Annotated in this window: 44 protein-coding genes, 1 tRNA gene and 1 other RNA gene (2 of these 46 only partly in view); 15 read left to right on the plus strand and 31 right to left on the minus strand. The window is 70.9% G+C overall.

The annotated features are described in order from the left end of the window. Positions 1–558: the 5' portion of a TadA family conjugal transfer-associated ATPase gene (locus AS029_RS10595; protein ID WP_058232568.1), read on the minus strand. Its footprint begins 426 nt before the window's first position; the window shows 558 of its 984 coding nt (coding positions 1–558); it begins with the start codon at positions 556–558; its stop codon lies off the left edge, out of view. 531 nt (positions 559–1,089) lie between these two features. Here AS029_RS10595 and acs point away from each other — a divergent pair. After that, entirely contained in the window at positions 1,090–3,057 is a 1,968-nt protein-coding gene (gene acs, locus AS029_RS10600; RefSeq protein ID WP_058232569.1) for an acetate--CoA ligase, read from the plus strand. A 117-nt stretch (positions 3,058–3,174) separates the two neighbouring features. Here acs and AS029_RS17625 read toward each other — a convergent pair whose 3' ends face one another. The 3 genes from AS029_RS17625 to AS029_RS10615 form a co-directional block, all read right to left on the minus strand. After that, positions 3,175–3,960, minus strand: coding sequence for an LPXTG cell wall anchor domain-containing protein (locus AS029_RS17625; protein WP_058232570.1), 786 nt, complete (start codon positions 3,958–3,960; stop codon positions 3,175–3,177). A 158-nt stretch (positions 3,961–4,118) separates the two neighbouring features. Further along, entirely contained in the window at positions 4,119–4,586 is a 468-nt protein-coding gene (locus AS029_RS10610; RefSeq protein ID WP_058232571.1) for a RidA family protein, read from the minus strand. Beyond that, positions 4,583–4,801, minus strand: coding sequence for a Sp36 family protein (locus tag AS029_RS10615; protein ID WP_058232572.1), 219 nt, complete (start codon positions 4,799–4,801; stop codon positions 4,583–4,585). The genes AS029_RS10610 and AS029_RS10615 overlap by 4 nt, the downstream gene beginning before the upstream one ends. 120 nt (positions 4,802–4,921) lie before the next feature. Between AS029_RS10615 and AS029_RS10620 the strand changes: the two genes are divergently transcribed. From AS029_RS10620 to AS029_RS10640, 5 genes are all read left to right on the plus strand, one after another. After that, positions 4,922–7,615 carry a transglycosylase domain-containing protein gene (locus AS029_RS10620; RefSeq protein WP_058232573.1) on the plus strand — a complete coding sequence of 898 codons (2,694 nt, stop codon included), beginning with the start codon at positions 4,922–4,924 and terminating at the stop codon, positions 7,613–7,615. Then, positions 7,606–8,535: a metallophosphoesterase gene (locus tag AS029_RS10625; RefSeq protein WP_058232574.1), complete on the plus strand. Its 930-nt coding sequence runs from the start codon at positions 7,606–7,608 to the stop codon at positions 8,533–8,535. The genes AS029_RS10620 and AS029_RS10625 overlap by 10 nt, the downstream gene beginning before the upstream one ends. A gap of 115 nt (positions 8,536–8,650) precedes the next feature. Further along, positions 8,651–10,156, plus strand: coding sequence for a hypothetical protein (locus AS029_RS10630; RefSeq protein ID WP_058232575.1), 1,506 nt, complete (start codon positions 8,651–8,653; stop codon positions 10,154–10,156). 220 nt (positions 10,157–10,376) lie between these two features. Next, positions 10,377–10,450, plus strand: a tRNA-Pro gene (locus AS029_RS10635). A 271-nt stretch (positions 10,451–10,721) separates the two neighbouring features. Continuing rightward, complete coding sequence (locus AS029_RS10640) at positions 10,722–11,501, plus strand: HAD-IIB family hydrolase (RefSeq protein WP_058232576.1); 780 nt, start codon at positions 10,722–10,724, stop codon at positions 11,499–11,501. A gap of 73 nt (positions 11,502–11,574) precedes the next feature. Here the strand turns inward: AS029_RS10640 and AS029_RS10645 are convergent, their stop codons facing one another. The 7 genes from AS029_RS10645 to AS029_RS10675 form a co-directional block, all read right to left on the minus strand. Beyond that, a complete protein-coding gene (locus AS029_RS10645) occupies positions 11,575–12,396 on the minus strand; it encodes a siderophore-interacting protein (protein WP_058232577.1) in 822 nt (273 codons plus the stop codon). An 11-nt stretch (positions 12,397–12,407) separates the two neighbouring features. Further along, positions 12,408–13,148 carry a FadR/GntR family transcriptional regulator gene (locus AS029_RS10650; RefSeq protein WP_058232578.1) on the minus strand — a complete coding sequence of 247 codons (741 nt, stop codon included), beginning with the start codon at positions 13,146–13,148 and terminating at the stop codon, positions 12,408–12,410. Positions 13,149–13,213: 65 nt separating this feature from the next. Then, on the minus strand, positions 13,214–14,242 hold the full coding sequence (gene galE, locus AS029_RS10655; RefSeq protein WP_058232579.1) for a UDP-glucose 4-epimerase GalE: 1,029 nt from the start codon (positions 14,240–14,242) through the stop codon (positions 13,214–13,216). 149 nt (positions 14,243–14,391) lie between these two features. Then, on the minus strand, positions 14,392–14,997 hold the full coding sequence (locus AS029_RS10660) for a thymidine kinase (protein WP_058232580.1): 606 nt from the start codon (positions 14,995–14,997) through the stop codon (positions 14,392–14,394). A gap of 7 nt (positions 14,998–15,004) precedes the next feature. Further along, complete coding sequence (locus AS029_RS10665; protein ID WP_058232581.1) at positions 15,005–16,477, minus strand: malate:quinone oxidoreductase; 1,473 nt, start codon at positions 16,475–16,477, stop codon at positions 15,005–15,007. A gap of 101 nt (positions 16,478–16,578) precedes the next feature. Further along, entirely contained in the window at positions 16,579–17,649 is a 1,071-nt protein-coding gene (locus tag AS029_RS10670; protein WP_058232582.1) for an aspartate-semialdehyde dehydrogenase, read from the minus strand. A 227-nt stretch (positions 17,650–17,876) separates the two neighbouring features. Further along, complete coding sequence (locus tag AS029_RS10675) at positions 17,877–19,163, minus strand: aspartate kinase (protein WP_058232583.1); 1,287 nt, start codon at positions 19,161–19,163, stop codon at positions 17,877–17,879. A 185-nt stretch (positions 19,164–19,348) separates the two neighbouring features. On the opposite strand from AS029_RS10675, the gene AS029_RS10680 reads away from it, so the two are divergent. Next, entirely contained in the window at positions 19,349–20,749 is a 1,401-nt protein-coding gene (locus AS029_RS10680; protein WP_058232584.1) for a threonine/serine exporter family protein, read from the plus strand. 138 nt (positions 20,750–20,887) lie between these two features. On the opposite strand, the gene recR is transcribed toward AS029_RS10680, so the two are convergent. The 6 genes from recR to pta form a co-directional block, all read right to left on the minus strand. Beyond that, a complete protein-coding gene (gene recR / locus AS029_RS10685) occupies positions 20,888–21,481 on the minus strand; it encodes a recombination mediator RecR (RefSeq protein WP_058232585.1) in 594 nt (197 codons plus the stop codon). Next, a complete protein-coding gene (locus AS029_RS18085) occupies positions 21,481–24,492 on the minus strand; it encodes a DNA polymerase III subunit gamma and tau (protein WP_058232586.1) in 3,012 nt (1,003 codons plus the stop codon). Before AS029_RS18085 ends, recR begins: the two co-directional genes overlap by 1 nt. 312 nt (positions 24,493–24,804) lie before the next feature. Then, positions 24,805–27,342, minus strand: a complete 2,538-nt coding sequence (locus tag AS029_RS10695; protein WP_058232587.1) for a glycoside hydrolase family 65 protein — start codon at positions 27,340–27,342, stop codon at positions 24,805–24,807. 120 nt (positions 27,343–27,462) lie between these two features. Then, positions 27,463–28,197 carry an HAD family hydrolase gene (locus tag AS029_RS10700; RefSeq protein ID WP_058232588.1) on the minus strand — a complete coding sequence of 245 codons (735 nt, stop codon included), beginning with the start codon at positions 28,195–28,197 and terminating at the stop codon, positions 27,463–27,465. Positions 28,198–28,333: 136 nt separating this feature from the next. After that, positions 28,334–29,584, minus strand: coding sequence for an acetate/propionate family kinase (locus tag AS029_RS10705; protein ID WP_058232589.1), 1,251 nt, complete (start codon positions 29,582–29,584; stop codon positions 28,334–28,336). After that, positions 29,581–31,755 carry a phosphate acetyltransferase gene (gene pta / locus AS029_RS10710; protein ID WP_058232590.1) on the minus strand — a complete coding sequence of 725 codons (2,175 nt, stop codon included), beginning with the start codon at positions 31,753–31,755 and terminating at the stop codon, positions 29,581–29,583. The genes AS029_RS10705 and pta overlap by 4 nt, the downstream gene beginning before the upstream one ends. An 88-nt stretch (positions 31,756–31,843) precedes the next feature. Between pta and AS029_RS10715 the strand changes: the two genes are divergently transcribed. After that, complete coding sequence (locus AS029_RS10715) at positions 31,844–32,512, plus strand: NUDIX domain-containing protein (protein WP_058232591.1); 669 nt, start codon at positions 31,844–31,846, stop codon at positions 32,510–32,512. Positions 32,513–32,568: 56 nt separating this feature from the next. Here the strand turns inward: AS029_RS10715 and AS029_RS10720 are convergent, their stop codons facing one another. The 5 genes from AS029_RS10720 to AS029_RS10740 form a co-directional block, all read right to left on the minus strand. Next, positions 32,569–33,498 carry a carbohydrate kinase family protein gene (locus AS029_RS10720; RefSeq protein ID WP_058232592.1) on the minus strand — a complete coding sequence of 310 codons (930 nt, stop codon included), beginning with the start codon at positions 33,496–33,498 and terminating at the stop codon, positions 32,569–32,571. Then, entirely contained in the window at positions 33,495–33,791 is a 297-nt protein-coding gene (locus AS029_RS10725) for a putative quinol monooxygenase (protein WP_058232593.1), read from the minus strand. Before AS029_RS10725 ends, AS029_RS10720 begins: the two co-directional genes overlap by 4 nt. Further along, positions 33,788–34,567, minus strand: a complete 780-nt coding sequence (locus tag AS029_RS10730; RefSeq protein ID WP_139168091.1) for an ATP-binding cassette domain-containing protein — start codon at positions 34,565–34,567, stop codon at positions 33,788–33,790. The genes AS029_RS10725 and AS029_RS10730 overlap by 4 nt, the downstream gene beginning before the upstream one ends. Continuing rightward, positions 34,564–35,613: an ABC transporter permease gene (locus tag AS029_RS10735; RefSeq protein ID WP_058232595.1), complete on the minus strand. Its 1,050-nt coding sequence runs from the start codon at positions 35,611–35,613 to the stop codon at positions 34,564–34,566. Before AS029_RS10735 ends, AS029_RS10730 begins: the two co-directional genes overlap by 4 nt. A 61-nt stretch (positions 35,614–35,674) precedes the next feature. Further along, the gene (locus AS029_RS10740; protein WP_058232596.1) at positions 35,675–36,784 is read right to left on the minus strand and encodes a substrate-binding domain-containing protein; all 1,110 of its coding nucleotides are present in this window, start codon (positions 36,782–36,784) and stop codon (positions 35,675–35,677) included. A 165-nt stretch (positions 36,785–36,949) separates the two neighbouring features. Between AS029_RS10740 and AS029_RS10745 the strand changes: the two genes are divergently transcribed. Further along, positions 36,950–37,954: a LacI family DNA-binding transcriptional regulator gene (locus AS029_RS10745; RefSeq protein ID WP_308222134.1), complete on the plus strand. Its 1,005-nt coding sequence runs from the start codon at positions 36,950–36,952 to the stop codon at positions 37,952–37,954. 94 nt (positions 37,955–38,048) lie between these two features. On the opposite strand, the gene ffs is transcribed toward AS029_RS10745, so the two are convergent. The 3 genes from ffs to AS029_RS10755 all read right to left on the minus strand — a co-directional run bounded on the left by ffs (position 38,049) and on the right by AS029_RS10755 (position 40,356). Continuing rightward, an RNA gene (gene ffs, locus AS029_RS16955) (signal recognition particle sRNA small type) lies at positions 38,049–38,145 on the minus strand. A gap of 20 nt (positions 38,146–38,165) precedes the next feature. Further along, entirely contained in the window at positions 38,166–38,864 is a 699-nt protein-coding gene (locus AS029_RS10750) for a helix-turn-helix domain-containing protein (protein ID WP_058232598.1), read from the minus strand. After that, the gene (locus AS029_RS10755; protein WP_058232599.1) at positions 38,857–40,356 is read right to left on the minus strand and encodes an APC family permease; all 1,500 of its coding nucleotides are present in this window, start codon (positions 40,354–40,356) and stop codon (positions 38,857–38,859) included. Before AS029_RS10755 ends, AS029_RS10750 begins: the two co-directional genes overlap by 8 nt. Before the next feature lie 232 nt (positions 40,357–40,588). Between AS029_RS10755 and AS029_RS10760 the strand changes: the two genes are divergently transcribed. The 3 genes from AS029_RS10760 (at position 40,589) to AS029_RS10770 (ending at position 44,691) form a co-directional block, all read left to right on the plus strand. Then, a complete protein-coding gene (locus tag AS029_RS10760) occupies positions 40,589–42,064 on the plus strand; it encodes an APC family permease (protein WP_058232600.1) in 1,476 nt (491 codons plus the stop codon). Positions 42,065–42,140: 76 nt separating this feature from the next. After that, the gene (locus AS029_RS10765) at positions 42,141–44,198 is read left to right on the plus strand and encodes a primary-amine oxidase (protein ID WP_058232601.1); all 2,058 of its coding nucleotides are present in this window, start codon (positions 42,141–42,143) and stop codon (positions 44,196–44,198) included. A 4-nt stretch (positions 44,199–44,202) separates the two neighbouring features. Beyond that, positions 44,203–44,691, plus strand: a complete 489-nt coding sequence (locus AS029_RS10770) for a hypothetical protein (protein ID WP_058232602.1) — start codon at positions 44,203–44,205, stop codon at positions 44,689–44,691. A gap of 264 nt (positions 44,692–44,955) precedes the next feature. Here AS029_RS10770 and AS029_RS10775 read toward each other — a convergent pair whose 3' ends face one another. The 6 genes from AS029_RS10775 to AS029_RS10800 form a co-directional block, all read right to left on the minus strand. Beyond that, positions 44,956–47,982, minus strand: a complete 3,027-nt coding sequence (locus tag AS029_RS10775; protein WP_058232603.1) for an alpha-mannosidase — start codon at positions 47,980–47,982, stop codon at positions 44,956–44,958. 37 nt (positions 47,983–48,019) lie between these two features. Further along, positions 48,020–48,934: a carbohydrate ABC transporter permease gene (locus tag AS029_RS10780; RefSeq protein WP_058232604.1), complete on the minus strand. Its 915-nt coding sequence runs from the start codon at positions 48,932–48,934 to the stop codon at positions 48,020–48,022. Between the two features lie 58 nt (positions 48,935–48,992). Next, on the minus strand, positions 48,993–49,925 hold the full coding sequence (locus AS029_RS10785; RefSeq protein ID WP_058232605.1) for a carbohydrate ABC transporter permease: 933 nt from the start codon (positions 49,923–49,925) through the stop codon (positions 48,993–48,995). Between the two features lie 2 nt (positions 49,926–49,927). Further along, complete coding sequence (locus tag AS029_RS10790; RefSeq protein ID WP_058232606.1) at positions 49,928–51,286, minus strand: extracellular solute-binding protein; 1,359 nt, start codon at positions 51,284–51,286, stop codon at positions 49,928–49,930. A 137-nt stretch (positions 51,287–51,423) separates the two neighbouring features. After that, the gene (locus tag AS029_RS10795; protein WP_323339580.1) at positions 51,424–52,881 is read right to left on the minus strand and encodes an ROK family transcriptional regulator; all 1,458 of its coding nucleotides are present in this window, start codon (positions 52,879–52,881) and stop codon (positions 51,424–51,426) included. Beyond that, positions 52,806–53,738 carry an ROK family protein gene (locus tag AS029_RS10800; RefSeq protein WP_058232608.1) on the minus strand — a complete coding sequence of 311 codons (933 nt, stop codon included), beginning with the start codon at positions 53,736–53,738 and terminating at the stop codon, positions 52,806–52,808. The genes AS029_RS10795 and AS029_RS10800 overlap by 76 nt, the downstream gene beginning before the upstream one ends. A gap of 173 nt (positions 53,739–53,911) precedes the next feature. On the opposite strand from AS029_RS10800, the gene AS029_RS10805 reads away from it, so the two are divergent. The 3 genes in view from AS029_RS10805 to AS029_RS10815 are tightly spaced (each overlapping or abutting the next) and all read left to right on the plus strand, a layout consistent with a single transcriptional unit that may run on beyond the window. Next, entirely contained in the window at positions 53,912–54,958 is a 1,047-nt protein-coding gene (locus tag AS029_RS10805; RefSeq protein ID WP_082642270.1) for an AAA family ATPase, read from the plus strand. After that, the gene (locus tag AS029_RS10810) at positions 54,955–56,211 is read left to right on the plus strand and encodes a DUF58 domain-containing protein (RefSeq protein ID WP_228375932.1); all 1,257 of its coding nucleotides are present in this window, start codon (positions 54,955–54,957) and stop codon (positions 56,209–56,211) included. The genes AS029_RS10805 and AS029_RS10810 overlap by 4 nt, the downstream gene beginning before the upstream one ends. After that, positions 56,198–57,671 carry the 5' portion of a transglutaminase TgpA family protein gene (locus AS029_RS10815; RefSeq protein WP_058232609.1) on the plus strand. The gene runs 830 nt beyond the window's last position, so only the first 1,474 of its 2,304 coding nucleotides appear in the window; the start codon lies at positions 56,198–56,200; its stop codon lies off the right edge, out of view. The genes AS029_RS10810 and AS029_RS10815 overlap by 14 nt, the downstream gene beginning before the upstream one ends.

The following is a 57,671-nucleotide window of genomic DNA, read 5'->3' on the forward strand; positions in this document are numbered from 1 at the left end:
CACCTCTTCGACCGTGATGATGCGCTCCATCGACGGCACCCGCGCGAGCAGGGCCGACAACAGTGTCGTCTTACCCGCCCCCGTGGCGCCGGTGATCAGGACGTTCTGACGACGGACCACCAGATTCTCGAGGTGCTCTCGTTGCGACGCGGACAGCATCCCTCCCCGTTCGAGGTCCGCCAGATCCGGTGAATCCCACCGCGGCACACGAACCGACAGCGTCGTTCCGGTCACGGCGACGGGCGCGAGGACGGCGTGGACGCGCACCCCGCGTTCGAGTCGGACGTCGACGCACGGTGCGGCGTCGTCGAGGTGCCGCCCGCCGAGCGCGATCAGCCGAACCGCGATACGACGCACCTCGTTCTCGCCCGCACGCCAGGAGTGCACGCGCTCGGCGCCGTCACCGCGGTCGACGAACAGACCTCTGTCGCCGTTGATGAACAGGTCCGTGACATCGGGGTCGTCGAGGAACGGACGGAGGAAGGCCAGCGCCGGATCCCGCCACGCCGTCGCGGTGGCGGCGGCCGTCGTCTGCAGGGGCGAAGGGGTCGATGACATGCCGACGACCGTACGGACGACGCCCGCACGCGCGGCGTCGTCACGAGGGCACCCGTGGACGACCGACCCGAATGCACAGCTGGGGAGGAGGAGCCCGCGCTCCCCGCTCCGAGGGCCGCCCCGCAACCGGCCGGAGGTCCGCACGACGACACCATGACGTGGGAGGACCGACCACCGATCGCCGCTCGCGGACGGCGAGCGCCGGGGCTCGTCTCGGCGACCGGCGCAGAAAATGAAGGGGGCGGCATCCCGTCAGTGGGGGGCGAGGGATGCCGCCGTGCGCCGGAGGAATATTGGGGGGCTCCCCCCGGACGCAAATGCCGGAAGCGATGTTCGGGCGTGCCTAGATTACGCAAGGAAAATTGATCTAACCAACTCGAAACACCCATCCACGGCGATATATCACCTGTTTCGCGTTATTCGAGATGCCAACTATCGGAGGTGGCCCCCACCGGGGGCGGTCGATAGCGTGACCGGGGTGACGACGCCCCGCGCTGACGCGGGCGTCATGTGATGCGAAGGAGCGCCGCGATGAGCAGCCAGATCGACCACCTCCTCTCCGAATCCCGCCGGTTCCCTCCGCCGGCCGCATTCGCCGACCAGGCCGTCGGAGACCGCACCCTCTACGAGCGCGCCTCCGCCGATCGGGAAGGGTTCTGGGCCGAGCAGGCGCGGGAACTGCACTGGCACACGCCGTTCACCCAGGTTCTCGACTGGTCGAACCCGCCCTTCGCGGAATGGTTCGCCGACGGTGAGCTCAACGTGGCCTACAACTGCCTCGACCGCCACGTCGAGGCGGGCAACGGCGATCGCGTCGCTCTGCGGTGGGAGGGCGAACCCGGCGACACACGCAACGTCACGTACGCCGAGCTCACGGATGAGGTCAAACGGCTCGCCAACGTGCTGACCGGCCTCGGTGTCGAGCAGGGCGACCGCGTCGCGCTGTATCTGCCGATGATCCCCGAGGCGATCGCGTCGATGCTGGCGGTGGCCCGCATCGGCGCGGTGCACTCGGTCGTCTTCGGCGGATTCTCGGCCGACAGCCTGCGGGCGCGCATCGATGATGCCGGGGCGAAGGTCGTCATCACCGCAGACGGCGGCTGGCGGAAGGGCAAAGTGTCGCCCCTCAAGCCCGCGGTCGATCAGGCACTGGCGGATCGCAACGGATCCGGCATCCAGGAGACCGTGGAGCACGTCATCGTCGTCCAGCGCGGGGGCAACGACGTCGAGTGGATCGACGACCGCGATCTGTGGTGGCACGACATCGTGCCGCAGGCGTCAGCCGACCACGAGGCGCGGGCCTTCCCCTCCGAGACGCCGCTGTTCATCCTGTACACCTCCGGCACCACGGGCAAGCCGAAGGGGATCCTCCACACCTCGGGCGGCTACCTGACGCAGGCCGCGTTCACGAACCGCGTCGTCCACGACGTGCACCCTGAGAGCGATGTCTACTGGTGCACCGCCGACATCGGGTGGATCACCGGACACACCTACGTCACCTACGGCCCCCTCGCCAACGGTGCGACACAGCTGCTGTACGAGGGCACGCCCGACACGCCCCACCCCGGCCGGTGGTGGGAGCTGATCGAGAAGCACGGCGTCACGGTCTTCTACACCGCGCCCACCGCGATCCGCTCCTTCATGAAGATCGGTCGCGACGTGCCCCAGAAGTTCGACCTGTCGTCGCTGCGGCTGCTCGGCTCGGTCGGTGAGCCGATCAACCCCGAGGCGTGGGTCTGGTACCGCGAGATCATCGGCGCCGACGAAACGCCCATCGTCGACACGTGGTGGCAGACCGAGACGGGAGCCATCATGATCTCGGCGCTGCCGGGCGTCACCGAGACCAAGCCCGGCTCCGCGCAGGTTCCGATACCCGGCATCTCGATCGCCGTGGTCGACGATGCCGGCGAGCCCGTCGGCAACGGCAGCGGAGGGCTGCTCGTGGTGACCGAGCCGTGGCCGAGCATGCTGCGCGGCATCTGGGGAGACCCCGACCGCTACCGCGAGACGTACTGGGAGAAGTTCGCCGACAAGGGGTACTACTTCGCCGGCGACGGCGCGCGACTCGACGACGACGGCGACGTCTGGCTGCTCGGACGCGTCGACGACGTCATGAACGTCTCGGGCCACCGCCTGTCGACCGCTGAGATCGAATCGGCGCTCGTGGGTCACGAGGGCGTGGCGGAAGCCGCGGTGGTGGGAGCATCCGACGAGACGACCGGCCAGGCCGTGGTCGCGTTCGTCATCATCAAGAGCCGGTACCTCGCGCAGAAGCCCGTCGAGGGACTCGGAGACGAGCTGCGCCGATGGGTGGGCGAGCAGATCGGCCCCATCGCCCGGCCGCGCGACGTCTACATCGTGGGCGAACTGCCCAAGACCCGCTCGGGCAAGATCATGCGCCGCCTGCTGCGGGACGTGGCCGAGGGACGCGAGGTCGGCGACACCACGACGCTGGCCGACACCGCCGTCATGAGCGTCATCAGCGCCCAGGTGAAGTGACGTCGGATCCGTGGATGCCGCACCACTCGGCATCCACGGATACGCGGGGGGACGAAATCGCCGCCCGCGGACACGAAAAACGGGGCCGTTCGTACGAACGGCCCCGTTTCATCGTCGTCAGACGGAGCGGCGGCGGCGGAGCAGCAGGATCACTGCGCCCGCGGCGAGGGCGCCCGCAGCGATGAGCGCGATGGGCAGCAGAGCGGCACCGGACATACCGGTGTTCGCCAGCGAGCCCTTACCGGCCTGACTGTTACCGGCCGGCACGGGAACCGCGGTGGCCGTGGCCGTCGGCGTCGCGGAGGGCGCGACCGTCGGCGTCGAGGTGGCCGTCGGCGTGGCGGTCGGCGTCGGACCACCGGTCGGGGCCGTCGTCGGCGTCGGGGTGATCGTCGGCTGAGCGGTGGGCGTCGCCGTCGGCGCGGCGGTGGGCGTGGCCGTCGGCGCGACGGTGGGCGTCGGAGTGGGCGTCGGCGGAAGGTCGCAACCGATGACGGTGACGCGCGAGTCCCACGCCGTGATGACGCCCGAGGTCCACTCGGGGTCGCCGCCGCGCGACGACGAACCGAATGCGACACCCGCGGTGGTGTCGAGGTCGCTGCAGTCGTACCCGTCGAACGACGCCGACCAGGTCCAGGTCTCACCGGGCGCGAAGCGCTTCTCGCTGAAGGTCTCGACCCACCCGTTGGTCTGAGCGACCGTCGCCGAGCCGTACGCCGTGACGGCCGAGGTGTTCTGCGCCCAGACCGCGACGTCGACCTCGTTGGGCGTAGTGAAGTCCAGCGTGACCCGCACATCGCCCGTGATGTCGGCCGCGTGGGCAGCGGGGACGCTGATCCCGGCGCCGACCGCGAGAGCGAGCGCCGTTGCGCCGGCCGCCCAGAATTTCGTCGTCTTCTTCATATTTCCCCGTTTTCCCCTAAGAAATGTGCCCCCCACAGCACGTGGAAGGCGAGCGCAGATACGCTACCCCGCAAATACCCTAATCATTAGGTGTGCAGATTCTGAAAACGGGGGAAACACGGTAGGTTACGCTCTCATTTCTCGCGCGGCCGCCCATTTCATGCGACAGCGAAAACGACCTCGACCTCGACCGGGCTGTCCAGAGGCAGCACCGGCACACCCACCGCCGAGCGCGCGTGAGCGCCCGCCTCGCCGAACACCTCGCCGAGGAATTCGCTCGCCCCGTTGATGACGCCGGGCTGCCCCGTGAATTCGGGAACGGATGCCACGAAGCCGGTGATCTTGAGCACGCCGGCGAGATTGTCGACACCGCCGACGAGAGCTGCTGCCGCGGCGAGCGCGTTCAGCGCGCACTGACGGGCGAGGGTCTTGGCGTCCGCAGGGTCGACCAGACCCTCCGATTCTCCGACCTTGCCGGTGGCGGGGAGAGTGCCCTGCACCATCGGCAGCTGGCCCGAGGTGTACACGAGGTCGCCGTGACGCTTCGCCGGGATGTAGGCGGCGACGGGCGGGACGACGCCGGGCAGGTCCACCCCCAGCTCTGCCAGGCGGGCCGAGACGCTCACTGCTGACCTTCGAACTGGCGCGCGGCTGCTTCAGCGGCCCCGAGCCCTGCGTTGGCCGTGCCCCCGCCCGTCGGGCGCTTGAAGTAGGCGACGAGCCCACCCTCGGGGCCGGGCACCACCTGCACGAGCTCCCATCCCTGCTTGCCCCAGTTGTTGAGGATGGCGGCCGTGTTGTGGATCAGCAGCGGAGTGGTGAGGTATTCCCACGTGGTCATGTCGGGCTCCCGGCGATGGCTCGGAGCGCGCAGCAGGCGTGCGCGCGCGGTCGAATGGCGTACGCGCGCGGGCGCACGCTTTCAAGGCATCGCCCAGCAACGTCGCTTAGCATCAACCCTATGCCCGAGAACAAACGTACGGCTAGCGGTGCCCTCGGCGGCATCCTGGGCCTCGTCGGACTCAGCGCGGTCGCCGGACTCCTGGTCACCGCCGCCGTCACGCCGGCCATCGCCGTCTCCGGTGCCGCTGCCTCCAGCGCCATCACCATCTTCGACAAGATGCCCAGCTACCTGCAGCCCGACGAGCTCATGCAGCCGACGACGCTCATGGCCGGCGACCGGGTGCTGGCGAAGTTCTACGACCAGAACCGCTCCCCCGTCACGTTCGAGCAGATCGCGCCCGTCATGTACGACGCCGTCCTGTCGTCGGAAGACCCGCGCTATTACCAGCACGGCGGCGTCGACCTGATCGGAACCACGCGCGCGCTGCTCAACAACGCCGCCAGCGGCGAGACGCAGGGTGGATCCTCGATCAGCCAGCAGTACGTGAAGAACGTCCTCGTGCAGCGGTGCGAGCGCGACGCGAAGGCCGTCGAAGCCACCGAGACCACCGTCGGCAAGACGCGTGACGAGGCCCTCCAGGAGTGCGCCAGCGCCGCCGTGCAGGCGGACGGCCCCGAGGGCTACCAGCGCAAGCTGCAGGAGATGCGCTACGCCATCCAGCTCGAGAAGGAGTACTCGAAGGACCAGATCCTTCTCGGCTACCTCAACATCGCCAACTTCGGCGGAGTGACCTACGGCATCGACGCCGCGGCGAAGCGGTACTTCAACGTCTCAGCCTCCGAACTCAACGTCGGTCAGGCGGCGGTGCTCGCCGGCATGGTGCAGAACCCCAATCGCTTCCGGATCGACCGGCCCGACGGCTCCATCTTCGACAGCGACGGAACGGCGTACAACAAGCAGCCCGACGGCTCCATCGACGACGTCGAGCAGAGCACGATCCAGGCCCTCTACACCCTGCGCGACAACGGTGAGATCACGCAGGAGCAGCTCGTGGCGGCCGCCGACGGCTACAGCGAGACGAAGGGTCGTCAGCTCTACGTGCTCAGCCGCATGGAGGTCGACGGCAAGATCACGCACGAGCAGTACGTGCAGTACGCCATCGAGCCCATCACTCCGAACCTGTCGGAGACCGAGCAGGGCTGCGGCTCGTCGGGGGCGGCGTACTTCTGCCAGTACGTGGTGTCGACGATCCTCAACGACCCGGCCTTCGGCGCCGAGACCGACGACCGCGTACGCGCCCTCCGGCAGGACGGCCTGACGATTCAGACCACGCTCGACTGGCGCATGCAGGATGCCGCGCAGAACACGATGAACGAGAACACCCCCGAGAGCATCGAGGGGATGAAGTTCGGCTCGACCGCTGTGAGCCTCGAGGCCAAGACCGGCCGCGTCCTCGCCATCGCGCAGAACACCAAGTTCACGCAGGACCCGGAACAGACGGACCCGTCGTACAACCAGATCGTGTTCGCCGGCGATCGCGACAACGGCGGCTCGATCGGCTTCCCCGTCGGATCGACGTTCAAGCTGTTCACGCTGATCGATTGGCTCGAGAAGGGTCACTCCCTGAACGAGAGCCTGAACGGACGCCTTCGACCCGTCCCGAACATGACGAACTCGTGCTCGGGCAACTGGGTCAACCAGGGCAATTACACCATCAACAACTTCGCGCGGAACCCGGGTTACTTCGGCACGCCGATGATGTTCACGCGCGACTCTCTGAACACCGGATACCTCGCCATGGCGGCGGAGCTCGACCTCTGCGACATCGCCAAGGTCGTGAAGAAGCTCGGCGTGCAGACCGGAACCGGCGACGAGATCAAGATGGAGAACGCCAACGAGGTGATCGGCAGCGACAACGTCTCACCGCTCGCCATGGCCGGCGCGTTTGCCACGGTCGCCAACGGCGGCACCTTCTGCCAGCCGAAGGTCATCGACAAGGTGACGACGGCCGACGGCGAGGAACGGCCCATCCCGGAGCGGACGTGCCAGACGGCACTCACGCCTGAGATCGCCGCGACGACCGCGTACGCCCTTCAGGGCGTCATGCAGGGGCAGGGCACGGGCGTCGACGCCAACCCCTACGACGGCACCCCCGTCATGGGCAAGACCGGTACGCACGAGGGCTTCCAGACATGGATGATCGAGTCGTCCACCAACGCGACGACCGCCGTGTGGGTCGGCAACTGGGACGGCGACAAGGATCTGTTCGGCAAGTACGCCAAAGGCAATCAGCTGAGCAGCATGCGTTACATCCTGGCGAAGGACATCCAGAGCGCCGCCAACGAGTTCTACGGTGGCGACCGATTCCCCGACCCGGTGTCGAACCTGCTGCGCACGCAGCAGCGCGACCTGCCCAACGTCGTGGGTCAGTCCATCGACAGCGCGCGCTCGACGCTGACCGGAGCAGGTTTCCGCGTCTCGGTGGGCGAACCCGTCGACTCCCCGTCCGGCGGCGACACCGTGGCCGCGCAGAGCCCCAACGGCGGCTCCGCCCCGGCCGGTTCGACGATCACGATCAACCCGGGCAACGGTCAGGGTGGAACCGTGCCGAACGTCGACGGCCAGACGGTCAACGCCGCGCGGGCCGCTCTCGCGGCCGCCGGCTACGGCAACATCTCGATCGGCGGCTGTCAGCGCGACGCCAACGCACCCGCCGAGGGCCAGGTGACGAGCACCAACCCGGCGGGCGGCAGCGCGGCGAACAAGAGCGTGACCGTCACCCTGGCGGTCGCCGCGAAGGAATGCCCGTGACGCGCCCCCTCGTGACCGCCGCCCTCGCGCCCCTCGGGGTCGCGGGGGCGGCGGCCGTCGGAGCCGCGGTCTGGGGAGTCGGGGTCGAGCGCTACCTGTTCACGGTGCGCTATCACGCCCTCCGTGTGCTGCCGAAGGGTGCCGAGCCCCTCCGCGTCTTGCACGTGTCCGACGCTCACATGGCGCCGTGGCAGCACCGCAAGCAGGAGTGGATGGCACGCCTGGCGGAGCTGGCTCCCGACCTCGTCGTCAACACCGGCGACAACCTGGGACACCGCGACGGGCTGACCGGTATCCGCACGGCCTTCTCCCCGCTCCGCGACGTGCCCGGGCTCGTCGTCCACGGATCGAACGACTACCAGGAGCCGGCCCCGCGAAATCCGCTGCGCTACTTCCTGGGGCCCTCGGGAAATCTCCCCGCGCACAAGCACCTCGACGTCGGCGCGCTCGACCGGTTCTTCACCGACGACCTCGGGTGGAGCATCCTCGACGACACGGCGGTCTCATTCGAGCTCAAGGGGCTCCGCGTGACCGCGTTCGGCGTCAACGACGGACACCGCAATTGGGACCACCCCGAGCTGATCCCGCCGATCCTCGAGACCCTGGATGCCGCCGATCTCACGCTGGGCGTGATGCACGCGCCCTATCGGCGCACGCTGGACACCTTCATCGACCTCGGCGCCGACGTGCTGTTGGCGGGTCACACGCACGGCGGCCAAGTGCGCATCCCCTTCAGTCGGAAGGCGCTCGTGTCGAACTGCGACATCCCGCTCGATCAGGCCCGGGGCCTGAGCGAGTGGACGTACGACGGTCGGACGGTGCCGCTCAACGTCAGCGCGGGCCTCGGCCACTCGATCTACGCGCCCGTGCGGTTCGGCTGTCGCCCGGAGGCGACGCTGTTGACGCTGCTCCCGCGCTGAGCCTCCTCCCCACCTCGCGAAGGGGTCGGTCCCTCCACGGATCGGCCCCTTTCGCCGTTCCCGCGAGAGCGCGCTGAAGCACGATCGAGTCTCCTCAAATGAAGGGACTCCTCGCATGCATCACTCTCCCCCGTCACGGCGACGCACTCTCGCCGCCCTCGGCGTGATCGCCGCCCTGCTGGGCGGTCTCGGCATCGCTCCGGCCGCTCAGGCGGCCGATCGCGGCACCGGTTTCGGCACCTGGGCGCCGCTGTCTCGCACGGGCTGGCACGGCTCGATGCGGGTGGGCGATGTGCACACCTACTGCATCCACCCCGGGCTGCCCGTCGCCACCGACGCGACGACCGACCGCGGAATCTCGTCGGACGTCAACGGCCTCAGTCCGCAGCAACTGGTGTCGATCAACTACCTGATCTCAACGTACGGTCAGACCGGCGACGCCGTACAGGCCGCGGGCGTCGGATGGGCGGTGAAAGCGATCGTCGACCGCGACACCACGCTCCACTCGTGGGGATACACCGGAGACAGCTTCCCCGAGGCGATCGACCACATCATGAGACGCGCGAGTCCCGAGAACAGCGCAGCGGTCCAAGACCACGCCGTGCGCTACTTGGCAGAGGCTGAGGCGATCGATGTCCCACGGGTCGGTGGCGCCCTGACGCTCACGACCCGCGATGACGACCCCACCCGCGGCACCGTCACCGCCGAGGTGGATGCCACGGCAACGGGCACCCTGCATCTCGACAACGCCGTCTTCGCCGATACGGGCACCACCGACCGCTCCGATGTGCGCGCCGGGCAGGTGTACGACATCGTCGCCCCTGCTTCGTCGTCAGACCAGGGTCGTCCCTACACGGTTCGCGCAACGGGCGCCTTCGCGGTGCGATCGGCAGCCATCCACCACTTCTCCACACCCGGGCAGCAGGAGTCCGCCGGCCCCGCCGGTCCTACGACCTTCACGCTGACCACGCAGGACGCCACTCCCCGTCCCGTGCGCTTCGCCCCGCGCATCGAGACCACCGCGCGCATCGAGGGCGGCCGATTCGTCGACCTCGTGACGGTGGCGGCGACCGACGGCGTCTGGCCCCGCCATGCCGACGGATCCTTCGTCGTCATCGCGGCCACCGCCGACGTCTACCGCACCGGCGCTTACCCCGCCGAGGCGGAGGACGTCCCCTCGAACCTCACCCCCGTCATGCGTCTCGACCTGCGCACCGACCCGCTCGCGGGAGCCGGCACGTACGAGGTCGCGTCGGACACGCTGCCGGGGCCGGGCGTCTACACCGCCGTATGGCGCGTCATGCGTGACGACCAGGATGCCGACGTCGTCGCGCACCTCCCCGCCGGCTACCACTGGCAGGAACGTTTCGCCTCGCCCACCCAGACCGAGCAACTCGCCCCCGAACCGCCACGCGTGGACCCGTCGCCGTCGCCCACACCTTCGTCCACCTCGTCACCCGCGGCTTCCGCTCCCGCGTCGCCCGCGCCGGCCGCCGCCCTGGCGGCGACGGGGATGTCCGCCGCGTCGCTCGGCGGGGCGGGCGGGGCTGCCGCCGCCGCACTCGGTCTCGGTGTCGTGGCGTGGGCCTTCGCACGGCGTCGCTCCACCCCGAAGGTCTGACCGCTCTCGGAAGCAGGCGCCGCATCGTTTCCTCCGGTCGGGTTGCGGCGCCTCCACCGGCGGCCGTCCGATGCCCCGACGGGGTGCGTCGGACGGCCGTGGCGGGCGGCGCAACGGCTCTCGTGCCGAGGTCTGCCGCCCCGATCGCTCTCGCGACGCGCCCGACCCGGACCCCGGTTCGGAACGCAGCCCGGAACAGGGTAGACTTTTCAAGTTGCCACGGGGTGTGGCGCAGCTTGGTAGCGCGCGTCGTTCGGGACGACGAGGCCGCAGGTTCAAATCCTGTCACCCCGACATAACAAGATGGAACCCCGTCCTCGCAGAGGGCGACGATTCCAGAGAGCGAGACCCCGCCTCCGGGTGGGGTCTCGCTCTTCGTTCGGGCGTCAGACGCGCGGTCCATGACGGTCGCTGGCGCCCGCCTCAACCGAGCCGGCGCCGGGGGTTCTCCCGGCGGGTGCGGCCGAACCGCCCCCGTAGAATCGTTCCGGGCCCCCGCGGCCCGCGCCGCGCACGCCCCCAGGGGCACAGATCGCACCACGACCCCGAGACCTCCAGGAGCACCGTGTCCGACGCCTCGCCCCGCCTCGTCGCCTTCGACCTCGACGACACCCTCGCACCGTCGAAGTCGGCCATCGATCCCCGCATCGGTGAACTGCTGCTCGCCCTCGCAGAGCGCGTGGAGGTCGCCATCATCTCGGGCGGCCAGCTGCAGCAGTTCCGTTCACAGGTGGTCGAGCGCCTCCCCGAGGCTGCACCCGAGGCTCTCTCGCGATTCCACCTGATGCCCACGTGCGGCACGCAGTACTACCGTCTCACGCGCGACGGCGTGCAGACCGTCTACGCCCACTCCCTGACCGACGACGAGAAGCAGCGCGCCCTGGCCGCCGTGCGAGAAGAAGCCGAGCGACTGGGCCTGTGGGAAGCCGAACCGTGGGGCGACATCCTCGAGGACCGCGGCTCTCAGATCACCTTCTCCGCCCTCGGCCAGTCCGCTCCCCTCGACGCCAAGATGGCGTGGGACCCGACGGGCGAGAAGAAGAACACCCTCCGCGAGGCCGTCGCAGCGCGCATCCCCGACCTCGAGGTCCGCTCCGGCGGGTCCACGTCGGTCGACATCACGCACCGCGGCATCGACAAGGCCTACGGCATGAACAAGCTCGTCGAGGCCACAGGAATCCCCCTCGACGCCATGCTCTTCGTCGGCGACCGCCTCGACCCCGACGGCAACGACTACCCCGTTCTCGCGATGGGCGTCGCCTGCCAGGCCGTCCACGGCTGGGAAGACACCGCGGCGTTCCTCGAGAAGCTGGTGCCGACGCTGCCCGAGCGCACCGAGGCCTGAGCCCGCCTCGCGCTGCCGCGTGTGGCGGCCACGTCGACACGCTCAGCGACCGCGCCCGCGTCCTGCTGTCGGGTCAGAGGATCTGGCCGATGGGCTCGCGCTTCTCGGCCTGGAAGCGGTCCTCCGTGCGGCCGTACGCCCAGTAGCCCGACAGCGAGACCTGCTCCCGCTGCAGTCCCCATCGCGCGAACACGATGTCGCGCAGCGCTTTCATGCTCTCGCGCTCCCCGTGCGCGAACATCTGGCCTCGTCCGTCGAGTGGATGCCATCCGGTCACGGCGTCGGCCAGCACGGCGGTCGCTCCGGCTGCGGCGGTGCCGCGATGCACCCAGACGATCTCGACTCCGGCCGGAGCGGTGAGCTCGAGCTGCTCGTCGGCGTTCTGCACCTCGAGGAACGCCGCGCCGGTGGCATCCGGCGGCAGAGCCTCCAGTGCCGCCGCGATGGCCGGGATGGCCGACTCGTCGCCGATGAGCAGGTGCCACGCGGCCGACGGGTCGGGGGCGTACGCTCCCCCGGGCGACGAGACGACGAGCCGGTCCCCGACCCGAGCGCGCGCGGCCCACGGCCCGGCGAGACCTTCGTCGCCGTGCACGACGAAGTCGATCGTGAGCACATCGCCGTCGACCGCTCGCACCGTATACGTGCGGGTCACGGGAAGATCGGCGGGGCGGAGCGTCTCGCGCAGCGCCGCGAGGTCGTACGGCGGCTCGAGCCCCAGCTCGGGCTTGGCGAACGTGATCTTCACGTACTTGTCGGTGTGCGGGCTGTCGCGGAAGGCGGAGAGGTCGTCGCCGCGCGCGCGGATGCGCACGAGGTGCGGGCTCAGCTGCTCGGTCGCGACCACGTGCAGCACGTGCTGGGGACGCGGGGGACGCACCGGTCGATCGGCCATGGGGACTCTCCTCAGACGATGGGGGCGGCGCCGGGCGCCGCATCGACCGAACGCAGCGCCTCCGCCACCTCGGTGTAGTAATCGGTGATGTGGGCGCGCACGGTCTCGCGCGCTTCGTCGGCCTCACCGCGCGACACGGCATCGACGATGTGCCGGTGCTCGCGACGCAACCGATCGACGACGCGCGGCCAGGCCTCGAGCCGGGCGGCGCCCGCGCTCGTGTAGCCCTCGATGGAGCTGCGCAGCCCCGCCATCATCGCCGAGATCACGGCGTTGCCCGACGCCTCGGCGAGTGCCTGGTGGAAGCGCGCATCGAGGGCGAGGAACTCCTCGGCGGTGAGGTCGGCGGCATCCATCGCCCCGAGGATGTCGTGGATGCCGGAGAGGTCGGCGTCGGACTGCGCGAGGCGCTCGGCGACGTCGCACTCGAGAACGATGCGGGTACGGACCACATCGAGCAGGGGGAATCCGTTGGCCGCGACCTGCAGGCGCAGGAACGCCGCCAGGCCGCCGCGGGGCGTGGTGACGATCATCGCCCCCGCCGACGGCCCCGAGCCGGTCGCCGTGCGGACGACTCCCAGCACTTCGAGGACGCGGATGGCCTCCCGCACGCTCGACCGACCGACGCCGAGTTGCGCGGCGAGCTCGCGCTCGGGAGTCAGGCGGTCGCCCGGCGTGAGCCGCCCGTCACGCAGGTCGTTCTCGATGCGCTCGAGAACGACCTGCCAGGCCCGTGGCGCGGTGCTGGCCATGGCATCCCCCGTTCGCGACCGGTCGTGGCGGTGCGGCCGAGCCGCACCACCCTCCGCGTCGATGATCAGACGTCGGCGGTCGTCGCGTACCCGGCCGGGTTGGTGGTCTGCCAGTTCCAGTAGTCGCGGCATGCGTCGTCGATGGTGAGCCGCGTGCGCCAGCCCAGCACCTCTCCGGCCTTCGCGGGGTCGCAGTACGTGGCGGCGACGTCGCCCGGACGACGGTCGAGGATCTTCTTCGGCAGCTCGTGGCCGACGGCCTTTTCGAACGACGCCACCAGCTCCAGTACGCTGACCGGGCGCCCCGTGCCGAGGTTGAACACCTGGTGTCCGGGCTGCGCCTGTTCGAGGGCCGCCACGTGCCCTTCGGCGAGGTCGACGACGTGGATGTAGTCACGCAGTCCTGTGCCGTCGGGGGTGTCGTAGTCGGCACCGAAGACGCCGATCTCGTCGAGCGTGCCGATGGCCACGCGCGAGACGTAGGGCATGAGGTTGTTCGGGATGCCGGCGGGGTCTTCGCCGATGAGACCGGAGGGGTGCGCGCCGACCGGGTTGAAGTAGCGCAGCACCGTCACGTTGAGGTCGGGGTTCACGCGGGCGACGTCGGCGAGGACGACCTCGTTCATGCGCTTGGACTTGCTGTAGGCGTTCGAGAGGTCGACGCTCGTGGTCGACTCTTCGGTGAAGGGTAGGTCGGCCGGGTCGGAGTAGACCGTGCCGGTGCTGGAGAACACGAACGAGCGGATGCCGCGCTCGATGCCGACCCGCAGGAGCGCGAACGTGGTGTCGAGGTTGTTGGAGTAGTACGCCAGCGGCTTCTGCGTCGACTCGCCGACGGCCTTGAACGCGGCGAGGTGGATGACGGCGTCGATCGGGCCGTGCTCGTCGAAGACGGCCGCCACCACGGCGTCGTCGGCCGCGTCGCCCACGACGAGCGGTGCGGGCCTTCCGGTGATCTTCTCGACCCGCTCGGCGGCGACGGCGTGCGTGCCCGACAGGTCGTCGAGCAGGACGACGTCGTGACCGGCCTCGAGAAGAGCCACGGCCGTGTGAGTTCCGATGTAACCGGCACCGCCGGCCAGGAGTACGCGCATGATCTCAGGCTATCGGTCGCCGCCGACGTCGCCCGCCGAGGCCGTGGCGCGAACCTCCGGCCGAGCGGCCTCGACGCTGACTTGCGCCGAACGCACGCTGAACCGCACGGGTCTCGGGCATAGGCCGCGAGTCACGGCGGAGAGCGACCTCAGCGGCCGTCGAGCCGCCCGCCGGACTCGCGCAGGTAGCAGACGGCGCACATCGACTCGTAGGTGACCTCGCCCTGGATCTGTCCCTCGTCGATGGCGACCTGGTCGCCGTCGAAGACGAAACGCCCGCCCACCAGCCGCGCGTTGAAGATCGCCTTGCGGCCGCACCGGCAGATGGTCTTGAGCTCCTCCAGGCTGTGCGCGATCTCGAGCAGGCGCGCCGACCCGGGGAAGGCCTCGGTGCGGAAGTCGGTGCGGATGCCGTACGCGAGCACGGGGATGCCGTCGAGCACGGCGATCCGCAACAGGTCGTCGACCTGCGCCGGGGTGAAGAACTGCGCCTCGTCGACCAGCAGGCACGCCACGGGCGCGTGCCCGGCAGCGGCCTGGAAGACGGCGCGGAGATCATCGTCGGGGCCGACGAGGAAGTCGACCGGACGGGCGACGCCGAGGCGGCTCTCGATCTGATCGGCGCCCTTGGTGTCGATCTCGGGCTTCGCGAGCAGCACGCGCTGCCCGCGCTCCTCGTAGTTGTACGCCGCCTGCAGCAGGGCCGTCGACTTGCCCGAGTTCATCGCGCCGTAGCGGAAGTACAGCTTCGCCACGCGGGCCTCAGGGGTTGATGGCGAGCGCGCGTGCCGTGGCATCCAGCTCGCGACGAGCCACCTCGGGCTGCGTGTTGAGCGTCTCGCCGTAGCTGGGGATGAGGTCGCGCAGACGGGGCTCCCACTCCCCCATGCGCTCGGGGAAGCACGTCTTGATCAGGCCCAGCATGATCGACACGGCCGTCGACGCGCCGGGCGAGGCGCCGAGGAGCCCGGCGATCGAGCGGTCGTCGGAGGTGATCACCTCGGTGCCGAACTGCAGCACCCCGCCCTTGGCCTTGTCGCGCTTCATGACCTGGGCGCGCTGACCGGCGTCGAGCAGCTCCCAGTCCTCGTCCTTCGCGGTGGGCATGAAGTCACGCAGGCTGTCGACCTTCTTGGGGTGGGTCTTGAGCAACTCGCTCACGAGGTACTTGATCAGCCCCGGGTTGTCGACGGCGACCTTCAGCATCGGGAAGATGTTGTGCAGACGCACCTGGGTCACGATGTCGAGCATCGAGCCGTTCTTGAGGAACTTCGGGCTGAAGGTCGCGAACGGTCCGAACAGCAGCGAGGACTCGCCGTCGATGACGCGCGTGTCGAGGTGCGGCACCGACATGGGCGGTGCGCCCACCGAGGCCTGCGAGTAGACCTTGGCACGGTGCTGGGCGACGATGTCGGGGTTCGACGTCTTCAGCCACTGACCACCGATCGGGAAGACGCCGTATCCCTTGATCTCGGGGATGCCCGAGCGCTGCAGGAGCTTGAGGGCCCAGCCGCCGGCACCGACGAAGACGAACTTCGCGTTGATGGAGCCGGGCGTGCCGCCGATCACGTGGCGGTACGAGACCTCCCAGGTGCCGTCCTTCTTCTTCTTCAGCTTCTTGACGTCGTGGTTGGTCGCGACGTCGACGCCCTTCTCGCGCAGGTTGGAGAACAGCTGACGGGTCAGAGAGCCGAAGTCCACGTCGGTGCCGGCGGGGACGCGCGTGGCGGCGAAGGGCTCGCCCTTGCGGCGCTTCTGCATGAGCAGCGGCGCCCACTGGTTGATGACGCGGGAGTCCTCGCTGTACTCGATTCCCGCGAACAGCGGCTGCTGCCGGAGGATCTCGTAGCGCTTGCGGAGGAAGGCCACGTCTTTCTCGCCGCGCACGAAGGTCATGTGAGGGGTGGCGTTGATGAACGTCGAGGGCTCGTCGAGCACGCCCTCGGCGACGAGCGAGGCCCACAGCTGCCGGCTCTGCTGGAACTGCTCGTTGATCGCGACGGCCTTGGCGGGGTCGATCGAGCCGTCCTTGGCCTCGGGCGTGTAGTTGAGCTCGCAGAGCGCGGCGTGACCGGTGCCGGCGTTGTTCCAGGCGTTCGAGCTCTCCTGCGCGACGTCGCTCAAACGCTCAAGCACCGCGATCTTCAGATCGGGCTGGAGGTCTTTCAGCAGAGTGCCGAGCGTGGCGGACATGATGCCGCCACCGATGAGGAGAACATCGACGTTTTCAGTCACCCGACGATTCTAGGTGCGGGCCGTGAGGTGTCTCGACATCGAGAGATCGGTCGGTTCGATGTCGAGACAACCCCGGCTCGCGGCATCCGGATGCCGTGTGCTCAGACGCGTGCGGAGAGCTTCTGCGCGACGATCTCGGCGATCTGCACGGCGTTCAGCGCCGCGCCCTTGCGCAGGTTGTCGTTACTGATGAACAGCACGAGACCCTTGCCCTCGGGGGCGGACTGGTCGGCGCGGATGCGACCGACGTAGCTGGGGTCGGTACCGGCGGCCTGCAGCGGCGTCGGAACCTCTTCGAGGCGCACACCGGGGGCGTCGGCGAGCAGCTCTCGGGCGCGCTCGGGCGACAGCTCGCGAGAGAACTCGGCGTTGATGCTGAGCGAGTGGCCGGTGAAGACGGGAACCCGCACGCACGTGCCGGCGACGCGGAGGTCGGGCAGCTCGAGGATCTTGCGGCTCTCGTTGCGGAGCTTCTTCTCTTCGTCGGTCTCGTTCAGGCCGTCGTCGACGAGGTTGCCGGCGAAGGGGATCACGTCGAAGGCGATCGGGGCGACGTACTTCTCGGGCTCGGGGAAGTCGAGCGCGGAGCCGTCGCGGACGAGTCGCTCGACATCGCCCTGCGCGAGCACGCCCTCGACCTGACCGAGGAGCTCCTGCGCCCCCGCGAGACCCGAGCCGGAGACGGCCTGGTAGGTGCTGACGATGAGGCGCTCGAGGCCCGCCTCGGCGTCGAGGACCTTCAGCACCGGCATGGCCGCCATGGTGGTGCAGTTGGGGTTGGCGACGATGCCCTTCACGGCCTGGTCGATCGCGTGCGGGTTGACCTCGCTCACGACGAGGGGCACCTCGGCATCCATGCGCCAGGCGCTGGAGTTGTCGATGACGAGCGCGCCGGCCTCGGCGAAGCGGGGGGCGTGCGCGCGGCTGCCCGTGGCACCGGCCGAGAAGAGAGCGACCTCGACGCCGGCGGGGTCGGCCGTGGCGACGTCTTCGACGACGACGGAGTGCCCGGCGAAGTCGACGGTGCTGCCGGCGGAGCGGGCCGTGGCGAACAGGCGCAGCTCGCGGATCGGGAAGGACCGCTCGGCGAGGATCTCGAGCATGACGGTGCCGACCTGGCCGGTGGCGCCGACGACGGCGAGGGAGATTCCGGAATCGGAGATGCGGGTCATGCGTGGTCCTCGGGTGTTTCGGGTGGTGGATGCCGCGACGCGCGGCTCGGGTCAGGGTAGCGCGCGACGCCGGTCGGCGACGACCGCGGCGTCACGACGCAGGAGAACTGTCGCTCCCCCGCCGCAGATCGGCGGAAATCCGCCGGTGCGGCGAACGGATGGCCCGGGACTCCTGCGTCGTGTCCGCGGAGGCACGGCGCCGATGATCGGTCGAGGGAGCCGGCGGCTCAGCGTCCGGTGCCGGCGTGGACGGTGGCCTCGATGTCGCTGTCGAGACCGTACGCGGTGTGCACCAGGCGAGCGGCCTCGGCGAGGTCGACACCGCGCACGACGACGGAGATGCGGATCTCGGAGGTCGAGATCATCTCGATGTTCACACCGGCCATGCTGAGCGCCTCGAACAGCGTCGCCGAGACGCCCGAGTGCGTGCGCATGCCGGCACCGACGACCGACAGCTTCCCGATCTGGTCGTCGTGGACGAGGCTCTCGAAGCCCACCTCGGACTGCTCTCCGGCCAGCGCTCGCAGCGCCGTCGCCGCATCGGTCTTGGGCAGGGTGAACGAGATGTCGGTGCGGCCGGTGGCGGCGGCGGAGACGTTCTGCACGATCATGTCGACGTTCGCGCCCGACTTGGCGACGATCTTGAAGATGTCGGCGGCCTTGCCGGGGACGTCGGGAACGCCGATGACGGTGATCTTCGCCTGGCTGAGATCGGTGGCGACGCCGGCGACGATGGGCTCTTCCATGGTGTCTCCCTCGGGGACGAGCGGTGAGGACTTCGAGGCGTCGAGCACCCAGGTGCCCTCGCCCGAGCTGAAGGTGGAACGCGCGTGGATGAGCACGCCGTGACGACGGGCGTACTCGACCGCGCGGATGTAGAGCACCTTCGCGCCGTTCGCGGCGAGCTCCAGCATCTCTTCGCTGCCGACGCGGTTGAGCTTGCGGGCGAGGGGGACGACGCGCGGGTCGGCGGTGAAGATGCCGTCGACATCGCTGTAGATCTCGCAGACGTCGGCCTTCAGCGCCGCGGCGAGCGCGACCGCGGTGGTGTCGGAACCACCCCGGCCGAGCGTGGTGATGTCGCGGGTGTCGCGGTTGAAGCCCTGGAAGCCAGCGACGATGACGATCGCTCCCTCGTCGAGGGCCTCGCGCAGACGCACGGGCGTCACATCGACGATGCGGGCAGCGCCGTGCGTGGCATCCGTGATCATGCCCGCCTGGCTGCCGGTGAAGGAGCGCGCCTCGAAGCCCATCGAGTGGATGGCCATGGCCAGCAGCGCCATCGAGATGCGCTCGCCGCTGGAGAGCAGCATGTCGAGTTCGCGCGGCGCGGGGATCGGGGCCACCTGACCCGCGAGGTCGAGCAGCTCGTCGGTCGTGTCGCCCATGGCGCTGACCGCCACGACGACCTCGTGACCGGCGCGGCGCGTGTCGACGATGCGCTTGGCGACGCGCTTGATGCTCTCGGCGTCGGCGACGGACGAGCCGCCGTACTTCTGGACGATCAGAGCCATGAGGAGAACTCCCGGAGGGGGTCGTGCGTCGCCGATGCCACGACGCCGGCGCTGGTGCCGCGCCCAAGGGATCATCTTAGATGCGCGCTCATACCGCATCCGCCATGCGCATCGGCGTCCAGCGGACCCACCGTCCTGCGCAGCTAGTATCGACGGGTTCCACCCCCTCCCCCTGGAGCGATCGCATGCCGCTCACCCCCGGCCACTGGCTCTCTTCGCTACGGCGCCTGACGCATTCCGCCGACGACGCGGCATCCCTCGACACGACCCTGCTGCCGGTCATCGACGAGGCGTTGGCCACGCGGATCCTCGACCTCGCCATCCGCATCGGCGAGACGATGCTGGTCGTCGGCGCCCCGGCCAACGAGGTGACCGTGACGATCGTGCGGGTGTGCGGCGCCTACGGCCTGGACCCCGTGCACGTCGACGTGACGTACAACTCCATCACGATCGCGCACAGCCGCCCCGGGGCGAACCACCCCACGACGCTGCTGCGCGTGGTGCGGGGATCGGTGCCCGACCACGCCAAGCTGCAACGACTGCAGGCGCTCGTGATCGAGATCGCGGGCGGGCTCGCCCTCGACGACGCCATCGCGCGGTGCCGGGCGATCCGCCGCCTGCCGTTCCGTTACCGTCCCGCCATCGTCATCGCCTCGCAGGCCTCGCTGGCGGCGGGCGTGGCGATCATGTTCGGCGTCAACTGGCTGGCCCTGGTGCTGTCGTTCGTCGCGGCGGCGCTCGCGGCCACGACCCAGCATGTGATGGCGCGGGGGCGCGTGCCGTACTTCTTCGCCCAAATCGCGGGTGGGTTCGTGCTGACCGTCGTCGCGGCCCTGTCGCCGCTGCTGCGGTACACCGGTATCGACGCCGCCGCTGATATCCGCCCGTCGGTGATCGTGGCATCCGGGATCGTGCTCATGCTCGCGGGCCTCACCGTGGTGGGCGCCGCGCAGGACGCCATCGACGGGTTCGCGCTGACGGCGACCGGGCGCATCCTCGAGCTCACGACGCAGACCCTCGGTGTCGTGCTCGGGATCCTCGCGGGCCTCGAGACCGTCCGCGTCATCGGGCTCGGCATGTCGCCCCCGTCGAACGCCCTGCCGCTCGGGCCCCTCACCGTGCAGTTCGTCGGAGCCGCGGTGATCGCGGTCGCGGTGGCGGTCTACAACGGCGCCGGCGCGCGCATCGTGCTCGTCAGCGCCGCTCTGAGCCTGGTCGCCTGGGCGGGCTACGTCGGGGCGACGGGCCTCGGGTTCGAGGTGGCCGCCGCGAGCGGCGTGGGCGCGTTCATCGGCAGCTTCGCCGGCATCGTCGTCGCCTACCGCCTGCACGTGCCGTCGGTGGCGATCACGACCGCGGCGATCCTGCCGCTGGTGCCCGGTGCGGCGGTGTTCCGCGGACTCCTGGGCATCGTGGAATCCGGCGACGACGCCGCGGTGCTGATGACCGGCGTGACGACGCTGGCGGGCGCGGCGACGATCGGCATCGCGCTGGCCGTCGGCGCATCGCTGGGCATCTACCTGGGCCAGCCTGTGCGCGCGACCCTGTCGAGCGTGACGCGGGTTCGCGCGCGGGCGCGCGGGTAGCGGGTCCGCGGGCGGGTAGCGGGCGCGGGTATCGGGTCCGGGCGCGGGTAGCGGGTCCGGGCGCGGGTAGCGGGTCCAAGCGCGGGTAGCGAGTCCGGGCCGTGCACGACAAGCCGTGTGCGCGGCTGGCGGCTCGGGTCAGAGCGTGCGACGGCCCTCGAACGCACGGCCGAGGGTGACTTCGTCGGCGTATTCGAGATCGCCGCCGACGGGGAGACCGGATGCCAGGCGGGTCACGCGGATCTCGAGGGTGTGCAGCAGCCGACTGAGGTACGTGGCCGTCGCCTCGCCCTCGAGGTTCGGGTTGGTCGCGAGGATCACCTCTTGCACCGTGCCATCGGCCAGACGCTGCATGAGCTGCGCGACGCGGAGGTCGTCGGGGCCGATTCCGGCGATCGGGCTGATGGCGCCGCCGAGCACGTGGTAGAGCCCACGGAACTCACGCGTGCGCTCGATGGCCGCGACGTCCTTCGCGTCTTCGACCACGCAGATGAGCGCGGGATTGCGTCGCGGGTCGCGGCAGATCGAGCAGCGCTCCTGCTCCGAGACGTTGCCGCAGATCTCGCAGAACTTGACCTTGTCGCGGATCTCGCCGAGCAGCGTCGAGAGGCGCGAGACGTCGAACGAGGGCGATTGCAGGATGTGGAACGCGATGCGCTGGGCGGACTTGGGGCCGATGCCGGGGAGCCGCCCGAACTCGTCGATCAGGTCTTGGACGATGCCGTCGTACATCAGTTGAACCTCGTCGGGGGCTCGTAGGGCTCGTCGCGCACGTAGGTCGCCCCGAGCATCTGGCGCACGACCGCTTCGCCGTAGCGCTGGACACCGCCGCTGAGCGGCGCCATGCGCGGCACGACGACCGGGGGCAGGGGGGCTTCGACGTCGTCTGCGGGCGGGATGACGTCGTCGTCGTCGACCACATCGGGCGCGGCGACCGACGCCGCGACCTCGCGCGGGGGCAGGACCGCACCGGGGTGCACCGCGAACGCCTCGGGGGCGGCGGACGCTTCATCGGGTTCGTCGTCGACGGCGAGCGCCGTGGACGCGACGGGCGCAGCCGGCATCCGATCGTTCGACACGACGGACACGGATGCCGAGACACCGGGGGCGGCCGCGGCTGCGCCGTCAGCGGACGGGATCGGGGCGACCGCCCACTCCGTCACGGACGTCGCGTAGGGCGCCGACGAGCGAGGGCCGGCCGGCGTCCCGGCCGAGCCCGCACCGCGCGGCGCCGAGCCGGACCCGGCGGCGGGTGCCGAGGGTCCACGCGGGGGCGCACCGGGACCGGCACCGCCCGGCCCGTCGCCCTCGAGGCGGGCGAGGTACTTCACGCGCACGCCCAGCACGGTCTGAATGGCCTGACGAAGGTCTTCGCTCGGGCCCCCGTCGGCGGTCCGCGTCTTGAAGGCGGTCAGATCGCCCGTGGTGCGGAACGACAGGGTCAGCACCTCGTCGTCGAACGCCCGCACGGTGGCGGTCGACACGACGAGCCACGACGGGCGGCTGGCGACCTCGACCTGGGCGAGCACCTCGGGCCAGGCGTCGCGCACGTGACCGAGCTCGATCGGACCGACCGGCGTCACGGGCGGGGTCGGCGTGGGGGCGTCGAGCGGCGAGGCGTCGTCGGAGGCGGTCGGAGCGGAGGGTTCGGCTGAGCGCGCGGCGGCGCCGGAGGAGGGGGACGCGGCGGCGGCGGCGGTCGCGCGCGAGGCGTCGTCGGAGGCGGTGGGCGCGGAGGCGTCGGCCGCGCGCGCGACGTCGGCGGCACCGTCGGAGGCCGAGGGACGCATGCCATCGCCCGGCGTCGGAGCCGACGCGATCGTCGGCGTCGCGGTGTCAGGGGTCGGTGCGGTGTCGAACGGGTGCGCGTCAGGATCGGGCGCGGCGGTCGCCGTGGGAGCAGCGGGCTGAGCGCCGGTGGCAGGAGCCGCCGTGGCGACTGTCTCGGGTGCGGCAACGGCTCGCGTCATGGCCGGCTCGTCGTCGAACGGCGGCGGGGCGTCGTCGTCGGTGAGCGGCGGCGGCGCGTCATCGTCGTGCGACTCGACACCTCCGGCGACATCGCGGCGCTCGGACGACTCGGGAGTGGCGGGCCGCACGGGGGCGGCGGCGGAGGCGACACCGGCGGACGCGTCGTCGGGCGTCGTCGCCGGGGAGGCGTCGGGCGACGGCGCGGCGCTCTCGGACGATGCCACGCGCGGAGCATCCTCGCCGGGCGACGCGACAGCAGGCGAAGCCACCCGCGGGGAGGCGCCGGCGGGCGGGGCCACCCGCGGGGACGCGACGGCCGGCGAGGCGGCGGCGGACGATGCAACACCTGGCGACGCGACAGCAGGCGACGCGACAGCAGGCGAAGCGACGCCCGGCGACGCCACCCCCGGCGAAGCGACGCCCGGCGACGCCACCCCCGGCGAAGCGACGCGCGGCGAAGCCACCCCCGGCGACGCCACCGCCGGAGAGGCGACGCGCGGCGCGGTGGCCGCGGCATCCGCTTCCCCGGGTGCGGCGATGTCGGCGGCCGGCGATGCGGGGCGCCCCGTGGCCGGTGCGAGCTGCGGGGCGCCGGAGGATGCGCCGCGCGACGCCTCGAGATCGTGCGCCGTGGCCGGCGACGCGCCCTGCGACACTCCGGCATGAGTGAGCACGCGCGCCACGAGCAGCTCGAGCTGCAGGCGCGGCGAGGTCGCGCCCGTCATCTCGTCGAGGGCGGCCACCACGAGATCGGCCGTGCGCGAGAGGCGGTGCACACCGAACGCGGTCGCTTGGCGCGCCATGCGCTCCAGCTCGTCGTCGGGCACGCCGCGCAGCACGGCGGATGCGCCGGCGCCCGTCGCCGCGACGACGATGAGGTCGCGCAGTCGCTCGAGCAGATCGTCGACGAAGCGCCGCGGATCTTGTCCGGTCTGCACGACCCGGTCTACCGCGGCGAACGCTCCGCCGCCGTCGTTCGCCGCGAAGGCGTCGACGACCTCGTCGAGCAGCTCGGAGTGGGTGTAGCCCAACAGGGCGACGGCCCGCTCGTAGCGCACGAGGATGTGTCCCGCGGCATCCGCGTCGGAGCCGGCGATCAGCTGGTCGAGGAGCGAGAGCGTGTCACGCGGTGAGCCGCCACCGGCGCGCACGACGAGCGGCAGGACGCCGGCTTCGACGGCCACCCCCTCGGTCTCGCAGAGCTCTTGCACGTACTCGAGCATGGCCGCGGGCGGAACCAGCCGGAACGGGTAGTGGTGGGTGCGCGAGCGGATCGTGCCGAGCACCTTCTCGGGCTCGGTGGTGGCGAAGATGAACTTCACGTGGGCGGGCGGCTCCTCGACGAGCTTGAGCAGGGCGTTGAAGCCCTGCTGCGTGACCATGTGCGCCTCGTCGAGGATGAAGATCTTGAACCGGTCGCGGGCCGGGGCGAAGATCGCGCGCTCGCGGAGGTCGCGGGCGTCGTCGACACCGTTGTGGCTGGCCGCGTCGATCTCGACCACGTCGAGCGATCCACCACCGCCGCGGCCCAGTTCGACGCAGCTGTCGCACGTGCCGCAGGGGGTGTCGGTGGGACCGGCCGCACAGTTGAGGCAGCGGGCGAGAATGCGCGCCGACGTGGTCTTTCCGCAGCCGCGCGGACCCGAGAACAGATAGGCGTGGCCCACGCGATCACTGCGCAGGGCGGTCATGAGCGGCTCGGTCACCTGCGACTGCCCGATCATCTCGCCGAACGCCTCGGGGCGGTACCGGCGGTAGAGGGCTGTCGTCACCACACCAGCCTACGGCGTCCCTCCGACATCGCCTCCGCCGCCGTGTCCGCCGTGGTCCGCACCCCCTGCACCACCGCCCTCGGACACCAGGTGCCGAGCCGTACCGCCGCACCGTCGCGCGCTGTCACCGCCTGCCGCCCCGTCCGCCCACCGTCACCAGAACAGGCCATGAGCCCAGAACAGGCCGATCCTTCGTCGTGCGCCCTGTTCTCGTGGCATCCCCTGTTCTCGTGACACCCGAGCACCTCCCGGCCCGGCCGCCACCACGCCCGTCATCCGCCGGATACGCCGAACGCGGCGGCCCCTCGCCCGTCAGAAGCCGCCGTCGAGGCCGACCGCGATGGGGGCGTCGTCGTCGCCGACGATCGGGATGCTGGCCGTGACGATGGGCACCGACGCCGACAGGAGCGTGCCGTCCTCGCGGACGGAGCCCTCGAGCTGTCGGATCGAGGGGCGGCCCGGACGCACCGGACCCTGGCCGTGCAGCGGCACGCGCACGGTCTCGCCGGGCGCGACGGTGTAGTCGACCCCGCGCACCGCGAACGCCACCGAACCGCCCGCTCCCCCTGCACGCAGCGTCAGCGCATGGGTGGTGAGGGTGACGTCGAGGCGGGTGCCGTGCCAGTGCAGCACGTACGACAGCTCCGGCCAGTCGGCGGGCAGACGCGGGTCGAACGTGAGCTGTCCGAAGTGGTCGCGCATGCCGCCGAAGCCGCTCACGAGGGCGGTCCAGACACCGCCGGCCGACGCCACGTGCACGCCGTCGGCCGCGTTGTGGTGCAGGTCGCCGAGGTCGACGAACGCGGCCTGACGGAAGTACTCCAGCGCGAGGTCCTGGTACCCGACCTCGGCCGCCAGGATCGACTGCACGACGGCCGACAGGGTGGAGTCGCCCGTGGTCAGCGGGTCGTAGTACTCGAAGTCGGCGAGCTTCTCGGCATCCGTGAAGTGGTTGCCCTGCAGGAACAGCGCGAGCACCACGTCGGCCTGCTTCAGCACCTGGTAGCGGTAGATCACCAGCGGGTGAAAGTGCAGCAGCAGCGGGCGCTGGTCGGGCGGGGTGTTCTCGAGGTCCCAGATCTCGCGCTCGAGGAAGACGGCGTCCTGGGGATGGATGCCGAGGGCCTCGCTGAAGGGGATGTGCATGGCCTCGGCCGCCTTGTCCCACCGCTCGGGCTCCGAGGGGTCGAGATTCATGCGCTCGGCCATCTTCGCGTAGGCGTCGGGGTCGCCGTCGGCGAGGTCGCGCACGGTGCGCGCCGCAAATCGGAGGTTGAAGCGCGCCATGACGTTGGTGAAGAGGTTGTCGTTGACGACGGTGGTGTACTCGTCGGGCCCGGTGACGCCGTGGATGTGGAAGGAGTCGTGCTCGCCGTCGGCGGCGGCGTCGCTGGAGCGCCAGAAGCCGAGCGTCGACCACAGGCGCGCGGTGTCGACGGCGATGTCCACGCCCTCACGGGCGAGGAACTCCTCATCACCCGTGGCGCGCACGTACTTCGCCAACGCATACGCCACGTCGGCGTTGATGTGGTACTGCGCGGTGCCGGCGGCGTAGTAGGCCGAGGCCTCCTCGCCGTTGATCGTGCGCCACGGGAACAGCGCGCCGGCCTCGTTGAGCTGGTGCGCGCGCTTACGCGCGGCCGGCAGCATGAGGTAGCGCATCCGCAGGGCGTTGCGCGCCCACTGGGGCGACGTGTACGCCAGGAACGGCAGCACGTACACCTCGGTGTCCCAGAAGTAGTGCCCGCTGTAGCCCGAGCCGGTCACGCCCTTGGCGGGGACGCCCTGTCCGTCGGCGCGGGCCGCCGCCTGCGCCAACTGGAACAGGCACCAACGCGTGGCCTGCTGCAGATCGCCGTGACCGCCGATGCGCACGTCGGAGCGTTCCCAGAAGTCGGCGTACCAGGCGATCTGCTGCGCGAACAGCGCGTCGATGCCCATCTCGACGGCGCGGTCGAGCGTGCGACGGCACCGGTCGAGCAACTCGCCGGTGGGGACGCCCCGAGACGTGTGATAGCTGACGAGCTTGGTGATCGTGGTGGGAACCCCCGCGCGAGCATGCACGCGGTAGACGTTCTTGGCGATGTCGGGCTCGATGAGCCGCCGCGCGGTGTACTCGTTCTGCGTGTCGACGAGGTGGTCGGCGATGACGGCGAGCGTCATGTTCGACTCGCTGACCTCGTAGCTGAGGGCCGAGCGCTCGCCGTCCTGCCAGTACTCGCGCGGCTGCAGCACGCGGTCGCTGAGCTTCTCGGTCTTGCGGGGGTCGAAGCCGGCCTTGGTGGATGCCATCGGCGACCCGCCGTAGATGCCCTCGCCGTCCTGGCGATTCAACAGCTGGCTGCTGACGGTGACGGGCGCGTCGGCGTCGAGCACGGTCACGGTCAGGCGGAGCACGGCGAGGTGCTTCTCGTCGAACGAGACGAAGCGTTCGTCTTCGATGCGGACGCGCTTGCCCGAGGGGGTGACCCACAGGAGGCTGCGACGCAGGATCCCCTGGCGCATGTCGAGGACCCGCTCGTACTCGCGAACGTCGGCGACGTCGAGCGACAGCGGCTCGTCATCGACGTAGACGCGCATCACCTTGGCATCCGGTGCGTTGATGATCGTCTGCCCGACCTCGGCGAAGCCGTAGGCCTGCTCGGCGTGACGGATCGGGAACGTCTCGTGGAAGCCGTTGATGTAGGTGCCCTGTTCGAGGGCGAACCGGCCCTCGATCGAGTTGCCGCGCAGCCCCAGGTAGCCGTTGCCGACCGCGAAGAGGGTCTCGGTCACCCCCACGTCGTCGAGCGAGAACTGGGTTTCGACGAGGCGCCATTCGTCGACGGGGAAACGATCGCGATCGATCATCGGGGCGTGCCTTCCGGTGGCGAGATACGGGTCTGCGCGCGGGCGGTGTCGGGTGGGCCCGCGCGCGGGGGGAACTCGAGGATGCCGCAGGGTGCGGCGGTGTCGTCCGAGGGCGACGGCTCAGTCTACGAACGCAGCGAGGTCGTCGACGACCACGCTCGCTCCGGCGCCGCGCAGATCGTCGGCTCCCACCCCGCGGTCGACGCCCACGACGACGCCGTAGCCGGCGGCGACCGCCGACTGCACCCCGCTGAGCGCGTCTTCGACGGCGACCGAGCGTGCGGGGTCGACGCCGAGCAGGCGTGCCGCCTCGGCGAAGACGTCGGGGGCGGGCTTGGATGCCAGGTGGTCCCGCTCGGCGATCACGCCGTCCATGACGACGGGGAAGCGCTCGCGCAGCCCCGCGGCCTCGAGGACCTCGACGGCGTTCTTCGAACTCGAGACGACGGCGACGGGGATGCCGGCCGCCTGCAGCACGTCGAGCAGCGCGACCGACCCGGGGTACGGGGCGATGCCCTCGGCGCGCAGGATGCGCGAGAACACGGCGTTCTTGCGATTTCCGACACCGCACACGGTGTCTTCGGACGGGTCGTCGGAGGGTTCGCCCCACGGCACCTCGACGTCGCGACTGCGCAGCAGGCTCGCGACCCCGTCGTAGCGCTTCTTGCCGTCGACGTACTCGAAGTAGTCGCGATCGGTGTACGCGGGCTCGATCTTCCACGCGGCGAAGAGATCGTCGAACATCTCTTTCCACGCCCGCATGTGCACCTCGGCGGTGGGCGTCAGAACCCCGTCGAGGTCGAAGAGCACACCGTCGAACGTCGTCAGGTCGGGCAGATCGGCGGTCTCGGTCACGGGTGAACTCCTGGTCGCGCGGTGGGTCGAGGCGGCGCCTGCGCGCCGTGTCTCACAGTAGCGGCGAGCCCCTCGCCGGAGTCGATTCTGGCGCCGCGTCGTTCAGGTCGGTAAGGCGGTTCGGCACCGAGCGTCGTCAGGTCGCGACCGACAGCGTCTGCCGGGCGATCTCGAGCTCTTCGTCGGTGGGGACGACGAGCACGATCACGCGCGAGGCGTCGGTGGAGATGCGACGGATGCCGCGCTCGCGTCGCGCGTTGCGCTCGGGATCGATCTCGACGCCGGCGAAGCCGAGGGTCGCCATGGCCTCCTCGCGCACGCGGATGGAGTTCTCGCCCACCCCGGCGGTGAACGAGATGACGTCGACACCGTCGAGCTGCGCGAGGTACGCGCCCGCGTAGGCGCGCAGGCGGTGGATGTAGACGTCGAAGGCGAGCTGGGCGGCCGGGTCACCGGCATCCCGTCGCTCGCCGATATCGCGCATGTCGCTGACCCCGGCCAGACCCTTGAGCCCCGAGCGCTTGTTGAGCAGGGTGTCGAGGTCGGCGATCGACATGTCGGCGCGACGTGCGAGCTGGAGCAGCACGGCCGGGTCGAGGTCGCCGGAGCGCGTGCCCATGACGAGGCCCTCGAGCGGGGTGAGCCCCATCGAGGTGTCGACCGAGCGCCCACCCTCGATCGCCGTCACCGATGCGCCGTTGCCGAGGTGGAAGACGATCTGCTTCAGCTCGCCGAGCGGGCGACCGACGAAGGCGGCGGCGGCCTCGCTGACGAACTTGTGGCTCGTGCCGTGGAAGCCGTAACGGCGGATGCGGTGCGCCTCGGCGACCTCGCGGTCGATGGCGTACGTGTACGCCTCGGGCGCGAGCGACTGGTGGAAGGCGGTGTCGAAGACCGCGACGTGCGGGACGTCGGGGAACGCCTTCTTGGCCGCCACGATGCCCGCCAGGTTGGCCGGGTTGTGGAGGGGCGCGAGCACCGACAGCTCGTCGATGTTGATTTCGACGAGCGGGGTGACGACGGTGGGCGCGAAGAACCGCGCGCCGCCGTGCACGACGCGGTGGCCGACGGCGACCGGCGCGTGCGCGTCGAGCGAGGGTCCGTGCGCGGCGAAGGCCTCGAGCATGACCGCGAAACCGGCCGTGTGATCCGGGATCACGCGCTCGATCGTGTACGTGGCGTCTGTCACCGCGGGCGCCGGCGCGTCGGGAGCGGCGAGAGCTGCCGCCTTCACCGTGTGCGTCGCCGTTCCCCCGGTCCCCGAGCCTGTCGAAGGGTCGCCGATGCGCTCGACGAGGCCAGACGCGAGCACCTGCTCGTGCTGCATGTCGAGCAGCTGGTACTTGAACGACGACGAGCCGCTGTTGACGACGAGGACGACGCTCACTTGCCGTTCCCTTCTGCGGGGGCGGCCGCGGAGGAGCCGCCCTGGGCCTGGATCGCGGTGATCGCGATGGTGTTGACGATGTCGTCGACGAGGGCGCCGCGCGACAGGTCGTTGATGGGCTTGTTTAGGCCCTGCAGCACCGGCCCGATGGCGACGGCGCCGGCCGAGCGCTGCACGGCCTTGTAGGTGTTGTTGCCCGTGTTGAGATCGGGGAAGACGAACACCGTGGCGCGGCCCGCCACCTCGGAACCGGGCATCTTGGCCTTCGCCACCGCGGCGTCGGCGGCCGCGTCGTATTGGATCGGACCTTCGACGAGCAGCTCGGGGGCTCGCTCGCGGACGAGGGCGGTCGCGGTGCGCACCTTCTCGACGTCGGCGCCGGTGCCGGACTCGCCCGTCGAGTACGACAGCATCGCCACGCGCGGGTCGATGCCGAACTGCTCGGCGGTCGCGGCCGATGACACGGCGATGTCGGCGAGCTGCTCGCTGGTGGGGTCGGGGATGACCGCGCAGTCGCCGTAGACGAGCACGCGATCGGCCAGCGCCATCAGGAAGACGCTGGAGACGACCGAGACGCCAGGCGCGGTCTTGATGATCTCGAACGCGGGGCGGATGGTGTGGGCGGTCGTGTGAGCCGCACCCGAGACCATGCCGTCGGCGAGGCCCAGGTGCACCATGAGCGTGCCGAAGTACGACACGTCGGTCACCGTATCGGCGGCCTGGGCGTGGGTGACGCCCTTGTGCGCGCGGAGGCGGGCGTACTCGGTGGCGAACTTCTCGACGTGGACGGCGTCGAAGGGGCTGAGCACCTCGGCGTCGCGGATGTCGATGCCGAGCTCGATGGCGCGACCGCGCACCTCGATCGGCTCGCCGAGGATCGTCAGGTCGGCGATGCCGCGCGCGAGCACGGTCGCCGCCGCCCGGAGCACGCGGTCGTCATTGCCCTCGGGCAGCACGATGCGGCGCTTGTCGGTGCGGGCCCGGTCGACGAGGCCGTACTCGAACATCAGCGGGGTGACCACGCTCGGGCGGGCGACACCGAGTTCGCGCGTGAGCTGCTCGGTGTCGACGTGCCGCTCGAACAGCGCCAGGGCGGTGTCGTACCGGTGCTGCGAGTCGGCGGCGAGGCGACCGCGCGTGTTCATGATGCGCACGGCGGTGTCGTAGGTGCCGAGGTCGGTGGCGATGATCGGCAACGGCGAACCGAGTCCGTCGATGAGCCGCACGATCGCGTCGGGCAGCTCGAATCCGCCGTTGAGCACGATGCCGGCCAGCGACGGGAAGGTGCCCGACGCGTTGGCGAGGAGAGCCGCGAGCAGCACCTCGGAACGATCGGCCGGGATGACGACGACCGCCGACTCCTTCAGCCGCGGCAGAACGTTGACCATCGACATGCCCGCGACGACCACGCCGAGCACCTCGCGGGTCAGCAGCGCCGGGTCACCTTTGATGAGCTCGCCCTCGACCGAGCGCAGCACGCCCCGCATCGACGGAGCGATGAGGAAGCGGTCTTCGGGCAGAGCCCAGACGGGAACGCTGCGGCGCTCGGCGGCACCGCCGGCCCCGGCCGCGTCGACCACCTGACGGACGGATGCCACGACCTCGTCGAGGCGATCGGCGTCGGCACGGTTGGCGATGACGGCGAAGAGCGCCGCGCGCTCGTGCTGCAGCTCGGAGATGGCGAGGGAGGCGATCTGGCCGACCTCTTGCGGGGTGCGGGCGACGGAGAGTCCGAGCGTCTCGCTGTGCCCCTGCTGCGCACGGCCGCCGAGCACCAGCAGCACGGGGGCGCCGAGGTTGGCGGCGATGCGGGCGTTGTAGGCGAGCTCGGCGGGGCTGCCGACGTCGGTGTAGTCGCTGCCGATGATGACGACGGCGTCGCACTGGGCCTCGACCGCCTTGTAGCGCTCGACGATGCGCGCGAGCGCCGCGTCGGCGTCGTCGCGCACGTCGTCGTAGGTCACGCCGACGCAGTCGTCGTACGCGAGGTCGACACTGTCGTGGTCGAGCAGCATCTCGAGCACGTAGTCGCGCTCGGCCGTGGAGCGCGCGATGGGCCGGAACACCCCCGCGCGCGGGGTGACGCGACTGAGCGCGTCGAGCACGCCCAGCGCCACGGAGGACTTGCCCGAATGACCTTCGGCCGACGTGATGTAGATGCTCTGCGTCACGCGTTCCAGGCTAGTGCGAGCCCCCGACATCGCCCCGGGGTTGCTTCGGCGTCGAGTGATCAGGACGGGCGCGTCTAGGCTCACGACGGTGAGCACCCCGACACCCGGCACCACCGTCCCCGACCACCGCGGTCGCACCGGCCTGCACCTCACCGGCCGCGACCTCGACCGCAACCCCCGCGTCGAGGTGACGGGCGTCGAGCTGCTCGCCGCCGGCTGGCACGTGCTGCGGGCGACGACGTTCCGCTACCGCGGCGACGACGGCGAGTGGGTGACGCAGACGCGCGAGACGTACGACCGCGGCAACGGCGCGACCATCCTGCTGTACGACCCCGCGCGACGCACGGTCCTGCTCACGCGCCAGTTCCGCTACCCCGTGTACGTCAACGACCACCCCGACGGCATGCTCATCGAGACCGCGGCGGGGCTGCTCGACGACGACGATCCGCTCACGGCGATCCGCCGCGAGGCCGAGGAGGAGACGGGCGTGCGCGTCGACGAGGTGCAGCACGTCTTCGACGTCTACATGAGCCCGGGTTCGGTCACCGAGCGCCTGCACTTCTACGCCGCCGCGTACGACGGCGCCGCGCGCGAAGGCGACCGCGGCGGTCTCATCGAGGAGGGCGAGGAGATCGAGATCCTCGAGTACGGCATCGACACCGCCCTGTCGATGATCCGCAGCGGCGCGATCCAGGATGCCAAGACCATCATGCTGCTGCAGTGGGCGGTGCTCGACGGGCCCTTCGCGCGAAGCTGACGAGCCGTGCCCCGGCGCGACGCCCTCTGGTTGAGGTGGCGTCGCGCCGGTGCGGGTCAGGCGCTCTGCGGCGCGACCGCGTCGAGCTCCGCCGTCGTGGGCGGGGCGGCTCCCGCGCGGCTGACGGTGATGCCCGCCGCCAGCGCAGCAACGCGACCCACCCCCTCGAGCTCGTCGAGGTCGATGCGCCCGGCGACGACGCGATCGACCCCGATCCGCTGCGCGAGTGCGGCGACGAGACCGGACATGTACGAGTCGCCCGCGCCGATCGTGTCGACGACGTCGACCGTGTGCGGGGGGACGCGGAACTCACCGGCCGAGGTGGACAGGGTGCTCCCCTGCCCGCCCCGGGTGACCACGACGATCGACGCACCCTGCTCGAGCAGCCGGGCAGCCGCCGACTCGGGGTCATCGGGATAGAGCCACTCGGCATCCTCGTCGCTCAGCTTCACCACGTCGGCCCGGGCGGCGTAGCGGTGCACGAGCTCGCGGGTCTCGGATGCCGGGGGGAGCAGGGCGGGCCGCACGTTGGGGTCGAAGCTGACGAGCACGTCGCGCGGCAGTGCCTCCACCAGCGCGAGCACGCGGTCGGCCCCCGGCGGCCGCAGCGCGCCGACCGAACCGACGTGCACGATGTCGAAGCCGTCGGCGCGCGGTGGGCGGGCGAACTCCCACGTCAGATCGAAGTCGTACGTGGCGGAGCCGTCGGCCGCGATCCGTGCGCGGGCGGTCGAGGTGCGCGTCGGGGCCGCCGTCTGCTCGACGGCGACGTGGGAGCGCTCGACGTGGTCGGCGATGAGCCGGCCCCGCTCGTCGTCGGCGAACTCGGTGGCGAAGGTCGTCTCGATGCCGAGGCGAGACAAGCCCACGGCCACGTTCAGCGGACTGCCGCCCACGTGTTCGCTCTCGACCCCCTCGCGGTCGACGATGTCGATGAGCGCCTCACCGATGACGAGGGCCCGGGCCGGGGGAAGGGAATGGCTCATGACACCGGATTCAACCACGTCAGCGTGGACGCGCCACCGACCACGTGGGGCGCGAACGCCCGGTTGAAGGCGGCGCAGTGCTCCGTGCCGAGGTGCGCCTGGAACGCGGCGTCATCGACGTACTCCTCGTAGACGAAGAAGCTCCGCGGGTCGTCGGCGAGACGGTGGGCGTCGAAGCGCACGTTGCCGGGTTCGGCCGAGACGGCCTCGCCGTACCCGCGGAGGAGCGCGGCGACGGTGTCGCCCGCGCCCTCCTCCGCGGTGAACTGCGCGTACAGGTACTTGCCGGTCACAGTTTCTGCGCGCCCGTCATGATGGCCACGGCCTCGCTCATGGTGTGCGAGGTCGGCGTGATGGTACCGGCGCGCTTGCCCAGACGCTGAATGTGGATGCGGTCGGCGACCTCGAACACGTGCGGCATGTTGTGGCTGATCAGGATCACCGGCACGCCGTTGTCGCGCAGACGCTTGATGAGCTCGAGCACCTGGTTGCTCTCGCGTACGCCGAGGGCGGCGGTGGGCTCGTCGAGCACGACGACCTTCGAGCCGAAGGCGGCCGCGCGGGCCACCGCGACGGCCTGACGCTGCCCGCCGGAGAGGTTCTCGATGGCGACCGTGACGTCCTGCAGCGTCGAGATCCCGAGGCGCGTGAGTTCGGCGCGGGCGTTCTTGCGCATGGTCTTGGTGTCGAGCATGCGGAAGACCGACCCGAGCGGTCCCGGACGCCGGATCTCGCGACCGAGGTACATGTTGGCCGCCACGTCGAGCGCGGGCGAGACCGCGAGCGACTGGTAGACCGTCTCGATCCCGGCATCCCGGGCGTCCTGGGGACGACGGAAGTGGACGGGCTTGCCGTCGAGGCTCAACTCGCCCCCGTCGGGGATCTCGGCGCCCGTGAGGCACTTGATGAGCGTGGTCTTGCCGGCACCGTTGTCGCCGATGATGGCGAGCACCTCGCCGGCGTAGAGGTCGAGGCTCACGCCGTCGAGGCCGACGACGTGTCCGTAGGTCTTGACGAGGCGCTTTGCCGAGAGGACGGGCGTGCGCGTGTCGGTTGCTGCGGCGTTCACTTGCGAACCTTCCGAATCCACTGGTCGATCGAGACGGCGACGATCACGAGGATGCCGACGGCGAGGGTCTGGTACAGCACGTCGAGGCCGGCGAGGGCGAGACCGTTGCGGAACACGCCGACGATGAGCGCGCCCAGCAGGGTGCCCCAGACGTTGCCGCGTCCGCCGAAGAGGCTGATGCCGCCGATCACCACGGCGGTGATCGCGTTGAGGTTGGCGTCGACGGCGGCGTTGGGGCTGGAGCCGAAGTCGCGCCCGATCTGGATCCACGCGGCGACCGCGACGATGGCGCCCGCGGCGAGGTAGACGCTCAGGAGCACGCGGTTCACGCGGATGCCGCTGAGTCGGGCGGCCTCCTTGTCGTCGCCGACGGCGTAGACGTGGCGGCCCCAGGCCGTGCGGCCCAGCGCGTACGCCACGACGGCGTAGACGAGGATCATCAGGAACACCCCGAAGGTGACGTCGACGCCGATGTGGAACGTCGTGCCCGTGAAGGTGAGGATCTCGGGCAGGTCGCTGCCCTGTACGGTCGCGCCGTTGGAGAGCAAAAGCAACAGGGCGGTGAAGATGCTGAGCGTGCCGAGCGTCACGATGAACGGCGGCAGATTCAGTCGGGTCACCAGGATGCCGTTGACCAGACCGGTCACGACTCCGGCGATGAGACCGATCACCAGGGCGAGAGGACCCGGGACGCCGAGACCGGCGGCGGCGTTGCCCATCACGACCGAGCTGAGGATCATCGCCGCCCCGACCGACAGGTCGATGCCGGCGGTGAGGATGACGAGGGTCTGCGCGACGCCCAGCGTGCCGATGACGGCGACCTGCTGGGTGATGAGCGAGAGGTTGGCCGGGGCCAGGAATCGCGGATTGATCACGCCGAAGACGATGACGGCGACGACGAGCACGATGGCCGGGCTGATGGCCGGGTAGCGGTAGAGGACGTTGCGCACCCGCTGCATCGGCGTCTGACGCGCGATGAACTCGTCGGCGAGGTGCAGCGTCGAGGTGGGCGGAGTGGCCTGGGAACTGGTGGGCGTCTGAGACATGAGGGTCTTCCCGGTCGCGGGTGAAGGTCGGGGGCGCGCCTCGCGGCGCGCCCCCGGGTGATCACTTGCCCCAGCAGGTGCTGGCGGCGTCGGCGGACGTGAGGCTCTCCAGACCCGTCTGCGGCTGGTCGGTGACGAGCTGCTGGCCGGTGCTGAAGAAGTCGAGGCCGTCGGTGGGCGTCGGAGCCTCGCCGCCGCGGGCGATGTCGGCGATGGCCTCCATGCCGAGCGACGCCATCTTGGAGGGGTACTGCTGCGCGGTGGCGCCGATGATGCCGTCCTTGACGTAGCCGACGCCGGTGCAGCCGCCGTCGACGGAGACGATGATGACGTCCTTCTCCTTGCCGGCCGCCTTCAACGCCTGGTAGGCGCCGTACGCGGCGGGCTCGTTGATCGTGTAGACGACGTTGATGTTCGGGTCCTTCGACAGCAGCGTCTCCATCGCGGAGCGTCCGCCGTCCTCCGCGCCCTGCGTGGCCTGGTGACCGGCGATCGTGTACGAGCCGCCCTTGCCGCCGGTGTACGTGCCCGAGGGCGCTTCCGAACCGTTCTTGCTGGGGTCGGGCACCTCGATGCCCATGCCCGAGAGGAAGCCCTGGTCGCGGGCGGTGTCGACGGTGACGATCTGGTCGCTGAAGAGGTCGAGCATGGCGATGTTCGCCGTCTGGCCGGCCAGCTTCTCGGCGGTCCATTTGCCGATCAGCTCGCCCGCGGCGAAGTTGTCGGTGGCGAAGGTGATGTCGACGGAGTCCGCCGGGTCGGGCACGGTGTCGAGGGCGATGACGTAGAGGCCGGCTTTGCGGGCCTTGGCGATCTCGTTGATGACAGCGGGACCGTTCGGCGTGATCAGGATGCCCTTGTCGCCGCGCGAGATGGCGTTCTCGATGGCCTGGATCTGGCTGTCGGTGTCGCCGTCCTTCTTGCCGGCCGCGAGCGTGAGCTTGACGTTCGCCTTCTCGGCATCCGCCTGGGCCGCCTCTTCCATCGAGACGAAGAACGGGTTGCTCGTGGTCTTGACGATCAGCGTGACGCCGACCTGCTCGTCGGCGCCGGCGGGTGCGGCGGACGTCGCGGAGCCGGCGGGCGACGAGCACCCGGCGAGCGAGAGGGCCGCCACGGCGGAGAGGGAGACGGTGGCGAGAATGGCGCGGTACTTAGGGTGCAGCGGCATTGGTGTGATCCTTCTGTGGTTGGAGACTGCTCTGTCGAAACCGGACTGACAACGGTGTCAGTGACAGGTGTACTCCACTTGCTTGTAGAGTGCAACCACCAACGATGGAACGAGGTCTCGACGATGACACCGTTATCAGGCAGACCCGACGGCCGTGGGTCATCCGTGACCATCCGAGACGTCGCCCAGCACGCCGGCGTCGGGATCAAGACCGTCTCGCGCGTCATCAACAACGAGCCCAACGTGGCGAAGGCGACGGCCGCGCGCATCCGCGCCTCGATCGCCGAGCTGCAGTGGGAACCTGACGCGTACGCCGCGAACCTGCGTCGCACCATGACGCGGACGCAGACGCTCGGCCTGCTCCTGGGAAATGTGGCGAACCCGTTCTCGGCGACGATCCACCGCGCGATCGAGGATCTCGCGATCCATCGCGACGTCGCGGTGTTCGCCTCGAGCCTCGATGACGATCCCGACCGGGAGGTCGCCGCGGTCGGGGCGTTCGTGCGTCGCAAGGTCGACGGCCTCATCCTCACCTGCATCGCCGAGAGCCAGAGCTACCTGCGCGAGCTCGTCCCCGAGACGATGCCGGTGGTGTTCATCGACCGCGAGCCGTCCGACCTCGACGCCGACCTCGTGCACGCCGACAACGTCGGCGGCACCGCCCTGGCGACGCGCCACGTGCTGGGGTACGGGCACCGCACGGTCGCCCTGCTGCTCGACCGGTACGACATCTGGTCGGCCCGCGAGCGCGAGCGGGGCTTCCGCCAGGCCACCGGCGAGTTCGGTCTCGCCGAATCGTCGACGCTCATCGTGCGCGACCTCGTCGACCAGGCCGCCGCGGAGCGCGCGGTGCTCGAGCTCATGGCGTTGCCCACGCCCCCCACGGCGATCGTCAGCGGGCAGAACCTCATCACGATCGGCGCGGTGCACGCCCTGCGCCGCCTCGGCCGGCATCACGACGTCGCCCTGATCGGCTTCGACGACGTCGACCTCGCCGATCTGATGGAACCCGGCATCAGCGTCATCGCGCAGCGTCCGCAGGAGATCGGCGTGCGCGCGGCGCAGATGCTGTTCGAGACCCTCGACGGCGTCGCGCGGATGTCACCCCGGCGCGTGGTCGTGCCCGTCGACCTCATCCCCCGCGGCTCGGGCGAGATACGCCCGAGGTGAGCGGCGACGCGACGGCGTGAGGCGTTCCGCCGCTCCGGCGGGATACGCCCGAGGTGAGCGGCGACGCAGTGGCGCGAGGCCCGTTCGCGGGCAAAGAAAAGACCCTCCGCGCACCCGGTAGAGCCTGGTTACCCTTGCTACGTTTCCGTCCTGGGGGAGTTGGCCTGGATGCCGCCACGCGGAGAGCCGTGAACAGCTTACCCGATGCGCGTCACACCAACAGCGGGGCGAGGGCGTCGGCCGCCGGACGCAGCGCCGACAGCACGTCATCGGGATCATCGACGCGGTGCCGCGGCCCCGAGAAAGCCAAGGCTCCCGCGGCGGCGCCACTCGCGTCGCGGATCGGCACCGCGAGGCACCCCGAGGCCGCGGCCAGCTCTCCGCTCTGGCGTGTCGCGCCCCACCGCGCGAGGTCGTCCCGCGCACGGTCGAGTTCGGCTAAGCCCCGGTCGCCCCGGGACAGCAGCATGAGCCGGCCGAGCGCGTAACGGGCCGGCTCACGGGCGAGGCGCGCCTCGTCCGACAGGGGGAAGTCGGGATCGGCGTCGACGACCGCGACCCGCCCGTCGACGAACAGCGCCACGTGCACCCCGCCGCGCACGGTCGAGCGCGCCTCGGCGAGGACCGCCCGGGCAGCCGACGACAGCCGCGCCGGCGGAGCGACGACGGCGGCGAGCTGCGCCACCTTCGCCCCCAGGGCGAAGCCGGCGAGATCCGGCGTGCGCACGAGATACTCGTCCTCGACGAGGAGGTTCACGAGCCGGTACGTCGTCGCGCGCGGCAGACCGAGCTCCGCAGACAGGCGCTGGGCGCTCACCCCGGCGCCGAGCTGGGCGACGGCTTCGAGCACGGCCAGCGCGGAGTGGACGGCGCCCGGCTGTCGCGCCGCGAGCGCCGGCTGCTCACGCATGGTCGGGATGCCGCGGCGACACCACTCCCCCGAGAACCTGCGCCGCGACCGGCTCGTCGTAGACCCCGAGCGCCCCCGGCCCGTGACGCCGACGGAGGATCGCGACGAGGGCGCCGGACACGACGGCCAGCCCCGCGACGATCGTGACGACCGTCCCCCCGGCGGAGCCGTCGTCGACCAGGAACGACACGAGCGCGGCGGCGAGCGCGAGCGCCGAGACCCCGGCGACCACCGTGACGCCGACCGTCGACTCGCCGATGCGGCGCAGGAAGATGGGCGCGGCGACGCACACGAGGATGTAGGCGACGATGTAGCCCGCGGCCCCCACCCCGATCGTGACGTGCATCGCGTCGCGCGTGTCGATTCCCGCGGCCACGACGAGCACCGGCACTGCGGTGATGAGCGGCAGCGCCGCGGCGACCGCCGCCGCGGGGGTTCCGAAACGCGGGTGGGTGCGACCGACCGCCGCCGGCAGCACGCCGTCGCGGCTCAGCGCGAAGAGCACCCGAACGAGCGCGGTGGTCGTGCCGATCGCGCAGGCGAGGAACGATGCGGCGATCCCGAGATCGGCGACGACCCCCCAGCCGCCGAGGCCGTACGCTTCGGCGAGCTCGTTGACCGGTGAGGCGCTGGCGGCGAGATCGGCGCCCAGCGCGTCGAAGCCGGCGACCTGGGTCACCGCGGCGAGCACGTAGAGGAGCCCTGAGAACACCACGGTGCCGGTGATCGCGCGAGGGACGTTGCGCAGCGGCGACACCGATTCGACGCTGAGCGTGGCCGCGGACTCGAACCCGACGAACGCCGTCAGCGCGATCACGGCGGCCGCCGCGAACGCGGTCGGATCGAGCGCGGCGCCACCGGTTCCCGCGATCGCCGTCAGGTCGATGGGCCCGATCTTCACCAGGAGCACGACGAGGAGGACCACGATGAGCGCGACCGACAGCGACTCGACGACGAGCGCCGCGCGAGCGGAGATCCGGATGCCGCGCACGAGCACCAACGCGACGAGAACGCCCTGCCCCACGACGAAGAGCGCGGTGACGAGCGCCCGGTCGATCGACGGCCACAGCCCCGCCGCCAGGTAGGTGGCGTAGTACGCGCCGCCGAGCAGCGCGAACATGGCCACCGCGCCGTAGCCCGTGAGGATCGCCGCCCCCGCCGCGAGCCCCGCCCGGGTGCCCAGACCCCGAGCGGTGTAGGTGTACAGCGCCCCGGTGGCGGCGAAGCGGCGTGCGAACTGCGAGATCGTGCGGGCGACGCCGAGGCTCAGGATCGCCGCGGCCACGATCGCGGCGACCGTCGCGCCGGGGGCGAAGCCCGCCACCAGCAGCACGACCGTCGTCGCCGCCGCGGCCGGGGCGACCGCCGCGACCGATTGGGCCGCGAGATCGACGACTCCGATGCGGCGCCGCTCGAGTCCGTGGAGGGGGGAACGGTCGCCGAAACCGGCGACGGGAGCGGGGCGCGCGATGGCGCGGGCGAGTGCAGTCACGTGGTCTCCGTCGGGTGGTGCCGACCGTACGCGCCGGGCGTTGCACCCCGGCGACCCGCATGTTTCGAGCGCGTGACCCCGAGTGAGACACCCCTCGGGTGCGCGTCTCACTCGGCGAGGTCGCACCTTCACGACGACAACACGACCCGGCAACGGCGCCGCGGGAACCTCGACTCACGAACCGCGCTCCCCCACCCGAATCCCGTCTCACCCGAATCCCGGAGGAATCCACATGACCCAGCTCGAGTCGAAGGGGGTGGCGACGTCGGCGAAGCGGACGTTGCAGGGCTCCCTCGGTGTCACGGCGATCATCTTCATGGTGGTCGCCGCCGCATCGCCGCTCACCGTCGTCGGCGGCGCCGGACCCCTCGGCATCCTGATCGGAAACGGGGTGGGGTATCCCGCCCTGTACGCCGTCAGCGCCGTCATCCTGCTGCTGTTCGCCGTCGGCCTCGCCGCGATGACCCGGCACGTCCCCCGCCCGGGCGCCTTCTTCACCTACATCGGCTACGGCCTGGGACGCCCGTCCGGCCTGGCCGCGGCCTGGACCGCCGTCCTGACCTACACGACGATCCAGGTCGCGGTGTACGGATACGTCGGGTACCTGCTCGAGATCACCGTCGTGTCGGTGGGCGGGCCCGACCTTCCGTGGTGGCTCTACGCGCTCGCCACCGTCGCCCTGGTCGGGGTGCTGGGCTACCGCCACATCGATCTGTCGAGCAAGGTGCTCGGCATCCTGCTGATCGCGGAGGTCGCGATCGTGCTCGTCCTCGTCGGCGCGGTGATGCTCGACGGCGGTCCGGAGGGGCTGAGCCTCGCGCCCTTCGAGCCCGCGAACATCGCGAGCGGCTCGCCCGGGGTGGGGCTCATGTTCGCCATCGCCGCCTTCATCGGGTTCGAGGCCACCGCGATCTTCCGCGACGAGGCGCGCGACCCCGACCGCACGATCCCCCGCGCGACCTACGGCGCGGTCATCGGCATCGGCGTCTTCTACACGCTGTCGACGTGGGGACTCGTGATGGCCTGGGGCCCGAACGGCGTCCTCGCCGCCGCGGCCGAGAACCCCGCGACCCTGATGTTGCGCACCGTGGCGACCTACCTCGGAACCGTCGGCGAGGTCGTCGTGAACGTGCTGCTGCTGACGTCGATGTTCGCGTGCGTGCTGTCGTTCCACAACGTCCTGACGCGCTACCAGCACGCGATGTCGACCGCCGGGGTCCTGCCTGAATCGGTGTCGGGCGTGCACGCGCGGCACCTCTCGCCGCACGTGTCGTCGCTCGTGCAGACCGCGACCGCGGGCGTTCTGCTCGCGGCCTTCGCCCTGCTCGGACTCGACCCGCTGCTGCAGGTGTTCACCTGGCTCTCCGGCGTCGCCACCGTGGCCATCGTCGTTCTGATGGCCGTGACCTCGATCGCCGTGATCGTCTATTTCACGCGCAACCGGCAGGACCGGCGCCCCTGGAACACGATGATCGCCCCGGCGCTGGGCTTCGTGGGGCTCGCGATCTCGGCCGTCGTGATCGTCGCGTACTTCCCCGTGATGGTGGGCGACGTCGACGCCGCGGGCGCACCGACCTTCGGCGCCGTGACGTGGGCGCTCCTCGCCCTCGTGGTCGCCGTCCCCGCCTTCGGATACGCCCAGGCCGCGTGGATCCGTCGCCGCCGTCCCACCGCCTACGCCAAGCTCACCGACGCCATCGCCGGGTGATCCGGGATGCCGCGGCCCCGGCGCCGCGGCATCCCTTCCGCTCGATCCGACCCCCGTTCCACCCGAGAGAGACATCATGACGCTCACCGACCCGACCACCACCGCCTTCACCGCCCCCGCGGCGCCGGCCCACCCCCTGGCATCGCTCTCCCCCGCCGAGATCACCGCCGTCCACACGATCGTCTCGGGCATCGACGACATCGACGAAGCCACCCGCTTCGCCTACGTCGGCCTCGAGGAAGCACCCAAGAGCGAGGTGCTCGCGTGGGAGCGCGGCGAGGGAGCCCTTCCCGCGCGGCGCGCCCGCGTGCAGCTGCTGAACCTGCGCACGGCCCACTCCCTCGACCTCGTCGTCTCGCTCGCCACCGGCGAGGTGCTGCGCTCGACCGAGCTCGACGGCTCCGACGGGCAGCTCCCGATCCTCGACGCGGAGTTCGAGGAGGTCGGGGTCATCGCGAACGAGAGTGCGGAGTGGGTCGCCGCCCTGGCCGCGCGCGGCCTGACGACCGCCGACGTCGTGCTCGTGCCGCTCTCGGCCGGCCACTACGGCTACGAGAACGAGGTGGGGCGGCGGGTGCTGCGCACCTTCGCGTTCCGTCAGGACCACCCTGCCGACCACCCGTGGGCGCACCCCGTCGACGGCCTCACCGCCTATATCGACGTCGCGGCACGCGCCGTCATCGAGATCGTCGACACCCCCGGCTTCACCGTGCCCGAGACGCACGGCAATTTCGACGACCCCGACCTGCAGGGCCCGCCGCTCGAGGGACTGAAGCCGATCGTCATCACGCAGCCCGAGGGCTCGAGCTTCACCGTCGACGGCGAGCACGTCACCTGGGGCGAGTGGGACCTGCGCATCGGCTTCGACACCCGCGAGGGACTCATCCTGCGCCAGCTGTCGTTCGCCGGTCGTCCGGTGATGTACCGCGGCTCGATCAGCGAGATGGTCGTCCCCTACGCCGACCCCGCCCCCAACCGCTTCTGGCAGAACTACTTCGACACCGGCGAGTACCTCTTCGGTCGCTACACGAACGAGCTCGAGCTCGGGTGCGACTGCGTGGGCGACATCACCTACGTCGACGCGACGCTCGCGGACGAGAACGGGATGCCGCGCACCGTACGCAACGCCGTGTGCATGCACGAGGAGGACTTCGGCACCCTCTGGAAGCACACCGACATCTTCACGGGGTCGAGCGAGGTGCGCCGCTCGCGGCGGCTCGTCATCTCGTTCTTCACCACCGTCGGCAACTACGACTACGGCTTCTACTGGTACCTCTACCTCGACGGCACCATCGAGTGCGAGGCGAAGCTCACCGGCATCCTGTTCACCTCCGCCCACCCGGGTGAGGACTACCCCTTCGCCTCGGAGGTCGCTCCGGGACTCGGTGCGCCGTACCACCAGCACCTCTTCTCGGCGCGGCTCGACATGACCGTCGACGGGGTCGCGAACGTCGTCAACGAGATCGACGCGGTGCGCGTGCCGATCTCGGCCGGAAACCCCGCCGGGAACGCCTTCACCAAGAGGGTGACCCCGATCACGAGCGAGAAGGTGTCGGGACGCATCGCGGATGGCGCGGTGAACCGCGTGTGGCAGATCGCGTCGACCGAGAAGACCACCGAGCGGGGTCAGGCGACGTCGTACATGCTGTTCCCCACCGAGACGCCGGTGCTCCTGGCCGACGACGCCTCATCGATCGCGGCCCGCGCGGCGTTCGCGACGAAGAACCTGTTCGTCACGAAGTACGACCCCGACGAGCGCTACGCCGCGGGCGACTTCGTCAACCAGCACCCGGGCGGCGCCGGCATCCCCGCCTTCATCGCCGGCGACGAACCGCTCGTCGGCGAGGACCTCGTGCTGTGGCACACGTTCGGGCTCACGCACTTCCCGCGCAACGAGGACTGGCCGGTCATGCCCATGGACTACGCCAAGTTCACGCTCAAGCCGTACAACTTCTTCGAGCGCAACCCCGTGCTGAACGTGCCGGCGCCCGCGAACACGCACTGCGCACCCATGGCCCACGCCGACGGGCACGGGCACGGGCCGCACGCGGACGCCGCGCCGGCATCCGGCGCGCACGGTCACGAGCACGGCGCGCACGGGCACGACGGGCACGCCGGCGCGCACCACTGTTGAACCGATGAGCGAGATCCTCCACGCCTGGGCGGTCGCCCCCGCCGCGGTCGGCGCCTGCTGTCTGGCAGCCGACCGCGCGCGGGTGCGGCCGCCCGAGGTCGTGGCATCCGTGCTGATGCTGCTCGCGATGATGGATGCCGCCGTGTCGGGCATCGTCGCGCCGGTGTACTGGACGGCTCTGCTTCTCATCGCCGCACTCGCGCTCGCCGTCCGGCGACGTCCGCGGCAGCGGCGGGCGCCGCGCGTGCCCGCGCTCATGACGGTGCACACCACGCTCGGGATGGTCGTCATGGCCGGCCTGCAGCTGGGCATGGGCGGGCACACCACCGCGCATGCGCACGGTCCGGCCCTGGCGCCCGTGCTCATCGGCGCCGTGGTCGGCTACATCGGCCTGTCGGCCTTGGCCGCGCGGCGCATGCCCGCGCGGCTCGACCGCGCGCAGATCGCGGCGATGGGCGCATCCGTGCTGCTCATGGCCGCGGCGTCCGTCTGAGCCGCGGCCGAGCTCTCGCTCCCCCGGCGCCGAGCGCGTCGAGACGGTGACGGCGACCGCGCTGAGCGCGTCGCGACGGTGACGGGCGGAGGATCAGGGACGGGCGGAGGGCGCAATGACGAGATTCGTCCTCCGCTCGCCCCACCCTCTCCCCCCGATCACCGGCGCACGACCCCTGTTGCGCGCGCATCCTCAACCGACAGTGCGGCCGAGGACACTCCTCGGCCGCACCGTCGTCTCGTGCGCGCTCGCTCGCGCGCGTGATCAGCGCGTCAGGCGCAGCGTCACCAGCTGGAAGGGACGCAGGTCGAGCTCGACCGCGCCGCCCGACACGGTCGACACCGCGGCGGCGTCGACCTCGCGCTCGAGCAGATCGGTCTCGGCGACGCCCGTGAGGTCGAACCCGGCCCGGAGGCACGCGTGCGCGCGCTGGCCGAGGGCCTCGTACAGACGCACGATGACGTCTCCGGAGCCGTCCTGCGCGAGCTTGATCGCCTCGACGACCACGCCGGGCTGGTCGATCGCAACCAGCGGCTCGACCGACTCCTCGGCGGCGTCGGTCACGACACGCTCGGGCAGGTTCGTCCGGTAGCCCTCGGCGACGGCATCCACGACCTCGGCGCCCACGACGATGCCCACCTCGAGGTGGTGCGCGCCCTGGTCCTGGCCCGGGTCGGGGAACATCGCCGAACGGATGATCGACAGCCGCACGAGCGAGTACGTGCCGCCGGCCGCGCGCTCGTGGCGCGTGATGTCGTGGCCGTAGGTCGAGTCGTTCGTGACGGCGACGCCGAACCCGGTCTCGGCGACGCGGACCCACCGGTGCGCAGCGGTCTCGAAGCGCGCCGAATCCCACGACGTGTTCGTGTGGGTCGGGCGCACGATGTGACCGAATTGGATCTCGGATGCCGCGCGGTCGGTGTGCACGTCGACGGGCACGCGGAGCTTGAGCAGCTTCTGCTGCTCGTGCCAGTCGACGTCGAGCGACAGGCGCACCGTGCGGGAGCCCTCGGCGAGCGCGATGCGCTGCGCGATGGTGGAGTCGCCCACGGTGCGCTCGACGACGATCGCGTCGCCGTCGAGCACGACCCGGTCGGCCGCCTCGAGGGCCGTGGCGTGACGGCGGTAGGTCTCGTCGATGTCCCACGCGTCCCACTGGGTGGGGGTGTCGCGGAAGATCTCGAACTGGCCCGCGACCTGGCCGGCGGGGACCGCTTCGCGACCGGATGCCAGATCCACGAGCGAGGTGATGAGCCCGCGCCCGTCGACCTCGGCGCGCACGATGCCGTTGTCGAGCACCCAGCCGTCGCCCTCGGCCCGCGGCGTGACGTCGCCGGACGCCGCGGCCGGGGCGATGGCGAGCGCGGGGGCTCCCGCCCGGCCGTGCGGGGCGGCGTTGGCCACGACGGCGCGCTCCCCCGTGCCGACGAGGGCGCGCAGGCTGGCCTCGATGACCTGCTCGAGCTCGGCCGCGATGGCCTCGTAGTTGCGCTCGGCATCCCGGTGCACCCAGGCGATCGAGGTGCCGGGGAGGATGTCGTGGAACTGCTGCAGCAGCACCAGACGCCACAGGCGCTGGAAGGTGTCGGCGGGGTACTCGGCCCCCGTGCGCACGGTCGCGGTCGCCGCCCACAGCTCGGCCTCGCGCAGCAGGTGCTCGCTGCGGCGGTTGCCCTGCTTGGTGCGCAGCTGGCTGGTGTACGTGCCGCGGTGGAACTCGAGGTACAGCTCCCCCGCCCATACGGCCGGGTCGGCGTACTCCGCCTCGGCGGTCTCGAAGAAGTCTCGCGGAGTGGAGTGCTTCACGACCGGCGCGCCCTCGAGCGAGTGCGTGCGGGCGATCGTCGCGGTCATCTCGCGCGTGGGTCCGCCGCCGCCGTCGCCGAAGCCGTACGGCAGGAGCGAGGTGCGGGCGCGCCCCTTGTCGGAGAAGTTGCGCTCGGCGTGCGCGAGGTCGGCCGCGGTGACCTCGGAGTTGTACTTGTCGACCGGCGGGAAGTGCGTGAAGATGCGCGAGCCGTCGATGCCCTCCCAGCGGAAGGTGTGGTGCGGGATGCGGTTGGTCTCGTTCCACGAGATCTTCTGGGTGAGGAACCAGCGGGCACCGGCGGCCTTCATGATCTGCGGGAGGGCGCCGCTGTAGCCGAACGAGTCGGGCAGCCACACCTCTTCGGTGTCGATGCCGAACTCGTCGAGGAAGAACGTCTTGCCCTCGACGAACTGACGGGCCATGGCTTCGCCGCCGACCATGTTGGTGTCGGACTCGACCCACATGCCGCCCACGGGCACGAAGCGGCCCTCGGCGACGCGTGCCTTCAGGCGCTCCCAGAGCGCCGGGTAGTGCTCCTTCATCCACGCGAACTGCTGCGCCGACGAGCTGGCGAAGACGAACTCGGGGTCCTCGTCCATGAGCGAGAGCACGTTGCTGAACGTGCGCGAGACCTTTCGGGCGGTCTCGCGCACGGGCCAGAGCCACGCCGAGTCGATGTGGGCGTGTCCGACGGCGTGCAGCACGTGGGCACTGGATGCCGCGGGTGCGGCCATGAGCGGCGCGAGCACGTCGCGACCGGCCTGTGCGGAGCCGGCGACGTCGTGGGGATCGACCGCGTCGATCGCGGCATCCATCGCCTCGAGCAGGGTCGCACGGCGCGCGGAGGTGGCGTCGAGCTCGGCGATCAGGCCGTGGAGCAGGCGGAAGTCCTGCAGCAGGTCCCACACCGCGAGGTCGCGCAGGCCGATCGACATGTCGCGCAGCACATAGAGAGGAGCGTCGCCCGCGGTGGCGGGGTCGCCCACCGGAGTCGGCTCGAACGTGAAGAGGCTGCCGACGTCGGGATTGGAGGCGGCCTCGACCAGCACGTCGACGCGGCCGTCGGCGTCGATCGCCGCCGGGGTGGCGTTGTTGAACGGGGACACGCCCTTGATGGGCGCGCCCTGACGGTTCCACACGAGCGCCTCGCACTGGAAGCCGCTCTGTCCCGCGGTGAAGCCGAGGTCGATGACGAGCTCGGCGACGGTTCCCTCGGGCAGGGCGCCCGCTGCGTCACGCCAGTCGGCCGGGATCTCGCCCGCGACGGCGAACCAGGTGGTTCCCCACGCCCGACCCCACGGCGTGCCGATGGCGAAGGGGCGGTAGTCGGCATCCTGCGCCTCGCCGAAGGTCACGGGCTCGCCCGGAGCCTCCCAGGCCGAGATGTCGAGGGGGTGGCGGGTGCGGTAGACGGCGGGGGCGAGACGCTCGCGGATGAAGCGTTCGATGCGCATCTCGATGAGCGCGGTGCGATCGTGCATGAAGGGTTCCTTGCTGGGGGGAGCTGGCGAGAGGGGATCAGCCCTTGACGGCGCCGGCGAGTGCCGACGGGCCACCGAGGCCGCGCTGCACGAGCACGTACAGGCCGAGGACGGGCAGGGAGTAGACGATCGAGTACGCGGCGAGCTGGCCGTAGGCCACGGCGCCGAAAGACCCGAAGAAGTTGAAGATGCTCACGGCCGCCGGCTGGTAGTCGGGGCTGAGCAGCAGCACGAAGGGCACGAAGAAGTTCCCCCACGCCTGGATGAACGTGAAGATGAACACGACCGCGATGCCGGGCCGCATGAGCGGGAGCACGATCTGCACGAGGGTGCGCATGGAGCCGGCGCCGTCCATCCAGGCCGCGTGCTCGAGCTCGACGGGCACGCCGTCCATGAAGTTCTTCATCATCCAGATCGCGATCGGCAGCGCGCTCGCGGTGAGGAAGAGGATGGTGCCGCCGACGGAGTCGATGAGGTTCAGCTGCACGAACAGGCTGTAGACCGGCACCATGATCGCGGTGATCGGCAGGCACGTGCCGAACAGCACGGCGTACAGGAAGGGCTTGCCCACGCGCATCTTGTAGCGCGAGAGCGGATACGCGGCGAGCGAGGCGAGCACGACGGTCGCGACGGCGGTGCCGCCGGCGAGCAGCACGCTGTTCCACAGCGGCAGGAACAGCAGGTCGGGCTTCATGACGGCCGCGAAGTTGTCGAGGGTGACGACCTCGGGCATCTTGATCGCCAGCGTCGGCTGCGCGTCGAGCGACGCCGTGACGAGCCAGATCAGCGGCACCACGAACAGGATGCCGATGACGATCAGCAGCGTGTTGCTCAGCACCCGCAGGGCGCGGGTGCGCGGCGATGACAGCGAGGCCTTGGTGCGCTTGGCCGGGCGCGCGGCGGAACGGGCGCGGGAGCCGGTGACCTCGGGGAGGGTCGTGGTGGCGCTCATGACGAGACCTCCTCGTGGGTGCGGACGGAGAAGAAGGAGGACACACCTGTGATGGCACTCACGACGACACCTCCTCGCGCAGGGCGCGGACGTAGAAGAAGGAGAACACCGCACCGATGAGCAGCATGATCGTGGCGATGGCCGTGCCGTAGCCCAGCTCGCCGAACTTCAGACCCTGCTGGTAGGCGAGGATCGGCAGCGTGGTGCTCGCGGTGCCCGGGCCGCCGCCGGTCATGACGAAGATCAGCGTGAAGACCGACAGGGTCTGCAGCGTCACGATCATCGAGTTGGTGCCGATGGTGGAGCGGATCATCGGGATGGTGATGAAGAAGAGGCGCTTGATGCCGCTGGCACCGTCGACCTCGGCGGCCTCGGTGATCTCGGGCGGCACGTCGGCGAGGGCCGCGGAGTAGACCATCATCGAGAACGCCGTTCCGCGCCAGATGTTGGCGAGGATGACCATCAGCACGGGCATCGTGAACAGCCAGCTCACCGGCTCCGCACCGAAGAGGGCGAGGATGGCGTTGAGCGTGCCGTTGTCGCGGAAGAAGGCGTAGGCGGCGAACGCGGCGACGATCTCGGGGAGCACCCACGCCGTGACGACGATGGTGCCGACGACGGCGGTGACGACGCGGTTGCCCGAGCGCATCATGAGTGCGAGGACGAGACCGAGCACGTTCTGCCCGATCACGGCGGAGAAGAACACGAACACGATCGTGTTGATGACCGAGACGGGGAAGTCGGCGGCCTTGAACAGCTGGGTGTAGTTGTCGAAGCCGATGAACTCGCTCGCGACGGCGGTCGAGCCCGACAGCGTCGCGTTCGTGAGAGAGCCCCACAGCGACACGAGGATCGGGCCGAGCAGGAACACGGCCAGCAGCAGGGCTGCCGGCAGGAGGGGGAGCGCCCGGGCTGACGACCGGAGGCCGCGCGTCTTCGCGCGCGACCCCCGGCCGGTTCCGGTCGCCCCGGGGGAAGCCAGGGCGGTCATGATCAGCCCTTCTGGGTGTTCTCTTCGCCCACGATGCCGATGACGGCCTGGTCGTAGGCGGCGGCCGCGTCGGAGACGCTGGACTGGCCGGTCATGACGGCTTCCATGGCGACCTGGATCTGGTTCGAGATCTTGTCGTAGTCCTCGGTCGCGGGGCGGAAGTGCGTGGTGTCGACGAAGCTCGAGAAGGTCGCGAAGCTCGGGTTGGCGTCGAGGTACTCGCTCGACTTCGCGACGTCGGCGCGTACCGCGATCTGGCTGTTGTCGATGCTGAAAGCGGTGGCGTTGTCCTTGTCGACGGCGGTGGAAAGGAAGTCCCATGCGGCGTCGGCGTTCTTGGTGTTCTTGCCGATGGCGAGGGTCCAGCCGCCCGACATGCTGGTCGCGCCCGGGGCCTGGCCGTCCTGCGTGGGCATGGCGGCGATGCCGAGGGTGTCGTTCCACTCGGCCCACGGGGCGGAGCCGCCGTCGACCCACGCGGCCGACTGCCACGAGCCGTCGAGCGCCATGGCGAGCTTGCCGGAGGGCAGCCAGTCGGCGGTCACGCTGGTGAAGATGTTGGGGTCGAGCGCCTGCTGCAGCGAGGGTCCGAGGCCGCCCTGGTAGACGTCGGAGACGAACTGCAGCGAGTCCTTGAAGCCCTGGCTGCCCACGACCCACTTCTTGCTTTCGGTGTCGTAGAGGGTGTCTTCGGTGCCGTAGAGCAGCATTTCGAGGCCCTGCATGGAGGCGGCCTCACCGGCGGCCTTGCCGGAGTAGATGTTGAAGGGGATGACGTCGGGGGTCGACGCCTTGACCTTCTCGGCGGCCGACAGCACGTCGTCCCAGGTCTTCGGCTGCCACGGCACGGAGATGCCGGCATTGGCGAAGATCTCCTTGTTGTACCAGAGGCCGCGCGTGTCGGTTCCCAGCGAGACGCCGTAGGTCTTGCCGTCGGCACCGAGGCCGGCCTGCTTGGCACCCTCGGCGAACTGCGACCAGTCGTCCCACTTCGCGAGGTAGTCGTCGAGGGGCAGGAGGTAGCCGGCGGCCGCGTCGGACTGGATCTTGAAGGTGTCTTCGTACTGGACGTCGGGAGCGGTGCTCGCCGACTTGTTCATCAGCGCGAGCTTCGTGTAGTAGTCGGCGCCCTCGGCCTGGATCGGGACGAGCTCGACGGTCATGCCCTCGTGCGCGGCCTCGTACTGCTTCTTGGCGTTCTCCATGAGCGTCTGCATCGCGTTGAACGTCGCCGTGGTCTGGTACGCCACGCGGATGGTCTTTCCGTCGCCCGCATCGGCGCTGCCACCGGAGCAGCCGGCCAGAGCCACGGTCAGGGCGGTGGCGGTCAGAAGACCGGTCGCCATCGTCAGTTTCTTCATGGAAGCTCCCTTGCTCGGGTGGAGACACCTCGTCGCCAGGAACTTTTATAAATCAAATGGACTAACTCGGCAAGTCGCGCAGGCCGGCTATCGGTAACGATCCAGACACGGGCCGCTATGAGCCGCGGAAAATCGCCTCAGAGGGCGATCATCATGCGAGCTGGTCGCGCCGCGAACGCCCCGTCGAGCATCAGGCAGGCGGCTCCGACGGCGGCGACGTCGAGTCCGACCAGCGAGCGCCGCACGGCGATCGCTCGGGTGGACGTCGACACCGGGTCGGTGGCGACCCGCTCCGCCACGGTGTCGCCCAGGACCACGGCGAGGCGTTCCCAGACGGGGCCGCCCAGCACCACCTCGTCGACGTCGAGCAGGTTGTTGGTCACCACGAGGGCGCGAGCGATCCGCTCCCCCGCCCGCTCCAGCACGCCGACGGCTCGCGACTGCCCGTGACGCGCGTCGTCCACGAGCCGGTCGAGGTCGGGACGCGTGTCGCCCGTGGCGGCCGCGTCGTACCCCGCCTCGGCCAGCAGCACCCGCGGCTCGATCGACACCCCCAGGCAGCCCCGGGAGCCGCACTCGCAGACAGGCCCATCGGGGTCGACCACGACGTGCGCGATACCACCGGCGTTGCCGGTGCGCCCGCGCACCGGTGCGCCCGCGATCGCCACGCCGAGACCGACACCGGCGCCGTAGTACAGGAACATCGCGTCCGTGAGGGCATCGGAGCGGTCGAACCACATCTCGCCGACCATCGCCGCGGTCACGTCCTTCTCGACGATGACCGGAAGACCCGTCGCCGCCCCGAGGTCTTCGCGCACGTTGACGTTGTGCCACTGCGGCAGCAGCGGCGGATCGAGCAGCCGACCGCCGCGCGCATCGAACGGCCCGGGCGCGGCGACGCCTACGCCGAGGACGAGCTCGCGCGGGATGCCGGCGCGCGCCACGATGGCGTCGACGGCCGCGGCCACGGCACCCACCAGCTCCGCCGCGGAGGCGTGCGGGGTGCGCGGGATCTCGTCGTGCACGATGACCTCGCCCGCCATGTCGACCACGACGATCGTGTCGACGACGGGGTCGAGGTGAACGCCGACGGCGAAGCGGGAGCGGGGCTCGAGCTTCAGCAGCGTGCGGGGCTTGCCGGGGCCGGAGATGACCTTGCCCGCCTCGGCGATGAGCCCCTCGTCGGCGAGGCGTCGCGTGACGTTGCTGAGCGTCTGCGCGCTGAGACCCGTGCGGGCCGAGAGCTCGACGCGGCTGAGGCCCTCGGGGGAACGCCGGATGAGGTCGAGCACCAGCGTCTGGTTGTACTCCCCGACCGCGGGCAGGTTGGATCCCGTACGCATGGCCCCCGCCTTCGTTCGCCGGTCCGCGGCGCGGCCCTCGCTTTCAGAGTACGCCCGCCGCACGCGGTGCCCGGGCCGCGCAGGCGCGTGCACGGCCGGGCAGCGGGTGCCGGCGCCCGCGACGCACACGTGCGCCGCAGGGGCACCGGCACCCGTGGTTGCAGCGGACAGCGAGCTCAGGACTGCAGCGCGAGGGCGGCCGCGCCCAGCAGCGGTCCGTCGCCGTCGAGGCCCGAGCCGACGATGCGGCACCGCTTCGCGTAGGTGTGCAGCGCCGCCGTTTGCGCGGCCTCCCGCACCTGGTCGATGTAGTCGGGCGCCACGTGCGAGAAGCCGCCCGCGATGGCGACGGCCTCGAGGTCGCACAGGGTCGCCGCGGCGGCGATGGCCTGCCCCACCGCGCTTGCCGAACGGCGGACCGCCGCGATCGCGATCTCGTCGCCGGCCGCGTGCGAGGCGGCGAGGTCGAGACCGGTCTCGCCCACCCAGCCCTGCGCCTGGGCCCAGGCGACGGTTCCGGGGCCGGCCGCGACCGCTTCGAGGGTGGATGCCACGACCTCGTCGCCCTCGATCGTGCGCACGAACGTCTGGCCGAGGTGTCCCGCGTTGCCGCTGGCGCCCGTCACGGGGCGACCGCCCAGCACGAATCCGCCGCCGACGCCGGTGGACACGACGATCGCCATCGCGTCGTCGGCCCCCACCAGGGCGCCCCGCCAGTGCTCGGCGAGCGCGATGCACGTGCCATCGAGGGCGAGGTGGATCGGGCCGTCGACCAGGCCGCCGAGCACGTCGTCGATCGACAGTCCCGCGGCCAGCGGCAGGTTCAGCGGCGAGACCGAGCGCGACGGCAGGTCGACCGGACCCGCACTACCGACGCCGATGGCCCCGACGCGCGCATCGGGTGCGGCCGCGAGGGCCGCCTCGGCGGCGTCGCGCACGTTGCGGGCGATCTCGGCGCGGTCGGCCGCACGCCCGGTCGTGCGGCGCGAGACGCTCTCGCGGACGACCTCCCCGTCGATCGACACGACGGCCGCATCGACCTTCGTGCCGCCGATGTCGACGGCGAGCACGTGGGTGTAGGCGGGCAGGGACGGGGTGGCATCGGGCATGCGCGGGCTCCTCGGGTGGACCAACGCTCCCCGATCCTAGGGGCCGGCGCATCGGCCGAGTGATCCCTGTGGGCCGGTGCAATCCCGACCTCCGCCGTCCTGGCGCGGGTTACGATCAGGTCACGGCGGCGATGATGCGCCCCGCCGCCCCACCCCGCGACACAAGGGATGCCATGGACGAGACGGTCACGACCGAGGCGGCGTCACGGCTGCGTCGAAGCGAATCCGCCCCCGCCCGAGGGGTGCTCGACGCCCCGCTCGACGCGGACGCGTTCGCCCGGCTGACCGGGAAGATCCTGGCATCCGTCGGGCGCGTGATCGACGGCAAGCCGCATGCGGTACGCAGCGCCCTCATCGCCCTGCTCGCCGAGGGTCATCTGCTCATCGAGGACGTGCCGGGGGTGGGCAAGACGATGCTCGCGCGTGCGCTCGCGGCCACCATTGACGCCGACGTGCGTCGCATCCAATTCACTCCCGATCTGCTGCCGGGCGACATCACGGGCGTGTCGGTCTTCAACCCCGTACAGCGGCAGTTCGAGTTCACGCCGGGTGCGGTGTTCGCGCACATCGTCATCGCCGACGAGATCAACCGTTCCTCCCCCAAGACGCAGTCCTCGCTGCTGGAGGCGATGGAGGAGCGCCAGGTCACCGTCGACGGGCGCACCCACGTGCTGCCCTCGCCGTTCCTCGTCGTGGCGACGCAGAACCCGTTCGAGATGGAGGGCACGTACGCCCTCCCCGAGGCCCAACGCGACCGCTTCCTGCTACGCATCTCGATGGGGTATCCGGATGCCGCGGCCGAAGCGCTCATGCTCCGCCAGCGCGACGCGGTGAATCCGCTCGACACGCTCTCGCCGGTCGTGACCGCGCGGGAGGTCACCGCGATGATCGCCTGGGCCCGCGGGGTTCACGTCGCGCCCGCGCTCGAGGAGTACGTCGTCGCCCTGGCGCAGGCCACGCGCAGCCACCCCGACATCCGCCTGGGCGCGAGCCCGCGCGCGACGTTGCAGCTCGTGCGCGCCGCCAAGGTGCGCGCCGCTCTCGACGCCCGCTCGTACGTCATCCCCGACGACATCACCGAACTGCTGTCGCCGGTGTTCGCCCACCGCCTCATCGCGAACCGCTCGGCCGCGGGTGGGCGGGCCGGAGCCGCCGTCGTCGGCGAGGCGCTCGAGCGCATCGCGGCGAGCGTGCGGGTGCCCCTCGCGCCGCGTCCGTGAGGTCGCTCGTGCGGCGCTGGTGGCCCTTCACCCTCCGGGGGACGGGCGCGCTGCTGCTCGCCGTCGGCGCGTTCGTCATCGCCGAGCGCGCCGGCATCCCGGAGCTGTTGTACTTCGCGACGCTGCTGGCCGCGCTCTTGGCCGCGTCGGCGATCGCGCTGCTGCTCACCCGGGGCGCGGGCACCGTCTCGCGGGTCGTCTCGCCCGACGTCCCCGAGGTCGGCGGGACGGCCTCGGTGCTCGTGCGCGCGGGCCTGCGCAGCGCCCTGCCGAGCGGTCCCGGCCGGTGGGTAGACGCTCTTCCGTCGGGCCTCTCGGGCCGTGCCGAGGGGGCGTCACCGGCAACCGGCTCCACCCTGTCGGGGACGGGCGGCGCCGTGCAGGTGCGCTACGACGTGGTCGGCGTATCGCGCGGCATCCATTCTCTGGGGCCGTTCGAGGTGACCACGACCGATCCCTTCGGGCTGTTGCGGCGGCGCCTGGCGTTGGGGCGGACGACCCCCGTCACCGTGGCCCCGGCCATCGTCGACCTCGCCGTGCTGCCCCCCGCCTCGGGCGACGCGGGCGGCAGCCGTCAGACGACGACGCTGCAGCTCGGGCAGGGCGCCGACAACCTCGTCGCGCGGCCCTACGCCCCGGGCGATTCGATGCGGCGCATCCACTGGCGGGCCACCGCCCACCGCGACACCCTCATGGTGCGCCAGGAGGAGCAGGAGTCCAGCCCCGCCGCCACCGTCGTGCTCGACCGCGCGCTCTCGCGCTGGTCGCCGCTGGCCGCCCACGCCCCCGGCAGCGACGCGGGGTTCGAGACGGCCGTCACGGCGTGCGTCTCCGCGGTCGCCCGTCTCGTGCACGAGGGCTACACCGTCGACGTCGTCGACAGCGACGGAACGCTGCTGATCGACCCGGTCGAGGGCGGCGACGACGGCGAGGCGCGAGCCGCCGCGGCCGGTTTCGCCACCCTGCGCGCCCGGGCCGACGATCCCGCACGGCGGGTGGTGCCGGCATCCGCCGCCGCCCTCGCCGGGCCCGTGGTCGTGGTCACGGGCGCGCTCGACCCCGACGACCGGGCCGCGCTGGGCGGCGTGGCCCACCACTCCGCACTTCCCGTGCTGCTCGTCGTCAGCGAGCACGCCGACCTCTCGCGTCTGCGCGCCGGGGGCTGGCGCGCCGCGGTCCTGCGCCCCGGCGCCGACGTGGCCGCGGCGTGGGACGAGGCCATGGACGAGGGGTACGGCCGTGTCGGCCGCTGACGTGACGGTGCTGCGCACCCCGCGCAGGCGGCGCGACGCGACACTGCTCACCGTCGGGCTCTTCGCCGCCATCGCCGCGGCCCTGCTGCCGGTGTTCTCGGTCATCGCGCCCGGTGCGTGGGTCGCGGGGGCGGTCTTCACCACCGCCGCGGTGCTCGGCGCGGGCCTCGTGGTGCGCGTGACCCGGCTGCCCGCCGTGTTCGCCACGGTGGCCGAGATCGTGGTGGGCGTGGTGTTGCTGACGGCGATCTTCGGACGGTCCTCGGCGATCCTGGGGGTGATCCCCACGCCGGCGACCTTCGGGACGGTGCCCGGGCTGCTGGCCGGGGCCTCCGACGAGATCCGCACCGGGGTCGCGCCGGTCGTGGCGCAGACGGGGCTGTCGTTCCTGCTGGTGGCAGCCGTCGCGGGCCTCGCCGTGGTGCTCGATCACGTGGTGCTCACCGCGCGGATGCCGCTGCTGGCCGGCGTCGGCCTCGTCGCCGTGTCGTTGATCCCGACGATCGCCATCCCCTCCGACATCGACATCGTCGCTTTCGTGCTCCTGGCGGCGGCGCTGCTGTTCCTCCTGCGCGTCGACACGCGCGCGCGCACCGCCGCCTCTTCCCGGCCGCGCGCGGGGTCCCCCCGGGTGGTCGGCATCTCGGCGACCGCGCTCGGAGTCGCCGCGGTGGCGGTCATCGTGGCGGTGGTGGCCACCCCGCTTCTTCCCCAACCCGGGCTCCGCTTCGCGACCGGCGGCACGGGCGGCATCGGCACGACCATCAACCCCAACCTCGAGCTCGGCAACGACCTGCGCCAGCCGCGCGAGGTCGACGTGCTGAGCGTGCGCACCACCGCGCCGACCGCGCCGTACCTGAGGGCGGTCACGCTGTCGCGTTTCGACGGCTCCGTCTGGCAGCCCGACAGTTCCGACACCGTTCCCCTGCCGTCGGAGGGTGCGGTGTTCGAGCCCGTCGCCGTCGACGGCGACATCACGGTCGCCGATTACACGACCACGGTGACGGTGGACCAGCTCGACAGCCCCTGGCTGCCCGTGCCCTACCCGGCCTCGACCGTGACGGGTCTGAACGGGGATTGGCTCGGGATGCCGCAGAACCGCACGGTCGTCACGCGCGCCGGGTCCACGCGCGAACAGGTCTACGAGGTGCAGGCCGATGTGCCGCGGCCCACGCTGGAGCAGATCCGCTCCCGCTCGGTGGGCGGCGCCGACCTCGACCCCGCCCTGACGAGCCTGCCCGGCGACGTGCCGGCCGTCATCGGCGACACCGCCCGCGAGGTGACTGCCGGCGCGCAGTCGCCCTACGACCAGCTGGCGGCGCTGCAGACGTGGTTCCGCAGCAGCCAGTTCCGCTACTCGCTCGACGCCCCCGTCGACTCGGGCTTCGACGGCGCGGGATTGGATGCCGTCGCCGACTTCCTGCAGGTGCGTGCGGGGTACTGCGTGCACTACGCCTCCG

The sequence above is a fragment of the Microbacterium enclense genome, assembly GCF_001456955.1.
GTDB lineage: Bacteria > Actinomycetota > Actinomycetes > Actinomycetales > Microbacteriaceae > Microbacterium > Microbacterium enclense.

What these genes read in the sequence shown, in the direction of transcription:
- AS029_RS17625 (WP_058232570.1), bottom strand. Translation starts at nt 3,960, where the DNA reads ATGAAGAAGACGACGAAATTCTGGGCGGCCGGCGCAACGGCGCTCGCT.
- AS029_RS10790 (WP_058232606.1), bottom strand. Translation starts at nt 51,286, where the DNA reads ATGAAGAAACTGACGATGGCGACCGGTCTTCTGACCGCCACCGCCCTG.
- AS029_RS10785 (WP_058232605.1), bottom strand. Translation starts at nt 49,925, where the DNA reads ATGACCGCCCTGGCTTCCCCCGGGGCGACCGGAACCGGCCGGGGGTCG.
- AS029_RS10800 (WP_058232608.1), bottom strand. Translation starts at nt 53,738, where the DNA reads ATGCCCGATGCCACCCCGTCCCTGCCCGCCTACACCCACGTGCTCGCC.
- AS029_RS10805 (WP_082642270.1), top strand. Translation starts at nt 53,912, where the DNA reads ATGGACGAGACGGTCACGACCGAGGCGGCGTCACGGCTGCGTCGAAGC.
- AS029_RS10675 (WP_058232583.1), bottom strand. Translation starts at nt 19,163, where the DNA reads ATGGCTCTGATCGTCCAGAAGTACGGCGGCTCGTCCGTCGCCGACGCC.
- AS029_RS10670 (WP_058232582.1), bottom strand. Translation starts at nt 17,649, where the DNA reads ATGACCCGCATCTCCGATTCCGGAATCTCCCTCGCCGTCGTCGGCGCC.
- AS029_RS10735 (WP_058232595.1), bottom strand. Translation starts at nt 35,613, where the DNA reads ATGTCTCAGACGCCCACCAGTTCCCAGGCCACTCCGCCCACCTCGACG.
- AS029_RS10630 (WP_058232575.1), top strand. Translation starts at nt 8,651, where the DNA reads ATGCATCACTCTCCCCCGTCACGGCGACGCACTCTCGCCGCCCTCGGC.
- AS029_RS10680 (WP_058232584.1), top strand. Translation starts at nt 19,349, where the DNA reads ATGCCGCTCACCCCCGGCCACTGGCTCTCTTCGCTACGGCGCCTGACG.
- recR (WP_058232585.1), bottom strand. Translation starts at nt 21,481, where the DNA reads ATGTACGACGGCATCGTCCAAGACCTGATCGACGAGTTCGGGCGGCTC.
- AS029_RS10645 (WP_058232577.1), bottom strand. Translation starts at nt 12,396, where the DNA reads ATGGCCGATCGACCGGTGCGTCCCCCGCGTCCCCAGCACGTGCTGCAC.
- galE (WP_058232579.1), bottom strand. Translation starts at nt 14,242, where the DNA reads ATGCGCGTACTCCTGGCCGGCGGTGCCGGTTACATCGGAACTCACACG.
- AS029_RS10720 (WP_058232592.1), bottom strand. Translation starts at nt 33,498, where the DNA reads ATGAGCCATTCCCTTCCCCCGGCCCGGGCCCTCGTCATCGGTGAGGCG.
- acs (WP_058232569.1), top strand. Translation starts at nt 1,090, where the DNA reads ATGAGCAGCCAGATCGACCACCTCCTCTCCGAATCCCGCCGGTTCCCT.
- AS029_RS10770 (WP_058232602.1), top strand. Translation starts at nt 44,203, where the DNA reads ATGAGCGAGATCCTCCACGCCTGGGCGGTCGCCCCCGCCGCGGTCGGC.
- AS029_RS10765 (WP_058232601.1), top strand. Translation starts at nt 42,141, where the DNA reads ATGACGCTCACCGACCCGACCACCACCGCCTTCACCGCCCCCGCGGCG.
- AS029_RS10650 (WP_058232578.1), bottom strand. Translation starts at nt 13,148, where the DNA reads ATGGCCAGCACCGCGCCACGGGCCTGGCAGGTCGTTCTCGAGCGCATC.
- AS029_RS10750 (WP_058232598.1), bottom strand. Translation starts at nt 38,864, where the DNA reads ATGCGTGAGCAGCCGGCGCTCGCGGCGCGACAGCCGGGCGCCGTCCAC.
- AS029_RS10780 (WP_058232604.1), bottom strand. Translation starts at nt 48,934, where the DNA reads ATGAGCGCCACCACGACCCTCCCCGAGGTCACCGGCTCCCGCGCCCGT.
- AS029_RS10695 (WP_058232587.1), bottom strand. Translation starts at nt 27,342, where the DNA reads ATGATCGATCGCGATCGTTTCCCCGTCGACGAATGGCGCCTCGTCGAA.
- AS029_RS10740 (WP_058232596.1), bottom strand. Translation starts at nt 36,784, where the DNA reads ATGCCGCTGCACCCTAAGTACCGCGCCATTCTCGCCACCGTCTCCCTC.
- AS029_RS10620 (WP_058232573.1), top strand. Translation starts at nt 4,922, where the DNA reads ATGCCCGAGAACAAACGTACGGCTAGCGGTGCCCTCGGCGGCATCCTG.
- AS029_RS10615 (WP_058232572.1), bottom strand. Translation starts at nt 4,801, where the DNA reads ATGACCACGTGGGAATACCTCACCACTCCGCTGCTGATCCACAACACG.
- AS029_RS10760 (WP_058232600.1), top strand. Translation starts at nt 40,589, where the DNA reads ATGACCCAGCTCGAGTCGAAGGGGGTGGCGACGTCGGCGAAGCGGACG.
- AS029_RS10775 (WP_058232603.1), bottom strand. Translation starts at nt 47,982, where the DNA reads ATGCACGATCGCACCGCGCTCATCGAGATGCGCATCGAACGCTTCATC.
- AS029_RS10625 (WP_058232574.1), top strand. Translation starts at nt 7,606, where the DNA reads ATGCCCGTGACGCGCCCCCTCGTGACCGCCGCCCTCGCGCCCCTCGGG.